Source organism: Litoreibacter sp. (genome assembly GCF_039974535.1).
Classification (GTDB): Bacteria; Pseudomonadota; Alphaproteobacteria; order Rhodobacterales; family Rhodobacteraceae; genus Litoreibacter.
The window spans coordinates 1-57,671 of record NZ_JBDWIU010000013.1 but is presented as its reverse complement, the minus strand read 5'-3'; the positions used below and the strand labels follow the sequence as shown (position 1 = coordinate 57,671).

Annotated in this window: 52 protein-coding genes, 1 tRNA gene and 1 pseudogene (1 of these 54 running past the window's edge); 18 read left to right on the top strand and 36 right to left on the bottom strand. The window is 54.9% G+C overall.

The genetic code is table 11. The features are described from left to right. The 3 genes in view from ABJN86_RS15570 to ABJN86_RS15560 are tightly spaced (each overlapping or abutting the next) and all read left to right on the top strand, a layout consistent with a single transcriptional unit that may run on beyond the window. A protein-coding gene (locus tag ABJN86_RS15570; RefSeq protein ID WP_348363884.1) for a GDP-L-fucose synthase crosses the window boundary here: on the top strand, window positions 1-780 show its 3' portion. The gene continues 153 nt to the left of window position 1, outside the view; the window shows 780 of its 933 coding nt (coding positions 154-933); the start codon falls outside the window, past its left edge; the stop codon is at window positions 778-780. Continuing rightward, window positions 780-1,952: a DegT/DnrJ/EryC1/StrS family aminotransferase gene (locus ABJN86_RS15565; RefSeq protein ID WP_348363882.1), complete on the top strand. Its 1,173-nt coding sequence runs from the start codon at window positions 780-782 to the stop codon at window positions 1,950-1,952. Before ABJN86_RS15570 ends, ABJN86_RS15565 begins: the two co-directional genes overlap by 1 nt. Then, complete coding sequence (locus ABJN86_RS15560) at window positions 1,952-3,400, top strand: mannose-1-phosphate guanylyltransferase/mannose-6-phosphate isomerase (protein ID WP_348363880.1); 1,449 nt, start codon at window positions 1,952-1,954, stop codon at window positions 3,398-3,400. Before ABJN86_RS15565 ends, ABJN86_RS15560 begins: the two co-directional genes overlap by 1 nt. Window positions 3,401-3,460: 60 nt before the next feature. Here the strand turns inward: ABJN86_RS15560 and uxuA are convergent, their stop codons facing one another. The 5 genes from uxuA to ABJN86_RS15535 all read right to left on the bottom strand — a co-directional run bounded on the left by uxuA (window position 3,461) and on the right by ABJN86_RS15535 (window position 8,782). After that, window positions 3,461-4,666, bottom strand: a complete 1,206-nt coding sequence (uxuA, locus tag ABJN86_RS15555) for a mannonate dehydratase (RefSeq protein WP_348363878.1) — start codon at window positions 4,664-4,666, stop codon at window positions 3,461-3,463. Window positions 4,667-4,872: 206 nt separating this feature from the next. Beyond that, a complete protein-coding gene (locus ABJN86_RS15550; RefSeq protein WP_348363877.1) occupies window positions 4,873-5,427 on the bottom strand; it encodes a hypothetical protein in 555 nt (184 codons plus the stop codon). A 50-nt stretch (window positions 5,428-5,477) separates the two neighbouring features. Continuing rightward, entirely contained in the window at window positions 5,478-6,845 is a 1,368-nt protein-coding gene (locus ABJN86_RS15545; RefSeq protein ID WP_348363875.1) for an MATE family efflux transporter, read from the bottom strand. 9 nt (window positions 6,846-6,854) lie between these two features. Beyond that, the gene (locus tag ABJN86_RS15540) at window positions 6,855-7,529 is read right to left on the bottom strand and encodes a GntR family transcriptional regulator (protein ID WP_348363873.1); all 675 of its coding nucleotides are present in this window, start codon (window positions 7,527-7,529) and stop codon (window positions 6,855-6,857) included. A gap of 2 nt (window positions 7,530-7,531) precedes the next feature. Then, window positions 7,532-8,782, bottom strand: coding sequence for an enolase C-terminal domain-like protein (locus tag ABJN86_RS15535; protein ID WP_348363872.1), 1,251 nt, complete (start codon window positions 8,780-8,782; stop codon window positions 7,532-7,534). A 194-nt stretch (window positions 8,783-8,976) separates the two neighbouring features. Here ABJN86_RS15535 and ugpC point away from each other — a divergent pair, with 194 nt between their 5' ends. From ugpC to ABJN86_RS15495, 8 genes are all read left to right on the top strand, one after another. Further along, a complete protein-coding gene (gene ugpC / locus ABJN86_RS15530) occupies window positions 8,977-10,080 on the top strand; it encodes a sn-glycerol-3-phosphate ABC transporter ATP-binding protein UgpC (protein ID WP_348363871.1) in 1,104 nt (367 codons plus the stop codon). Then, window positions 10,077-11,024 carry an ABC transporter permease subunit gene (locus tag ABJN86_RS15525; protein ID WP_348363869.1) on the top strand — a complete coding sequence of 316 codons (948 nt, stop codon included), beginning with the start codon at window positions 10,077-10,079 and terminating at the stop codon, window positions 11,022-11,024. Before ugpC ends, ABJN86_RS15525 begins: the two co-directional genes overlap by 4 nt. A gap of 11 nt (window positions 11,025-11,035) precedes the next feature. Beyond that, window positions 11,036-11,917, top strand: coding sequence for a carbohydrate ABC transporter permease (locus tag ABJN86_RS15520; RefSeq protein WP_348363867.1), 882 nt, complete (start codon window positions 11,036-11,038; stop codon window positions 11,915-11,917). A gap of 46 nt (window positions 11,918-11,963) precedes the next feature. Then, the gene (locus ABJN86_RS15515) at window positions 11,964-13,505 is read left to right on the top strand and encodes an extracellular solute-binding protein (protein WP_348363865.1); all 1,542 of its coding nucleotides are present in this window, start codon (window positions 11,964-11,966) and stop codon (window positions 13,503-13,505) included. A gap of 87 nt (window positions 13,506-13,592) precedes the next feature. Next, window positions 13,593-15,920, top strand: a complete 2,328-nt coding sequence (locus tag ABJN86_RS15510) for a DUF4962 domain-containing protein (protein WP_348363864.1) — start codon at window positions 13,593-13,595, stop codon at window positions 15,918-15,920. A 32-nt stretch (window positions 15,921-15,952) separates the two neighbouring features. After that, window positions 15,953-16,696 (top strand): 3-oxoacyl-ACP reductase family protein, encoded by a 744-nt coding sequence (locus tag ABJN86_RS15505; RefSeq protein ID WP_348363863.1) that lies wholly within the window; start codon window positions 15,953-15,955, stop codon window positions 16,694-16,696. Window positions 16,697-16,825: 129 nt separating this feature from the next. Then, on the top strand, window positions 16,826-17,137 hold the full coding sequence (locus ABJN86_RS15500; protein ID WP_348363861.1) for a cupin domain-containing protein: 312 nt from the start codon (window positions 16,826-16,828) through the stop codon (window positions 17,135-17,137). Between the two features lie 21 nt (window positions 17,138-17,158). Continuing rightward, window positions 17,159-18,121: a sugar kinase gene (locus tag ABJN86_RS15495; protein ID WP_348363860.1), complete on the top strand. Its 963-nt coding sequence runs from the start codon at window positions 17,159-17,161 to the stop codon at window positions 18,119-18,121. 8 nt (window positions 18,122-18,129) lie between these two features. Here ABJN86_RS15495 and ABJN86_RS15490 read toward each other — a convergent pair whose 3' ends face one another. The 6 genes from ABJN86_RS15490 to ABJN86_RS15465 all read right to left on the bottom strand — a co-directional run bounded on the left by ABJN86_RS15490 (window position 18,130) and on the right by ABJN86_RS15465 (window position 24,430). After that, entirely contained in the window at window positions 18,130-18,870 is a 741-nt protein-coding gene (locus tag ABJN86_RS15490) for an ABC transporter ATP-binding protein (RefSeq protein WP_348363859.1), read from the bottom strand. Next, a complete protein-coding gene (locus ABJN86_RS15485; RefSeq protein WP_348363858.1) occupies window positions 18,867-19,724 on the bottom strand; it encodes an ABC transporter ATP-binding protein in 858 nt (285 codons plus the stop codon). The genes ABJN86_RS15490 and ABJN86_RS15485 overlap by 4 nt, the downstream gene beginning before the upstream one ends. Beyond that, entirely contained in the window at window positions 19,724-20,635 is a 912-nt protein-coding gene (locus tag ABJN86_RS15480; protein ID WP_348363857.1) for an ABC transporter permease, read from the bottom strand. Before ABJN86_RS15480 ends, ABJN86_RS15485 begins: the two co-directional genes overlap by 1 nt. Window positions 20,636-20,647: 12 nt before the next feature. After that, on the bottom strand, window positions 20,648-21,634 hold the full coding sequence (locus ABJN86_RS15475; protein WP_348364017.1) for an ABC transporter permease: 987 nt from the start codon (window positions 21,632-21,634) through the stop codon (window positions 20,648-20,650). An 87-nt stretch (window positions 21,635-21,721) separates the two neighbouring features. Next, window positions 21,722-23,317: an ABC transporter substrate-binding protein gene (locus tag ABJN86_RS15470; RefSeq protein WP_348363855.1), complete on the bottom strand. Its 1,596-nt coding sequence runs from the start codon at window positions 23,315-23,317 to the stop codon at window positions 21,722-21,724. 51 nt (window positions 23,318-23,368) lie between these two features. Continuing rightward, on the bottom strand, window positions 23,369-24,430 hold the full coding sequence (locus ABJN86_RS15465; protein WP_348363854.1) for a dipeptidase: 1,062 nt from the start codon (window positions 24,428-24,430) through the stop codon (window positions 23,369-23,371). Between the two features lie 113 nt (window positions 24,431-24,543). Here ABJN86_RS15465 and ABJN86_RS15460 point away from each other — a divergent pair, with 113 nt between their 5' ends. After that, window positions 24,544-25,452 carry a LysR substrate-binding domain-containing protein gene (locus ABJN86_RS15460; RefSeq protein ID WP_348363852.1) on the top strand — a complete coding sequence of 303 codons (909 nt, stop codon included), beginning with the start codon at window positions 24,544-24,546 and terminating at the stop codon, window positions 25,450-25,452. Between the two features lie 57 nt (window positions 25,453-25,509). Here the strand turns inward: ABJN86_RS15460 and ABJN86_RS15455 are convergent, their stop codons facing one another. The 12 genes from ABJN86_RS15455 to ABJN86_RS15400 all read right to left on the bottom strand — a co-directional run bounded on the left by ABJN86_RS15455 (window position 25,510) and on the right by ABJN86_RS15400 (window position 41,219). After that, window positions 25,510-26,127 carry a 2-dehydro-3-deoxy-6-phosphogalactonate aldolase gene (locus tag ABJN86_RS15455; RefSeq protein WP_348363851.1) on the bottom strand — a complete coding sequence of 206 codons (618 nt, stop codon included), beginning with the start codon at window positions 26,125-26,127 and terminating at the stop codon, window positions 25,510-25,512. Between the two features lie 40 nt (window positions 26,128-26,167). Further along, window positions 26,168-26,938, bottom strand: coding sequence for an SDR family oxidoreductase (locus ABJN86_RS15450; protein WP_348363849.1), 771 nt, complete (start codon window positions 26,936-26,938; stop codon window positions 26,168-26,170). Window positions 26,939-27,225: 287 nt separating this feature from the next. After that, complete coding sequence (cysG, locus tag ABJN86_RS15445; protein ID WP_348363847.1) at window positions 27,226-28,647, bottom strand: siroheme synthase CysG; 1,422 nt, start codon at window positions 28,645-28,647, stop codon at window positions 27,226-27,228. A gap of 13 nt (window positions 28,648-28,660) precedes the next feature. Continuing rightward, complete coding sequence (locus ABJN86_RS15440) at window positions 28,661-29,611, bottom strand: glycosyl transferase family protein (protein ID WP_348363845.1); 951 nt, start codon at window positions 29,609-29,611, stop codon at window positions 28,661-28,663. Further along, entirely contained in the window at window positions 29,608-32,238 is a 2,631-nt protein-coding gene (locus tag ABJN86_RS15435; RefSeq protein WP_348363843.1) for a molybdopterin-dependent oxidoreductase, read from the bottom strand. Before ABJN86_RS15435 ends, ABJN86_RS15440 begins: the two co-directional genes overlap by 4 nt. Then, entirely contained in the window at window positions 32,238-32,570 is a 333-nt protein-coding gene (gene nirD, locus ABJN86_RS15430; RefSeq protein ID WP_348363842.1) for a nitrite reductase small subunit NirD, read from the bottom strand. Before nirD ends, ABJN86_RS15435 begins: the two co-directional genes overlap by 1 nt. Then, complete coding sequence (gene nirB / locus ABJN86_RS15425) at window positions 32,567-35,005, bottom strand: nitrite reductase large subunit NirB (protein WP_348363840.1); 2,439 nt, start codon at window positions 35,003-35,005, stop codon at window positions 32,567-32,569. Before nirB ends, nirD begins: the two co-directional genes overlap by 4 nt. Before the next feature lie 6 nt (window positions 35,006-35,011). Next, window positions 35,012-36,697 carry an ABC transporter ATP-binding protein gene (locus tag ABJN86_RS15420; protein WP_348363839.1) on the bottom strand — a complete coding sequence of 562 codons (1,686 nt, stop codon included), beginning with the start codon at window positions 36,695-36,697 and terminating at the stop codon, window positions 35,012-35,014. 5 nt (window positions 36,698-36,702) lie between these two features. Then, entirely contained in the window at window positions 36,703-37,779 is a 1,077-nt protein-coding gene (locus tag ABJN86_RS15415; RefSeq protein ID WP_348363837.1) for an ABC transporter permease, read from the bottom strand. A 58-nt stretch (window positions 37,780-37,837) separates the two neighbouring features. Beyond that, window positions 37,838-39,205, bottom strand: a complete 1,368-nt coding sequence (locus ABJN86_RS15410; RefSeq protein WP_348363836.1) for a CmpA/NrtA family ABC transporter substrate-binding protein — start codon at window positions 39,203-39,205, stop codon at window positions 37,838-37,840. 260 nt (window positions 39,206-39,465) lie between these two features. Next, window positions 39,466-40,638 (bottom strand): ABC transporter substrate-binding protein, encoded by a 1,173-nt coding sequence (locus ABJN86_RS15405; protein WP_348363834.1) that lies wholly within the window; start codon window positions 40,636-40,638, stop codon window positions 39,466-39,468. Continuing rightward, entirely contained in the window at window positions 40,635-41,219 is a 585-nt protein-coding gene (locus tag ABJN86_RS15400) for an ANTAR domain-containing protein (RefSeq protein WP_348363832.1), read from the bottom strand. The genes ABJN86_RS15405 and ABJN86_RS15400 overlap by 4 nt, the downstream gene beginning before the upstream one ends. A 316-nt stretch (window positions 41,220-41,535) precedes the next feature. Between ABJN86_RS15400 and ABJN86_RS15395 the strand changes: the two genes are divergently transcribed. Genes ABJN86_RS15395 through ABJN86_RS15385 form a run of 3 tightly spaced genes read left to right on the top strand, consistent with a single transcriptional unit; the run spans window position 41,536 to window position 43,741 of the window. After that, a complete protein-coding gene (locus ABJN86_RS15395) occupies window positions 41,536-42,240 on the top strand; it encodes an ABC transporter permease (protein WP_348364015.1) in 705 nt (234 codons plus the stop codon). Continuing rightward, window positions 42,237-42,950, top strand: a complete 714-nt coding sequence (locus tag ABJN86_RS15390; protein ID WP_348363830.1) for an ATP-binding cassette domain-containing protein — start codon at window positions 42,237-42,239, stop codon at window positions 42,948-42,950. The genes ABJN86_RS15395 and ABJN86_RS15390 overlap by 4 nt, the downstream gene beginning before the upstream one ends. Beyond that, window positions 42,947-43,741 (top strand): substrate-binding domain-containing protein, encoded by a 795-nt coding sequence (locus ABJN86_RS15385; protein ID WP_348363828.1) that lies wholly within the window; start codon window positions 42,947-42,949, stop codon window positions 43,739-43,741. Before ABJN86_RS15390 ends, ABJN86_RS15385 begins: the two co-directional genes overlap by 4 nt. A 6-nt stretch (window positions 43,742-43,747) precedes the next feature. Here the strand turns inward: ABJN86_RS15385 and speB are convergent, their stop codons facing one another. From speB to speD, 8 genes are all read right to left on the bottom strand, one after another. Next, the gene (speB, locus tag ABJN86_RS15380) at window positions 43,748-44,602 is read right to left on the bottom strand and encodes an agmatinase (RefSeq protein ID WP_348363827.1); all 855 of its coding nucleotides are present in this window, start codon (window positions 44,600-44,602) and stop codon (window positions 43,748-43,750) included. Next, on the bottom strand, window positions 44,599-45,774 hold the full coding sequence (gene nspC / locus ABJN86_RS15375; protein ID WP_348363825.1) for a carboxynorspermidine decarboxylase: 1,176 nt from the start codon (window positions 45,772-45,774) through the stop codon (window positions 44,599-44,601). Before nspC ends, speB begins: the two co-directional genes overlap by 4 nt. Further along, window positions 45,774-46,979, bottom strand: a complete 1,206-nt coding sequence (locus ABJN86_RS15370; protein ID WP_348363823.1) for a saccharopine dehydrogenase family protein — start codon at window positions 46,977-46,979, stop codon at window positions 45,774-45,776. The genes nspC and ABJN86_RS15370 overlap by 1 nt, the downstream gene beginning before the upstream one ends. Next, complete coding sequence (gene speA, locus ABJN86_RS15365) at window positions 46,972-48,942, bottom strand: biosynthetic arginine decarboxylase (RefSeq protein ID WP_348363821.1); 1,971 nt, start codon at window positions 48,940-48,942, stop codon at window positions 46,972-46,974. The genes ABJN86_RS15370 and speA overlap by 8 nt, the downstream gene beginning before the upstream one ends. A 135-nt stretch (window positions 48,943-49,077) precedes the next feature. Beyond that, window positions 49,078-50,619 (bottom strand): polyamine aminopropyltransferase, encoded by a 1,542-nt coding sequence (locus ABJN86_RS15360; RefSeq protein WP_348363819.1) that lies wholly within the window; start codon window positions 50,617-50,619, stop codon window positions 49,078-49,080. A gap of 74 nt (window positions 50,620-50,693) precedes the next feature. After that, a complete protein-coding gene (locus tag ABJN86_RS15355; protein WP_348363818.1) occupies window positions 50,694-51,278 on the bottom strand; it encodes a hypothetical protein in 585 nt (194 codons plus the stop codon). A gap of 23 nt (window positions 51,279-51,301) precedes the next feature. Beyond that, window positions 51,302-52,585: a rhomboid family intramembrane serine protease gene (locus tag ABJN86_RS15350; RefSeq protein WP_348363817.1), complete on the bottom strand. Its 1,284-nt coding sequence runs from the start codon at window positions 52,583-52,585 to the stop codon at window positions 51,302-51,304. Between the two features lie 6 nt (window positions 52,586-52,591). Further along, the gene (speD, locus tag ABJN86_RS15345; protein WP_348363815.1) at window positions 52,592-52,975 is read right to left on the bottom strand and encodes an adenosylmethionine decarboxylase; all 384 of its coding nucleotides are present in this window, start codon (window positions 52,973-52,975) and stop codon (window positions 52,592-52,594) included. Between the two features lie 290 nt (window positions 52,976-53,265). On the opposite strand from speD, the gene ABJN86_RS15340 reads away from it, so the two are divergent. Next, window positions 53,266-53,580: a hypothetical protein gene (locus ABJN86_RS15340; protein WP_348363813.1), complete on the top strand. Its 315-nt coding sequence runs from the start codon at window positions 53,266-53,268 to the stop codon at window positions 53,578-53,580. Window positions 53,581-53,586: 6 nt separating this feature from the next. Here the strand turns inward: ABJN86_RS15340 and ABJN86_RS15335 are convergent, their stop codons facing one another. From ABJN86_RS15335 to ABJN86_RS15315, 5 genes are all read right to left on the bottom strand, one after another. Continuing rightward, window positions 53,587-54,540, bottom strand: coding sequence for a phosphatidate cytidylyltransferase (locus ABJN86_RS15335; RefSeq protein WP_348363811.1), 954 nt, complete (start codon window positions 54,538-54,540; stop codon window positions 53,587-53,589). 5 nt (window positions 54,541-54,545) lie between these two features. Then, a complete protein-coding gene (locus ABJN86_RS15330) occupies window positions 54,546-55,184 on the bottom strand; it encodes a lysophospholipid acyltransferase family protein (protein WP_348363809.1) in 639 nt (212 codons plus the stop codon). A 105-nt stretch (window positions 55,185-55,289) separates the two neighbouring features. Beyond that, window positions 55,290-55,577, bottom strand: a complete 288-nt coding sequence (locus ABJN86_RS15325) for a hypothetical protein (RefSeq protein ID WP_348363807.1) — start codon at window positions 55,575-55,577, stop codon at window positions 55,290-55,292. A gap of 53 nt (window positions 55,578-55,630) precedes the next feature. Beyond that, window positions 55,631-56,305: a PspA/IM30 family protein gene (locus ABJN86_RS15320; RefSeq protein WP_348363806.1), complete on the bottom strand. Its 675-nt coding sequence runs from the start codon at window positions 56,303-56,305 to the stop codon at window positions 55,631-55,633. Window positions 56,306-56,401: 96 nt separating this feature from the next. Then, window positions 56,402-57,010: a TetR/AcrR family transcriptional regulator gene (locus ABJN86_RS15315; RefSeq protein WP_348363804.1), complete on the bottom strand. Its 609-nt coding sequence runs from the start codon at window positions 57,008-57,010 to the stop codon at window positions 56,402-56,404. A gap of 94 nt (window positions 57,011-57,104) precedes the next feature. Here ABJN86_RS15315 and ABJN86_RS15310 point away from each other — a divergent pair. Next, window positions 57,105-57,181 (top strand) — tRNA-Arg (locus tag ABJN86_RS15310). 256 nt (window positions 57,182-57,437) lie between these two features. Beyond that, window positions 57,438-57,671 (top strand): annotated as a pseudogene (locus ABJN86_RS15305) (ABC transporter substrate-binding protein); the annotation flags it as partial.

Below are 57,671 nucleotides of genomic sequence, written 5' to 3'. Positions count from 1 at the left end.
CAGGACACAAAACCAGATTTGATCATCCACGCCGCAGGCAAGGTCGGGGGCATTCAAGCCAACATGGCCGACCCCGTTGCCTTTCTCGACCAAAACTTGGCGATAGGCCGCAACCTGATCATGGCGGCCTTTAACGCCAACATCCCTGAGTTTCTAAATCTTGGGTCAACCTGCATCTACCCACGCGCAGCCGAGAATCCCTTGCGCGAGGAAATGGTTCTAACGGGCGAGCTGGAACCGACCAATGAAGGCTACGCCATCGCGAAAATCGCGGCCCTTCGCCTATGCCAGTACATCCGCAGCCAGCGCCCAGATTTACATTATAAAACCATGATCCCGTGCAATCTTTATGGGCCTCATGATAACTTTCATCCCGAAAAGTCTCACCTTCTGCCTGCAATTATTCGCAAGGTTTATGACGCCAAGTCTTCGGGCGAAAAGACGGCGGAGATTTGGGGCGACGGCACCGCGCGCCGCGAGTTCATGTATGCGGCTGACCTTGCCCAAGCCATCTTGAAGGCGGCCGACAATATAGACAGCTTACCCGATCTTATGAACACTGGCTTAGGGCATGATCATTCCATCAACGATTACTACCGCACAGTTGCTGAAGTTCTTGGCTGGGACGGAGAATTCACCCATGATCTGACCAAACCCGTCGGCATGAAACAAAAACTCTGCTCGACCGAGAAGGCGGATGCTTGGGGCTGGGAGGCCTCCACTTCGTTGGCGGACGGCATCGCGCAAACCTATGCATTCTTTTTGGAGAACCACGTCTAATGTCTTTTACTTACCCATTGGCGACCTCATCTTGGGATCAAGACGAGCAGGATGCGCTGCAGCGCGTTATCGCATCTGACCGGTTCTCGATGGGGGACGAGGTCTCAACGTTCGAAACCCAATTCGCGGCACATTTCGGGTCAAAGTATTCCGTCATGGTCAATTCCGGCTCTTCGGCGAACTTACTGATGGTCGCCGCACTGTGCTTTTCTGAAAATCCGGATTTGAAGCTCAACGCGGGCGACGAAATCATCGTTCCCGCAGTTTCATGGAGCACGACCTACTTCCCGCTGCAACAATACGGCCTGAAGTTGAAATTCGTCGATATCGACGCCGACACGTTGAACTACGATCTAGACGCCCTTGCCGATGCCGTGACTGACAAAACCCGCGCCCTAATGGTGGTGAACCTTCTTGGGAATCCGAATGACTTTGACCGCATCGAGCAGATCGTCGCTGGGCGTGGCATTGTTATGATCGAAGATAACTGCGAATCCATGGGGGCCACCCTAAACGGTAAGCAAGCCGGAACCTTTGGGGTGATGGGCAGCTATTCGTCGTTCTTCTCGCACCACATCTCCACCATGGAGGGCGGGTTGGTCGTGACCGATGATGAAGCGCTCTACCATATTATGCTATCCCTGCGGGCGCATGGTTGGACGCGCAATCTGCCGAAGGAAAACACCCTGACCGGCACCAAAAGCGACGATCCTTTTGAGGAATCTTTCAAGTTTGTCCTGCCAGGCTACAACCTACGACCACTGGAGATGTCGGGTGCCTTGGGTCAAGCTCAGCTTCTAAAGCTGCCATCTTTGATTTCCGGGCGACGCGCCAACGCAGCTCTATTCCAGCAGAAAATGGAAGATCACCCTGCCTTCTCGATACAAAAGGAAGTCGGCGAAAGCAGCTGGTTTGGGTTCAGCCTTGTTGTGAAAGAAGGTGTGGACCTAACACGCAAGGCTGCAATTTCAGCGCTCACCAACGCCGGGTTCGAGTGCCGCCCTATTGTCACAGGCAACTTCGCGAAAAATGAAGTGCTCAAATACTTCAACTACGAAGTTCATGGCGAGCTGAAGAACGCCAATCATATTGATCAATTCGGGTTATTCATCGGCAATCATCACTATCCAATGCCAGAGGCCTTTGACGCCCTTTCAGAAGTTAAGTTTTAATGACCTCAAATGTGCATCCCCTTTTGCTGTGCGGCGGCTCTGGAACACGGCTTTGGCCGTTATCGCGCAAAAGCTACCCTAAGCAATTCGCCCAGCTAACGGGGGACCAAAGCCTGTTCCAAGCCTCGGCCTTGCGACTGGCCGGAGATGGCTTTGCAGACCCGATGATCGTCACAGGCTCTGACTTTCGTTTTGTTGTAAAAGAACAGCTGACAGACGTAGGCCTAACCCCCGACGCCATTCTCATTGAGCCTTTCGGACGCAACACGGCACCAGCCATCCTCGCAGGTGCCTTGATGCTTGAGGCGCAAGCCCCCGGCGCGTTGATGCTGGTAGCACCTTCCGATCATGTCATTCCCGACGCCGACCGCTTTCGCGCTGTCGTACAAGCCGCCATTCCTGCAGCAAATGACGGGCAATTGGTGACATTCGGCATCCGCCCTGACCGCGCAGAAACTGGATACGGCTGGTTGGAGTTGAGCACACCACCAAGCGACGACTTCGCACCGGATGCGCAACCATTGAAAGCCTTTGTTGAGAAGCCTGACACGGCAACAGCCAAGCAGATGTTCGACAGCGGCACCTACCTTTGGAACGCAGGGATATTCTTGTTCTCCACCACGACATTGATCAAAGCCTTTGAAGCCCATGCCTCAGCCATGTTGGCCGACGTACGGACGGCGGTATCAGCCGCGCAAACAGACATCGGCTTTTACCGACTGGACGAGCAGGCATGGGAAAAACTGGAAGACGACTCGATTGACTATGCGGTCATGGAGAAGGCCAGCAACCTAAGCGTTGTCCCTTACGGCGGCGCGTGGTCAGACCTTGGTGGCTGGGACGCCGTTTGGCGCGAAAGTGGCCCAGATGTCGACGGTATCGTCACCAATGGACCCGCAACGGCCCTAGATTGCAAAAACACACTGCTGCGGGCGGAAGACGATGGCCAAGCGCTCATCGGCATTGGGTTGGAAGACATCATCGCCGTGGCGATGCCCGACGCCGTGCTCATCGCGCATAAAGACCGCGCACAAGATGTCAAAAAGGCGGTTAGTGCGCTTAAGGAACAAGATGCCCTGCAGGCAGAATCCCTGCCGCGTGATTATCGGCCGTGGGGCTGGTTTGAGAGCTTGGGCACCGGCACTAGGTTTCAGGTGAAGCGCATCGTGGTGAACCCAGGCGCTGCACTTTCGTTGCAAAGCCATAAGCACCGCGCGGAACATTGGATCGTTGTCGAAGGCACAGCGAAGGTGACCATCGACGACGAGGTGAAACTGGTTGAGGAAAACCAGTCCGTCTACATTCCGCTGGGTGCCGTTCACCGCATGGAGAACCCCAGCGATAAGCCAATGGTGCTGATTGAAGTGCAAACGGGCAACTATCTAGGGGAAGACGACATTGTCCGCTACGAGGACATTTATGCCCGCGGCCAAGGGGCTAAGGGCTAAGGGCTAAGGCGATTAGCCTGTTGATGCGGCCCCGAGAGCCGCATCAATGGATCAGTGCTGTTAAGATATACGTGGCTCCAACGCGGCAATAACCCCGCGCAGCTCCGCCAGACCTTTCAAACGCCCAACCGCCGGATATCCGGGCTGAGTTTGGCGGCCCAAGTCATCCAGAATGTCCTGCCCGTGATCAGGCCGGAATGGGATGGACCAATCCGCGCGACCAGCCGCTTTGCGGCGGGCCTCCTCCTGCACGGCGGCCTCCAGAAGGGCCACCATATCCGTGGCACCGCCCAAGTGCTCCGCCTCGTAGAACGACCCGCGAATATTATCGGTTTCGCGCGCGACGTTGCGCAAGTGTAGGAAGTGCACCCGATCCCCAAGACGCGCCATCATCCCGGGCAGATCATTGTCTGGGCGCGCCCCAAGAGAGCCGGAGCACAACGTGATACCACTTGCGGGAATATCAACTGCATCCATGATCGCCTTGTAGTGCGCCTCGGTCGACATGACCCTTGGCAGCCCCAACAAGGGGAACGGCGGATCGTCGGGATGACAGCACAGCCGCATCCCCAACTCTTGCGCCAAAGGAGCCACCTCACTTAGGAAGTCGATCAGGTGCTGGCGCAGGGTCTCTTCCTGCATTCCGGCGTATTCATTCAAGTGCGCCTTCACATCGTCCAGCGTGAACGTCTCGGCGGCCCCCGGCAGGCCAAACGCAACATTGCCAGCCAACTGCTGCGCCTGCTCGTCGGTCATAGCGGCGAAACGTTGCGCCGCCTCTTCTTGCAAGGCCGCGTCATAGTCTGCGGATGCACCGTCGCGTTTCAATATGTGCAAATCGAAGGCAGCAAAATCGATCAGGTCGAACCGCATGCATGTCCCGCCACTTGGCAGCCGCCACGCCAAATCTGTGCGCGTCCAGTCGAGCACGGGCATGAAGTTGTAGCAGATCACCTCGATCCCAGCGGCGGCCAGATTGCGCATGCTTTCGCGGTAAGCGTCGATATGTGCACGCCAATCGCCTTGCTGCTTTTTGATGTCCTCGGACACGGGCAGGCTTTCCACAACCGACCAATCCAACCCCGAAGGAGAGCCGTCGCGCATTGTTGCGATCTCGAGTTTGCGTTGCTCGATCTCGGCTGGGGTCCAAACCACACCCGGCAAGACATGGTGCAAGGCGGAGACGATCCCTTCGGCCCCAGCCTGCACCACGGCGTCAATTGATACGATATCTTTTGGGCCAAACCATCGCCACGTCTGCTTCATAGGATCCTCCTCATGGGCGAGCGCCCTGTTTGAAGCCTTTTTTACAGGTTTCGAACAGGCATTCCAGACGCAAGGGCAAGCATCCGCGCTTTATTGAAAGTTCCGGCTTGGGAACGGTCTTTTTGACTGATCACGCGGACGCCTCCGCGTTCAAGCAATAGATCCGGCTTGCATTGTTTTGTTTGAATGTAAGAACGAACGGCCCGTCACTCGGTAACCGAGGGAGCCACATTCAGGCGGCGCGACGCTGTGCACCATCGAACATGCCAAGCCTTCAATGCTCCCGATTTGTTCTTAACAAGTTCCCAGCGCTGCAGAGACGAGCAGTCCACATCTAAAACTGGCGAGCATTGCCACCGTGTCTCGGCTGCGTTGCTGCCCAAGCCATCCGCAATGCAGCAAAGACCGGTCGTCTTCCCCGCTTTGGCCGCCAACTGCAAACGGCGCCCTGCAGTCAGACCAAGGACCTCGGACAGCTCAATCACCACCAAAGACAGGCTGCCATCGCGCAAGGCTTCCTCCATCGCCGCAAGCCCTTCAGCCTGGTCTTTAACCTGCGCTATCAGCAGTTTTGATGGATCGAGATACGGACTTAGTCCAACGGGGTTTAATACCTCCGCGCGCCAAGCTTGGCGAATCCACAAGACATCGCCCTTACTTTCTCCCGCAGCAATCGCGGCAAAGCTAAACGCCCCAGCCCCGCACACTTCATGCACGCGGGTTGGTTGTAAGGGAAAGTAAGAAAAAAGGTCAGATGTCATTAGTATAAGGCTACACGCTACGGGCTTCGTCTCAACCCCGAATTGACACGTCACGCACCCGCATCAATCCCGCGCTTCCATTCGCCCTTGAACAAACGCAGGTGGAAGGCAGGAAACTTCACCAGTTCTTCACCCAATACCAGTGCGAACACCCAAATCGCGGATAGGTCCAGATACAGCACCATGAAGGCGGTCAACGGCAGACGGAATAACCACTGCGAGCCCACGAAGATATACATGACGTAAAGCGTATCCCCGCCCGCCCGAAGGGTGTTGCCGCAAATCGCGTTGGAGATCTTGGGGAAGGGTAAAAAGAGCAACACGGGAAGGAAGCTTAATAGGGTCGTGGTCGTCTCGACCTTCAACCCCTCATACAGCCAAGTCGATGATAGGCAGACCAGTACATAAGTGGTCGCGACCAAAATCGCCGCGATGAATGCTGCGCGCCATGCCCGCCCTAAGAATTCATCCAAAACGTGGCTTTCTGACTTTCGTCCCAAAAGTTGCGCCACAAAAATGCCCGTCGCCTGCGCCCATGTGATGCCGAACGTGCCCGCGACCATAACCCAAGGCATGATCAACGTCATCGCTGCGAATTGGTTCACATTCAGTTTGGCATAGAGCAGCATCGCCACGCTGCTGGCGAGCGTGGAGCTGATGAATGTCCCCGCAATTGGTAGCGCAAAGATCAGGTGCCTTTTGGTGGAGAACGCCAAGGTTCCGCGTAGCCACCCCTCGACGTTCAGGAAGAACTTGTCACGTCGGTACAGGCGCACACTCAAGTAAAGCAGCCGCAATGTGGAAGACATGGCGCTGCCAACAGCGGCCCCGACAAGCCCCAATTCGGGGAACCCGTATAGACCATAGATCAAGACAATGCTCATGATGATATTAGCCGGAACCGCGATCAGATAACTATAGAACGGTATCTTCGTCTCACCACAGCCATTGAAGTGCCCTGTGAGGCATTGCGCCATAGCCTCGACCAAAATGACAACGGCAAACACCTGAAGGTAGCTCAATGCCAGCTCCGCTATTTGGGGGGTATGGGCGAAGGCGTGGATGACATGGGATGCGCCAAGCCAGACAAGTAGGAGCCCCAAGCAACATGCCGCCAAGTTGATAAGCAAGCCGCAGTACAAACCGGTTTTGAGCGCGACCGGATCGTCCGAACCGAAGGCTTGCGCTACCCGAATTTGCGTCGCCGTAGAGAACGCCATGATGATGCCCATCAACAGGCCCGCGATTGACGTAGCCAAGCCCATGGCCGCCAAAGCCTCCTCGCCCAAAGCCGACACCAAATAAGCATCGATCACGACGATACCGTGCAGCATGATGGCTTTCAGCGTGAGCGGCCAAGCCAGCTTAAATACGGCTGAGGTTGTGGGACTACCTGCGTTATCTGTCAAACTAGACATGGGGGCAGGTCACGGCTCAAAGTATCTCGCATAGGATTCTGAGACCGCGGCGATCGTGGCGTCCAAATGGGAAAGATGCTCCATCCCCACCCTATCGGCCCCTTCCGCATCGCCGCGCTTGATCATATCAACAATCGCTTCGTGATCGCTTAACAACTCTGGCAATCGGTTTTCTTTAGACAGGCTTAAACGACACAGCCTGTCCACATTGGCCTTCTCGGCAGAGATCACGTCAAAGGCAAAATCAGCCTTACCGATGCTACAGATGGTTGCGTGAAACGCATAGTCCAACGGCCCAAAAGCCGCGTGGTTCCTTGCCGCAACAACAACACGTTGCTTTTCCAAACTGGCATCCAACGCCGCGGCACCTTTTGTATCACAAGCAAGTGCCGCCTGCCGCAACACCTTGCTTTCAACAGCAGCTCGCACAAAACGGGATTTGACAATCTTTCGGATAGAGAAGCGTCGCACCTCGGTTGCCCGCTGCGGTCTGATCCAAAGCAGGTTTACCACCTCAAGCCGACTGAACGCATCGCGCACTGGTTGGCGTGACACACCGAACTGAGCCGCTATCTCAGCCTCGGAAATCCTCTCCCCGGGCAAAAGCTCAAGCATCGTAATTTTATGGTAGAGGTGATCATAAATCTTATCCACGCTCGTACGGCGCTTTTTGGTGTAGCTCATCGTCACCATCGTGGAACCTTCCGAACGTAATCTGGCACATATTTCAGCATTTCGTCAGTATCGTCACGATCCTGCACCATCGCCAAATTGTAGAGCTCATGTAACTCGGCAACCGCGTCATGGTCCAGCTCTACTCCAAGCCCCGGCCCATTGGGTACCTGCAATGTTCCATCAACAAACGTCGGACGCCCACCCTTGATGATCTCTTTCGTTGACCAAGGATAATGCGTGTCACAGTCATAAGTCAGGTTTGGGGTCGCGGCCGCAACATGACACATAGCGGCAAGCGATATGCCCAGATGGGAGTTGGAATGCATGGAGACGCCAAGATTGGCCGCACGGCAAACCTCACCCAAGTGAATCGCACCGGTCGCACCGCGCCAGTAGTGATGGTCTGACAACACGATCTGGACGGCGTTTTTCTTGACCGCCTCGATGACCTCCTCAAACTCCACAACCACCAAGTTCGTCGCCAGTGGCATATCTATCTGCGCAGATAATTCCGCCATCGCGTCCATGCCACGGCACGGGTCTTCAAGATATTCCAAAACCCCGTCTAGTTGTTCAACCACCTTCAAAGCGGTTGGAACCGTCCAAGCCCCCATTGGATCAATCCGCAAACCGTGATCAGGAAATGCTTCACGCAGCTTCAGCATCGTTTCAACTTCTTGATCAGGAGGCAGCACGCCCCCCTTCAACTTCCAAGACTGAAACCCGTATCTCGCGCGGAACTCTTTCGCTTGCTCCACAAGGGCATCTGGCGTCATCACCTCACCCATGATGTCGGGACCGAAGGTCAGGTCTTGTTTCTCAAATTTGTAGAAAAGGTAACCACCGAAGGGAATCGTTTTGCGCGCCGCGCCACCAAGCAGATCATAAAGCGGGCGGTTCACGTCTTTCCCGACTAGATCAAGGCAAGCAATTTCATAAGCGCTGTAGACCACGTCCACGACTTTGTGGTCGGCCAAAGCGGTTGGGGCATTCACACCACCGCTATTGGGTAATGCCGCTTCAACCCGCTTTCGCAGATCACGGCGGTCATATGGGTCCAAGCCTGCAAGCATGAGCGCAGCGGCTTGTAGGCCAGTCAGCGTCCTCACGGCCCCGTATGCCTCGCCCAGACCAACCAAGCCATTGTCAGTCTTAACCTCGATAACAGCGCGCAAGAAAACCGATGGGTGAACACCTTTCGTGTTCGCCAACGGCACATCAGGAACCGCGATAGGCGTAATCACTACTTCTACAATTTTCACAAAATTACCCCGCAATCATATCAAGACAACTATCTTATACATATAGATAAATTTTGCACTAGTATACCAATTAATTTACTAGTATACCAGATGAAAGCTCGGGGTGAGGAGTGAGTCGCCCCGCACAAGAATTTTGCAAAAGAGTTTGATTTTAAATCAGACTTTTCCATTACTACGCATCCCAGGGAGGGGCTATGTCAGGGGTTCAATTAAACGGAATCATTAAGGCGTATGGCGCCGTGCAAGTTGTGCACGGCATAGACCTAGAAGTGAACGAGAAGGAATTTGTTGTTCTCGTCGGCCCATCTGGTTGTGGCAAGTCCACAACCTTACGTATGATAGCAGGTCTAGAAGAGATCTCTGGCGGAGAGTTAACCATCGACGAGCGCGTCATGAACCGCGTCTCGCCGAAAGACCGCGACGTGGCGATGGTCTTTCAGAACTACGCCCTCTACCCCCACCTAAATGTCGCTGACAACATGGCCTTCGGGTTGCGCATTCGCAAAGAGAGCAAGGCCGACATTGATGCTGCCGTCAAAGAAGTCGCTGGCATCCTCGGGTTGGAAGACTATCTAGAGCGCCGCCCTGCTGATCTGTCTGGCGGCCAACGCCAACGCGTCGCCATGGGGCGCGCAATTGTGCGTCGCCCCAAGGTTTTCTTATTCGACGAACCGCTGTCCAACCTTGACGCAAAGCTGCGCACCCAAATGCGCGCCGAAATCAAACGCCTGCACAAGCGCCTAGGTGTGACCAGCATCTATGTGACCCACGACCAAGTTGAGGCAATGACCTTGGCCGACCGCATTGTTGTTATGAACGATGGCCGGATCGAACAAGTCGGCACCCCGATGGAGCTGTTCTTGAACCCTGCCAACTCTTTCGTTGCGGGCTTCCTTGGCGCGCCACCCATGAACCAAGTCAAAGCCGTCATCACGGGCGGCGACACCTCCCCCGTGGCCTCCTTCAAGGGGCAAAAGTTGAAACTGCCGGCATTGGCAGGCCTTCAAAATGCAGAGGGCCGCGAAGTCATCGTTGGCATTCGCCCAGAATACGCCGATGTGGTTACGCAACCGGAGGACGGCAGCGTTTCATGCGAGTTGGACTTGGTGGAAACGCTAGGCTCCGAGGCCTTACTACACATGTCGCTTGGCGGTGATCCGTTTGTCATTCGCACTGACACTTTGGGCCGCATGGCTGATCTGGATGCGGTAAACGGCTTCACCGTGAAACCCGACCTGATCAAAGTCTTTGATGCAGATACTGGGGTGGCCTTATCCGGCCAAACGCGTGTCGCATGAGCGCCCCACGTGACATAACCGGTGACGCTCCGAGCAAGGTTGCACGGATAACCGAGCATCTGCGAAACGAGTGGCAACTCTATGTAATGCTGCTGCCCACGATCATCTGGTTTATCGTATTTTTGTATAAGCCGATGTACGGCCTACAAATCGCGTTTAAGGACTATTCGATTTTCCGCGGCGTTGCTAACAGCCCTTGGGTTGGTTTGGAACATTTCCACACGCTGTTTGGCAGCGATCAGTTCCTACGCGCCATCAAAAACACCATAATAATCAGCTTCCTGAGCCTATGCTTTGGGTTCCCCATGCCGATCATTTTGGCGCTGATGTTCAACGAAATAACGCATCAACTCTTCAAGAAAACCGCTCAAACCATCGTTTACCTACCACACTTCATCTCTACAGTGATCATCGCGGGTATCGTGATGACGGCATTCTCGCCATCCGCTGGTATCGTGAACACATTCATCCAGTGGCTGGGCTTTGAGCCGATCTACTTCTTGATCAAGCCGGAATGGTTCAGACCCATCTTCATCGGGTCGGGCATTTGGCAAGAGGCGGGCTTCTCGTCCATCGTGTTCTTGGCGGCGATAGCTGGGGTCAGCCCATCGCTCTACGAATCCGCGGTGGTAGACGGAGCCTCGCGTTGGCAAATGATGTGGAAGATCACCCTTCCCTCCATCCTGCCGACCATCATCATCATGTTGATCATCCGTATCGGCAATCTGCTGGAAGTCGGCTTTGAGCTAATCATCCTGCTCTACCAGCCCTCGACCTACGAGACTGGCGACGTGATCAACACCCTGATCTACCGCCAAGGTTTGCAAGGAGCGCAGTATGACCTAGCCGCCGCTGCTGGCCTATTCAACGCCGTCGTTGCCTTCGTACTGGTGATGACTGCCAACACCATTTCCAAGCGCTATTCGCGCACATCTTTGTGGTAGGGGACTGAGCCATGACAAACATGAATTTGTACTCTCGCAGCGACAAGATTTTCGTTTGGATCAACATGTTTTTGATCTTCTTGTTCACCATCTCCACGCTGTACCCGTTCATCTATATTGCGGCCGTGTCCTTCAGTTCGGGCAGTGCGGCATCAGCGGGTACGGTGGTCTACAAGCCAATCGGGTTCACCCTTGCCGCCTATGAGCGCGTCCTGGCGGAGCCCCTGTTCTGGACCTCTTACCGCAACACGTTCATCTACACCTTCGGTGGGACATTCGTCAGCTTGCTGATCATCATCCCGGGCGCCTATGCCTTGTCGCGCCCGCAACTATACGGTCGCCGGTTCTGGAACCTGATGGTCGCGTTTACGATGTGGTTCAACGCTGGCCTCATCCCGTTCTTCTTGAACATGCGCGACCTTGGCTTGATGGACAGCTACTTTGGCCTGATCATTGCCTTCGCTTGTAACGCCTTTAACATCATCTTGTTGCGCAACTTTTTCGAGGCGATCCCTTCGTCCTTTGAGGAAGCCGCCCGTATGGATGGCGCGAACGAGTTCCAAGTTCTGTGGAAAGTCTTCGTTCCGCTGTCCAAACCAGCCATTGCGACGATCACCTTGTTTTGCATGGTGGCCCGTTGGAACGGCTTCTTCTGGGCGATGGTCTTGCTTCGTGACGAGGACAAAATCCCGTTGCAGGTTTACCTGCGTCAGGTGATCGCGGAGCTACAAGACGATGAGGAGTTCGGCGCATCACTTATCGAAGCGACATACTCATTTGAAACGGTGACGGCGGCCATCATGGTTTGCTCAATCATCCCCGTACTTATCTTTTACCCGTTCATTCAGAAGTACTTCAACAAGGGCATCATGCTTGGTGGGGTGAAGGAATGATCGTCACGAGACTATTAAATCAACAAGCATAATGGGAGGAAACAATATGCGTATAACTACTCTGACGGCGGCGGCATTGCTGACGACCTCAATGACTGTGCCTGCGCTCGCAGACGGTCACTTGCAAATCACGGATGAGCCCATCGAATTTACGGTTCACCTGCACAACAAGCGCTACCACTACGATTCAAATTGGCCCGTTGAGCAAGCCGCCCGCAAGCTGACTGGCGTTTCCTTGACAGGCGCAACATTTGGCACGAACACACCAAGCTCGGCGGAAGCGCATAACCTGATGCTGGCTTCCGGCGATATCCCACACATTGTTGGTGGTGATAAGATCAAGAACATGGTCAACGAATACGGGCCACAAGGCGCGTTTGTGCCCTTGAATGACCTGATCGACGAGCACGCGCCAAACATCAAAGCCTTCTTTGAGAAGTACCCCGAAAAGCAGGCCGCCGTGTCTTCCTTTGACGGCAACCTCTACTACATCCCGTACCTGCCAGATGGTAAATACGGTCGCGCCTATTGGATGCGTCAGGACTGGTTGGACAAGCTGGGCTTGAAAACACCTGAGAATGTAGATGAGCTGTACGAAGTTCTGACGGCATTCCGGAACCAAGATCCAAACGGCAACGGAAAGAAAGACGAAGTTCCCTTCTTTGCGCGCCAATGGCCAGAGTTGCTGCGCCTTGTAACACTTTGGGATGGTCGTTCCTCTGGGTCAGACACTTATCATGACTTCCATGTCGCGGACGGGAAGATCCAACACGGTTACGCAGGTGAAGGTTACCGCGAAGGCATCAAAAACATTGCCAAGTGGTACGACGAGGGCCTGATCGACGCCGAAGTCTTCACGCGCGGCTCTTCGGCCCGTGAATTCTTGTTGTCGGAAAACCTTGGCGGCATGACCCACGACTGGTTCGCATCAACTTCTGGCTACAACCAATCGTTGAAGGACAAAATTGACGGCTTCTCTTTGGCCGTGATTGCGCCCCCAGCTTCTGTTTCCGGCAAGCGCATTGCTGAGCACCGCCGTATTCCAGTGAAGCCGGACGGTTGGGCAATTTCGCACACCAATCCCGACCCAGTGACCACAATTAAATACTTCGACTTCTACTTCACTGAAGAAGGCCGCCGCTTGGCCAACTTCGGCATCGAAGGCGAGCAGTACGACGTGGTCGACGGTGAAGCAATCTTCACCGATGAGTTCAAGGCTCAGGGTCCGATCAACAGCTCGCTTTACCAAGTCGGCAGCCAAGTTCAACGCGGCTACTTCCAAGACTTCAAGTACGAAGTTCAATGGACCAACCCGAGTGCCTTGAAAGGGATCGAGTTGTATGACGCAGGCGATTACCTGATCGACCAATTCTTGGGCGTCGCGTTCAACGAAGAAGAACAAGGCGTATTCGACAAAAACTGGAGCTCCATCCAAACTTATATGCTTGAACGTCAACAAGCATGGGTTCTGGGCAACGGTGACATCGAAGCCGATTGGGACGACTACCTCGCGACATTGGACAAGATGGGCTACTCCGACGTGATTGCAGCAATGCAATCCGCCTATGAGCGCCAATACGGCGGCTAAGGTCGCTACGACTTCAAGGATGGGGCCTAAATGATGGGCCCCATCCACCTTCCTTTCCCTTTAAAAAATCGAATTGAAAGACACCTGATGTCCAGCCCGAAACTACCTATGCTTGATGAGCCAAAGACTGGACGTTTAACGATCCAATACGGCCCCGCGGACAACGCTGCCGTATCCGAAAACCCGCCGCGCTTCAGCTGGCTGCCCGTGATCGAAGACGAGGCCCAATACGCCCTGCGTCTATCAACGGACAAAGCCTACCCCGCCAAAGGCACCATCAGTTTTACGCATATCTCGCTGAATTTCTTCACCCCTGATCAGATCCTGCCAGCAGGCGACTATTACTGGTCTTATGCGGTTTGCGATCCAACAACCGGCGCTCCCACGAGCAACTGGAGCGAGGACCGCACCTTCACCGTTGCCCAAGGCCTCCCCGAAACCCCGTTACCCGGTCGCGCCACCCGCTTTGACAACGCCACCCTTCAACATCCGCGCATGTGGCTGACCCCTGATCGGTTAGACAACTTCCGCAAGGACGTCGCGAAAGATGCGGATCATTGCACGTGGTCTACCTTCTTCGAGAAGTCTGTCCTGCCTTGGATGGACCGCGACATCATGCCGGAGCCTGCGGGTTACCCGAACCACCAACGCACGGCCCCGATCTGGCGCCAAACCTACATCGATTGCCAAGAGCTGATGTATGCCATCCGTCACTTGGCCGTTGGCGGTCAGGTCACCCAAGACGCCGAGATGCTTGCGCGCGCAAAAGAATGGTTGCTGAGTGCCGCGTCTTGGAACCCTGCGGGCACCACATCGCGCAGCTACACCGACGAATGGGCGTTCCGCGTGAACCTTGCCTTGGCTTGGGGCTATGACTGGCTCTACGACCAGATGGATGAAAGCGAACGTGACCTTGTGCGCACCGCCCTTTTGGCACGTACCAAGGAGACAGCCGACCACATTATCAAGCACGCCAACATCCACCTGTTCCCCTTCGACAGCCACGCTGTTCGCGCGGTGTCCGCCGTGTTGATCCCCGCCTCCATTGCCCTACTGGACGATGCGCCAGAAGCTGAAGGTTGGTTGAATTATTCCATCGAATTCCTGTTCACCGTCTACTCCCCGTGGGGCGACACAGACGGCGGTTGGGCCGAGGGACCGCACTATTGGATGACCGGCATGGCCTATCTGATCGACGCGGCAAACCTGCTGAAGGGCTACACTGGCATCAACCTTTATGATCGCCCGTTCTTCCAGCGCACTGGCGACTTCCCGCTTTACACAAAGTCCCCAGACACGCGCCGTGCGACCTTCGGCGACGACAGCACGATGGGCGACCTGCCTGCGGTAAAAGTCGGTTACAACCTACGCCAATTTGCCGGCGTCACAGGCAACGGCGCGTACCAATGGTACTACGACGAAATCAAGCGTACGAACCCCGGAACCGAAGACATGTTCTACAACTGGGGCTGGTGGGACTTCAATTTCGACGAACTGGCCTACCGCACAGACTTCCCAATTATCGAAGCCGTTCCGCCAGCGGATGACGATCAACTCCGCTGGTTCAAGGGCATTGGATGGGTTGCAATCCAACACCGGATGCAAGACCCCGACAATCACATCCAATTCGTGATGAAGTCATCGCCTTTTGGCTCTATCAGCCACAGCCACGGCGACCAAAATGCGATCTGTCTTGCGGGTTTTGGCGAGGACTTGGCGATCCAGTCCGGTCATTACGTCGCGTTCAACAGCACGATGCACCAGAAGTGGCGCCGGCAAACCGTGTCCAAGAACGGGATATTGATCAACGGCAAGGGCCAGTACGCAGGCAAAGACAAAACCATTGCCATGCAATCCACTGGGCAAATCACCGAGGCTGAGGATCGTGGCGACCACATCTTCATTCAAGGTGATGCAACCAACGCCTACCAGACACTCTCGCCCGAGGTCACATCAGTCACACGCGATGTGTATTTTGTTAACAATCAGTACTTTGTACTGGTGGACAACATCGATGCGAGCGAGCCGGTAGAGATCGATTGGCTGCTTCACGCGAACGCCCCGATGGCGCTTGGGGATACAACTTTCCGATATACTGGGGAAAAAGCCGGATTTTATGGTCAATTCCTATGGTCAGAAGCTGGTATACCAGTTATCAGTCAAGAAACTGGCTTTGCCGATGTGGACCCATCAGAGATCGAAGGGCTCCCTGTTAGCACTTGTCTAAAGGCAACGTTCCCCAAAGCGATCCGTCACCGGATTGCAACGTTGCTGGTGCCCTATTCGCTGTCTGCCCCTCGCCGGATTTTCAGCTTTCTCGATGATCAAGGCTATGACTGCGATCTTTACTTTACGGATGATGCCGACCGCAGCTTTAAGGTCGTTGTCCCCAAAACTTTCGACGTTGGCTCATAAGGTCAGCGAGATGCCCTAAGGAAGGACTACTTATGAAACTTGCAGGCAAAACAGCCATCGTCACCGGTGGCGGCCGAGACATTGGGCGTGCATGTGCTATCCGTCTGGCAGAAGAAGGCGCAAGTGTCGCCATCAACTACTTCTCCAGCAGCGAAGGCGCGGACAGCGCCGTGGCCGAGATCACTGCGGCAGGCGGCAAAGCCTTCGCACTTCAAGGTGACCTGAACACCCAAGAAGGTGTTGACGCGTTGGTTGGCAAAGCAAAAGCCGACTTCGGCAGCGTCGACATTCTCGTCAACAACACTGGCGGTCTGGTTGCTCGTAAAACCTTGGCCGAGATGACCTTGGAGCACTGGAACACGGTCATGGATCTGAACCTGACCAGCACGTTCCTGATGACCAAAGCCTGCCTTGAGCACATGACATCCGGCGCGATCGTAAACTTGGCCAGCCAAGCTGGCCGTGATGGCGGCGGGCCTGGCTCCGTGGCATACGCCGCGTCCAAAGGTGCAGTTATGACCATGACACGTGGCCTCGCTAAAGAACTGGGTCCAAACATCCGCGTGAATGCAATCTGCCCCGGCATGATCGACACCGACTTCCACAACATCTTCACCAAGCCGGAAGTTCGCACAATCGTCGAGAACGCGGCTCCGCTGAAACGCCAAGGAGCTTCGGTCGATATCGCCAATTTGGTGGTCTTCTTGGCCAGCGATGACAGCGCGTTCATCACCGGTACCAATGTCGACATCAATGGCGGCATGCTGTTCAGCTAACCGCCGGACCTAAATCAAGGCGATGCTCCGAGGTCGCAGAAATGATCTTGGAGCATTACCATCTCATGGCCTTTACCCGACCAGAGGCCAACTTCCGCTTGAATTGCACCAATACTGGACCAAAAAACCATGACCACTCACCCTATCGTAGTCTCCGGCGAAAACGTCACACGCCAAGTGCTAGCTGACCACCCAGACATGATGGTTGTGGCCTTTCGCTTTAGCGAAGTCGGTGCAGAAGGCGCGCTCCATAACCACCCCCACATCCAGTCGACCTATGTCGAGAAGGGCCGCTTCCGCTTCACAGTTGGCGACGACACTTTTGAAGTAGGCCCCGGCGACAGCTTCGTCATTCCCTCGAACGCGGTACACGGCTGCGTCTGCCTCGAGCCCGGAAAATTGATGGATTGCTTCACCCCGCGCCGCGACGACTTTCTCTAATAAGAATACAGATCACATAACATGACGTCATCAAACCAACTCCAGCTTACGCAACCGATCCTCGGTCAACTCAACAGTTTTCTGTCCATCGGCGAATGTATGGTCGAGATGGCCCCAATCGATAAGGCCGGCGATTTCCGCATGGGTTTCGCCGGCGACACGTTCAATACGTCTTGGTACATGCGTACCCTGCGCCCTGACGTGAAGACTGGATATTTCACCCGCGTGGGCACCGACGCCGTGTCTCAGTCCATGCTGGATATGATGACCGACGCTGGTGTCGACACCGATTTCATCGCGCAAGATCCGGTGCGTTCTGTCGGCCTGTATCTGATCTCGCTAAAGAATGGAGAGCGCAGCTTCTCGTACTGGCGCGATCAATCTGCGGCCCGCAAGCTGGCCCAAGATGCCGAAACCTTGTCCCGCGCAATGCAAGGCGCTGACCTGATCTACTTCTCAGGTATCAGCCTTGCGATACTAGATGCTCAAGGCCGCCAAACGCTGCTCGAGGCCTTAAGCGAGGCCCGAGCTAACGGCAAACGCATCGCGTTCGATTCCAACCTGCGTCCACGCCTATGGGCAAGCACCGACGAGATGACCTCTACCGTGATGAAAGCCGCCGCTGTCAGCGACATCATCCTGCCGTCCTACGATGACGAAGCCGACTTCTTTGGCGACGCAGATATCGAAGCTACGGGCACGCGCTACCTGAATGCAGGTGCGAAAACCGTTGTGATCAAGAATGGTGCAGGCGCTGTACACTACTTACACGAAGGCTTCAGCCACCACATTGACCCACCTAAGGTCGGGTCCATCATCGACACGACTTCCGCCGGTGACAGCTTCAATGCAGGCTTCTTCGCTGGGTTGGACACGGCGACATCGATGGAAAACTTGATCCGCTCTGCCTCGAAAGTAGCTGGGCAGGTTATCGGACGCAAAGGTGCATTGGTGCCCTTGGATTTGTCCAAGATCACGTCATAGACAACAGTCTATAAAGACGCCTCCAAGAGCTGCTTGGAGTAGGGATGCGTGGATTTCATGGCTCGCAAAGATGCAACGTCAAGAATTTCCACGATCTCACCGTCCTTCATTACCGCCAAGCGATCGCACATGTGACCGACCACTGAAAGGTCGTGTGACACCATCAGATAGGTCAATCCACGGTCGCGCCTGAGGTCGGATAGCAGATTCAATATCTCGGCCTGCACTGAAACATCTAGGGCCGATGTGGGCTCGTCCAATAACAACAACTCGGGCTCCGGTGCCAAGGCCCGCGCAATCGCTACCCGTTGGCGCTGGCCCCCTGACAATTGGTGCGGATAGCGGAATCGGAACTTCTGTCCCAAACCCACATCATCGAGCAATTTAACCACCCGTGCGTCAATGTCTTTGAAGCCATGCAGATGCAGCGTCTCGCCTAAAACTTGATCCACCGAATGCCGTGGATGCAGCGACGCGTAGGGGTCTTGGAAAACCATTTGTACAGTTTTGAAAAAGGCCTTTGGGCGGGCCTTTGGAATCGGATTTCCATCTAAGGCCATCGCGCCGGACCAATCAGGCGCAAGCCCCGTGATCGCTCGCAAAATCGTCGACTTTCCCGAACCGCTTTCGCCAACCAAGCCGAAGCTTTCACCTTGCGCGACGTCGAAGCTGGCGCCCTTAACCGCATCCACGCGGTCGCGGTGTTTACCAAACCAAACGTTTAGATCATGGACGTTTAACTTATTCATATCCGGCCGCTTACACTTTCAGCTTCGGACCACTCGGGATCGCGCTTTAGCACGTCGAGGCGGTCTCGTGGCGGGTCAAGGCGCGGGAGCGAGTTCAATAGCCCACGCGTATATGGATGTGTCGCCTCATGCAGCTTATCCGCGTCACACACTTCAACAATTCGGCCGGCATACATAATCAATACGCGGTCACAGAAATCTGCCACTAGATTAAGGTCGTGGCTGATGAATATCAGCCCCATACCACGATCTTTTACTAGCTTATCCATGATGTCCAAGACCTGACGCTGAACCGACACATCCAAGGCTGAGGTCGGCTCATCCGCGATCAATATCTCTGGGTTCGGGATCAACATCATCGCAATCATAATGCGCTGCCCCATCCCCCCCGACATCTCATGTGGGTAGGCACGCATAACGCGTTCAGGGTTACGAATGGAGACCGCCTCCAGCATCTCAAGCGACTTCGCATAGGCGTCGGCCTTGGAGACGGAATTATGCAGCCGATATGCCTCGATAATCTGGTCACCGATGGTCATCACAGGGTTCAATGAGAACTTCGGGTCTTGCATCACCATACTAATTCGTTGCCCACGCACTTCGCGCATCTTCTTCTCAGGTAGCTGCAGAAGGTCTTGTCCCTCGAGATTAATGTGATCAGCCTCAACGATGCCAGGTGATCGGATCAAGCGCAGGATCGCGCGGCCTGTCATGGACTTGCCGGAGCCGCTTTCGCCTACAATTCCCAACCGCTCGCGCCCGAGGGTGAACGACACCCCACGCACCGCATCAAACACACCATTGCGCGACGGGAACCGAACCCACAGGTTCTCAATGTCCAGAAGCTTTTCCATCATTCACCTGCCTTCGGATCAAGAACATCGCGCAACCCGTCACCAAGCAGGTTGAACGCTAATGACACCGTAAAGATCGCCAACCCGGGCACCGTGGCTACCCACCAATGATCCAAAATAAAGCGGCGACCCTCAGAGATCATCGCTCCCCATTCGGGGCTGGGCGGTTGCGCGCCAAGGCCTAGGAAACCCAAGCCAGCCGCGGCCAAAATGATCCCCGCCATATCAAGCGTCACCCGCACGATCAGCGACGAAATGCACAACGGCCAGATGTGCTTGGTAATGATGCGCAATGGCCCTGCACCTTGCAACTTGATCGCACTGATGAAATCCGAGGAGCGGATCGTCAACGTCTCCGCCCGTGCGATACGCGCGTAAGGCGGCCATGCCGTGAGGGAGATAGCAAGAACCGCATTCTCGATCCCAGCGCCAAGTGCCGCGACGAACGCCAGCGCCAAAACCAAGCGAGGGAATGCAAGGAAGATGTCGGTGATGCGCATTAACACGGTATCCGTCCAACCGCCCACGTAGCCAGATACTGTGCCCACCAAGAGGCCTGCAACCGGAGCAATCAGTGCTACTAACGCCACGATATAAAGCGTGATGCGCGCCCCGTAGATCAACCTCGAAAGGATATCGCGCCCAAGGCTGTCGGTGCCAAACACATGACCGTCCGACCACAATGGCGCCAAGCGATTGCCAAGATCTTGGACGAAGGGGTCATGTGGGGCCAACACTGGTGCGGCCGCTGCCACCACCACTAGCAGTACCAGAATTCCTAAACCAATCATCGCCATCGTGTTTGAGCGGAAGGAAAGCCACCCCTGATACACGGCAGAAATTTTTGCGTGACGGCGCGACGTAGGCGTCTCGGTCAAGAGCCATTCGCGTAAGCTTTGTGTCTCGGACATTATTCAGCCCCTCTATTTCGCACGGGGGTCAAAGACTTTGTAAAGCAAGTCCGAGAAGATATTGAGCAGGATAAAGATCAGCCCGACAACCACCGTGCCGCCCAAGACCGCATTCATATCCGCACTAAGCAATGCGGTGGTTATGTAGCTGCCGATACCTGGCCAACTGAAGATGATCTCGGTCAGAACCGAGCCCTCCAAAAGCCCTGCGTAACTTAAGGCGATTACTGTGATTAACTGCACACGGATATTCTTGAACGCGTGCTTCCACACAACATCCCACTCCGACATGCCTTTGACGCGAGCTGTGGTGACATACTCAGCGCTTAGCTGTTCCAACATAAAGGATCGCGTCATGCGGCTGACGTATGCCAGCGAGTAATAGCCAAGCAGGGAGGCGGGCAAAACAATGTGGCTAAAGGCATCTTTAAAGACGTCCCAATTGCCATCCAGCAATGCATCTACCAAGATCAAACCCGTGACACTTGGCACGACGTCCACATAGAAAATCCCAACACGACCCGGACCGCCAACCCATCCTAGGATGCCGTAGAACACCAGCAGGCCCATAAGGCCCAGCCAGAAGATCGGCATGGAGTACCCAACCAGCGCCAACACTCGTGCAATTTGGTCTATCCACGACCCCTTTCGCACTGCGGCCAACACCCCTAAAGGCACGCCCAAAACAACCCCGATGATGATACCAATCGTGGCGAGTTCCAACGTTGCGGGAAAGACGCGCGCAATGTCTTCGGACACAGGCCGCGCGTTCAATAGGGAGGTGCCGAAATCGAGATGCAGCACGTCCCATAGGTAATACAAAAATTGCACCAATAGCGGTTTATCAAGGCCCAACTGAAGGTACACGGCGTCATAGGTCGATTGCGACGCCCGTTCGCCCACAATGGCTAGAACAGGGTCAATCGGCATGACCCGACCAATGATGAATGTAATGAACAATAGCCCCAAAAGCGTCACCGCGATGGAGCCAAGTGTCATCAGCGTGGCCCGTAAGAACGTCCACAGCCGGTAAGCTAGAGGCGCCCCGTCAGGGCGCCCCAAGTTGTTGTCCTCAGCGAGGGCCATTTATTTCGTAACCTGCCAGTATGCGGCAGACGTAACAGCCTGTCCGGTAGACCAGTTGGTGACGTTGTCACGTAGGGCAGATTGCTCGATCTGTTGGAACATCACTACGAACGGCGAGGTTTCGCGGAACTTCTCTTGGATGTCCAAATACATCTGAACCCGCTTCTCACGGTCACCTTCGGTTACCGCCGCTTCGACCTTTTCGGTCAAGCCGCCAGCATCCCAACCAGTACGCCAAGCCAGCAAACCTGTCGCGTTCGCCTCGTCAGAGTTGTCGGGGTTGTAGGCAAATGTACCAGCGTTGGTTTGCGGATCAGGGTAGTCTGGCCCCCATGCGCCCAAATACACATCCAGTTCCCGCGCACGGTAGCGGGCAAGGATTTGCTTCGCGGTGCCCACGGTGATGTTTACCTTGATGCCAGCTTGCGCAGCCGCGTTTTGGAATGATTGACCGATCTCAATGCGCTCTTGCGCTTCGCGAACGCCGATCTCAACCTCTAGGCCTTCTACGCCTGCCGCAGCCAGTAGCTCCTTGGCTTTCTCGATATTGTAAGAGAACGGGCTTTCATCCGACGCGCCAAGGTAGGTGGCGGGAAGGAAATTCTGGTGAATGGTGTATTGGCCATTCAGAAAGCTGTTTTTCATGCCCTCGTAGTCGATCAGATATTTAAACGCCTGACGCACCTCGGGCTTGGACAGTACAGGATGCTTCTGGTTCAGCGCCAGATACATCAAACGACCCTTCAACTCGTCCACAACCTTCACACCAACTGCGCCCGTTGCACCCGCGATGTCTTCGGGGTTGAGGTTGCGTGCAATGTCGATGTCACCGCGTTCCAGCAACAAGCGTTGCGAGGCACTTTCCAAGACGTGACGCACGATCACGCGCTCCATTGCCGGTGCCCCGCCGTAATAGTCGGGGTTAGACGACATCGTAACGCTTTCATTGGGCTTCCAGCCGTCCAACTTGTAGGGGCCAGATCCTGCGGAATTGGTTTTCAACCACGTGTTGCCCATGTCGCCGTCGACTTCATTGGCCATGACGGTGGCCTTATCCACGATGCCGCCAATGGTGGCCGTCAGGCAGTTTAACACGAAGGAGGTGGCGTATTTTTTGTCTGTGGTGATCGTCAGCTTGTTGCCGTCGGCCTTAATTGTCTCGGCCGCGTTTTCTGCCGTGAAGCCGAACTGGGTCAAAATAAACGCAGGTGTCTTGTTCAAGATCACCGCGCGTTGCAACGAGAACGCCGCGTCTTCCGCCGTGACAGGATTGCCAGAATGGAACTTCACACCTTCGCGCATGGTAAAGGTAATCGTCTTCCCATCTTCGGACACTTCCCAGCTTTCTGCCAGATCGGGTTTGTAACCCGCAGCCAAATCATTCGGGTCAAGATTAACCAAACGGCCATAGACGTTGCGGCTGATGTCGGAGCCCGCAAATTCAAAGCTCTCGGCTGGATCAATCGTTGTTACGTCATCAATGCGGTGAGCAATAACCAGCATGTTGGCGGGCGTCTCGGCAAAAGCTGCTAAGGACGCCACACCAACAGCTAAGCCAATCGCCGCACTTGTCATCAGTTTGTTAAAAGCATTCATATCTAGAACCTCTCCTGTTCCGTTACACAAAAAAATTTCCGGCCATCGGGGTTAAGTTCCCCAAGTTTTTTCAAGCACGCGCAGCCAGTTCTCGTGACAAAGTTTGGTCATCAACGCGTCGTTGTAGCCATGCTTTGTCATCGCGTGCCTCAATTTGGGCAGCCCTGCACAAGAGGTAAGCTCTTGTGGTACAATCGCCCCGTCATAATCCGATCCGAAGCCCACTCGGTCTTCGCCTAAATGCTCGATCAGATGATCCAAATGTCTCAGCATCTGCTCTAGTGGAACCTCCGCCAGCATACGCCCGTCGTCGCGCAAGAATGCGACTGCGAAGTTTAGCCCAACCATCCCGTCGCTTTCGCGAATTGCCGCCAACTGCTTGTCCGTTAGGTTCCGGCTGTGTGGACAGATCGCATGAACATTGGAATGGGTCGCAACCAAAGGCTTTGACGAATGGCGCGCCACATCCCAAAAACCTGCTTCATTGAGATGCGATAAGTCCACCATTATTCCCAACTCATCGCAGCGTTTGACGAGCCGCACACCGTGATCCGTCAGGCCCGTCCCAATATCTGGGTCACTTGGATATCGAAAAGGAACACCATGACCGAAAATCGTGGACCGGCTCCAAACCGGCCCGATAGAACGCAAGCCAGCTTGGTACAAAACCTCGAGTGCGTTCAGGTCAGCGTCGATCCCCTCGGCACCTTCGATGTGAAAAATCGCGGCCAGTTTCCCGCTGCCCAAAGTACTGCGCAGTTCTGCCGCCGTCGTGCAAACCTTCAATGCGCCGCGACGCTCGAGATCAAACAATATAGCTGCTTGGGACATCACAATTGGAAAGGCATCCTCCCAAGCAATCAGATCAGGCAATGGCAAGTCATACGCAGGCTTAGTCATTTCCTCAAATTTGAATTCGAGATCAACGGGGGACGGAACATACACCGCGAAGAACCCACCACCAAATCCGCCGGCAGTGGCCGCTGGAAGGTCGATGGCTCCATCGCGGCCTGTCATGAAACTTTCGGCAGCAGATTTCCCACCCGCGCGAAATAACTTCAAAAGGACATCGTTGTGACCATCAAAAATCAATGGCGATGCTGTTGCACCCATCGTTTGTCTACCCCCAAGATCGATGCATCCACCTTATTCGACTATTTCTCATAGACCACACCTATTAACATGATAATAGATCATACCCCTATGAGGCTTTTGCAGAGGATCAAATGGTTGCAAGAACATGGCATAGCTTGCCGGAGTATCAGGCCCTAAGAGCCTTGATGGAAAGCGGAACAACGTCGCAAGCGGCCGTGAGGCTAGGGCTTTCTCAATCGGCCATCAGCCGCTCTATCGCCAGTTTGGAAGAACGGACCGGACGAATGCTGTTTGAGCGCGAAGGTGGTCGGCTGCGCCCGACGGAAGAAGCCGTTCGGTTAAATAAGCGACTTGATCCTCTATTCACAGCTTTGGACCGCATTGATGGGCCGCAAGAAGCAGAGCCTGAGACCCTACGCATCGTCGCTCCCCCAACCTACGCGCACCGTTTTCTTGTCCACCACATCGCCACCTTCCTAAAGACCAATCCCGAGTTCCGTATCAGCCTAGAGGTCACCTCCTCCGAGGATGTCATTCGCGAAGTTCTCGAAGAGCGCTTCGACCTTGGTTTCACCGGCGTCGAGATTTCGCGGGATGGGGTCAAGTTATCCTTGTTTCGAACCTCCAGCGCCATCTGCGCCATGGCTGCCGATCACCCTTTGGCTAATAAGGAAACGATCCATCCGGAAGATTTACACGAGCAAGCGCTTGTCGCGATCTCCCACCGCCATGCACGACGCGCCCAGTTGGAACAGGTTCTGCACAGCTTCCGAAGCACGCCAAAGATTGTCGCGGAAGTGTCCACGTCCATCGCGGCGGTCGACCTTGCGAAAGAAGGATTGGGGCTAACAATCGTAAACCCTTTCCCGATTGTGCAATACCGTTCACATGAGATGGTGTTCAGACCCTTCGCATCACAGATCGCCTATCGTAGCTACTTCGTCACCCCTGATCACAGGCCAATATCGCGTGTGGCGCGTTCCTTCATTCGCCACCTGAAACTGCACACACCTACGGATGAGTATTCCCAGAAGGCTTAAGCCCCTTTGATCGTTGCACGTGGAGCTGATGCCGCAGCGAAGTTGAACCAAAACATCTCATGACCTGCTTGACGATGCAGATGCGTCATATGCCGCAACGATGTTCGCGGCGCGTGAAGCCACATCTTGGGCGCTCATGCCCGGTTTGTAGATACCCGATCCAATCCCAAATCCCGTCACCCCGACACCAAACCAATCCGCAAAATTCGACGTATCTGCGCCGCCAACCGCGTAGGTCTTGGTCCCCTTTGGTAGCACCGCAGAGATCGCGGCAAAGCCTGATCGCCCGATCACAAATGCGGGGAAAAATTTCAATCCATCAGCGCCATAGCGCAAAGCCGTGAAGCATTCGGTCGGTGTTGCGACACCGGGGAAGGAATGCATCCCCAGCTCTTTCGTCTTTTCAATGACCGCTGGGTTGGTATCGGGCGATACAACCAAAGTGCCCCCCACATTGTGGACCTCGAGCACTTGCGACGCGTCCAAGACAGTGCCAGCCCCCAAAGTCGCTTGCTCAGACAACTCGCTCGCTAGTATTTCAATGGAGCGCAATGGATCCGGTGAGTTCAACGGCACTTCGATCCGGTCAATCCCCGCCGCCACAAGGGCGCGGCCAATGTCGAGAACCTCATGCGGCTGAACACCGCGCAGGATACCAATAATCTCTCGGCTCATATGTAACGTTCCTTGCAATTCTCTTGGCCAGCTAAGGCTACTATCCTGTGGTGACGACACCGCCGTCAACGACCACAGCTTGCCCCGTCATCATACGGCTGGCGTTAGAGGCTAGAAACAGCGCCGAGTCGACGATGTCACGCGGACTTAGATGATCTTTCAAACACTGGCGGTCCAGATGCGCGGCTAATGCCTCTGGCGAGGCCCATAAATCCATCTGCTTTTCGGTCAACACCCAGCCCGGAGCCAATGCATTCACGCGAATTCGGTCTGGTCCAAACTCGCGGGCCAACGAACGGGTCATCCCCGTAATGCCTGCATTCGCCGCCGTGTACGACGGATAGCCTGCGTTGCCCATCATGTAGCTTATGGACGAAAAGTTTATGATCGACCCACCGCCGGCAGAGATCATATTCGGCATCACCGCCTGACACGCAAAGAAGTATGCTTTCAGGTTGATCGCCTGCGATTGATCCCAAAACTCTTCAGTAACGTCGGCTGCGGTGTGGCGTATGTCATTGGCGGCATTGTTCACCAATGTGGAGATCGGACCATGCGCCTCACCCGCTTGTGTGATCGCCGATTTCAATGCACCGACATCTGTGACATCGCATCGGATGAATAACGGGCGCCGCCCGTATTTTTCTTCCAGCTCGTCACAGAACTTCGTGGAATCGGAGCGTTGAACAAAGGCCACCTTAGCCCCCTGCTCCATAAACCCTTTCGTAAGCGACGCACCGATGCCGGAGCCGCCGCCCGTTATGAAAACACTTTTCCCATTGAGATCGTGAAATGTAGCGCTGCGTTCCATTCGTGGCTCTCTCTTGTGGTTGGTCGCGTATCCTTACCAGCAAGAAAGCCCAAATCAGCCCCTTTTGTCAGTATGAAGCACGTGGTTGGCGTGCATCTTTGTATATCCGCGCAATTGGATAAATCCACCATGTTCAAACTTGCCATGCATAGTGGCGGCAATCTTGGCTCATGCCAGAGCTTCATTCACGATCCACAAGGTCTCAGGGGAGTGGCATTGAGATTGAATTGATCGGTCATTCATCACGCGACAGGTTCGGTGCGTCAAAATGAACACCTAAGGCGCGATCAGCCTGCTAAACCGATCTCATCAACTGAGTGCAAACTATGGAACACAGTCTTAGTTTTTTCAGATGCGAGGGCCTCAGGCCAAGTCACCAGCAATATAGCGCAACCGGTGATACCCTCCTCTGCCATGCGGCTTGCCATTGTCTCTACAGTCGCCGGAATAGTGATTTGGCTTGGCTTCGAGACATCCGCACAGATATCAACATGACTGCTTGCTGGTAGGCCTTGATCGATCCAGTCTTTCGCCAAGCGCCCTGCTTGACGCACTGACATATAAAGTGCCGTTGTTGTCCCCGGACCTGACAGTCGCGTGCTATCAGGTGTAGGATCGTCAATGCTACCGGTGCCGGTGGCCAGAACCAATGTATTGGCAACGCCCCGCTCGGTCAGGCTGCGAGTAAGGCTCGCTCCCGCCGCACAGGCGGCTGTGACACCGGGGACCATCTCAACGGGTATTCCTGCGGCGCGCGCGGCCTCGATCTCTTCACCTGCGCGACCAAATACACCTGGATCGCCCGATTTCAAGCGAACCACGCGGCGTCCTTTTCTGGCCTCGGCGACAATCATCTGGTTGATCCGCTCCTGCGGCCAGCTGTGCGCACCCACATGTTTGCCCACGAAAACCCGCTCTGCGTCGCGGCGCGCCAATTCCAGAACTTCCGCATCCACAAGTCGGTCGTAGAAAATTACATCAGCTTCTTGAAGTCGCTCGACCGCACGCAAAGTTAGTAAGTCACGCGCACCAGGGCCTGCCCCCACGAGGGCGATTTGCCCGCTTTGCGTGGTGTCGTTAACGCCACCTTGCATGATGGCATCTTTGATCTTTTTCACGGCCTCGCGTTCGGCCCCACGCACCCAAGTAGCACGTGGAGAGCCTTTGAACACCCACGCCCAAAACGCACGGCGACGCTCATGCGGCACATGTTTGCTGACACTTGGGCGTAACAGCCCTGACAACGAAGCCAGTCCACCAAGAGTTTGCGGCAAAGACCGCTCTAGCTTGGTCTTGATTTCACGGGTCAAAACGGGGGCGGTCCCCTCGCTGCCAATCGCCACCACGATGGGGTCTCGGTCCACAATTGCGGGGGTGGTGATGTCACATAGCTCCGGCTGGTCCACCACGTTCACAGGGCAACGTGCAGATTTTGCGAGCGCATGGGCACAGGCGTCCACGCACGGACACCCTGTCCCGATGAACGCCATCGCCGCATCGTCAAACAGTTCCGGCGTCAGTGCCAAGACATGTTGGGCGCGGCCCGATTGAACCACGCCACTGAGTTCCGCTTCCAGCTCTGGCGCCACCAAAACAAGGGTCGCATCAGTCTTCAACAGCAGCCGCGCCTTTTGTGCGGCCTGCTCTCCGCCACCCACAATTACAACGCGACGATCCGTGGTGCGAACAAACATTGGGAAGGATTTCATGTCTCGTCTCCTATCAAGCGACCTTGGCCGGCCTGCGGGCGTCCCATTGAGCCAGTGCAGCGGACCGACTGTCGCGCACCCCCAATGTGTCCAACGCAAGGGCTGCGGTGCCTACTACAATCTCGACTTCAAATGCACCAACCTCGGTGTGTTCCCACGCCGCTAGCAAGCTTGCATCTTGCGTGCTGGAAAGGCGGCGAGGGTCTTGGGTGGTCGCGGGAACCACCCCTTCCCACGCAACGCCTTCGCGCAGGCCGAAGGCGGCGATCTCTTTTGACGGGTGGCGCTCAAATTCGCCGCCGCCGCCCTTAATCACACTCAAATTTTTCCAGCCCAGCAACGCCGCCGCGTCGGCTTGCAACAGGCGGTAAGATGGATGGAAGACCCCTTGAACACTCGCGGAGGCTGCGCCCGGATTCAACATGCGGCACACCGTGTTGACGCAGGATCGAAGCCCCAAGACTTCGCGCAAATTCAACAGACGGAATAACGCGGGATACACCTTTTCAAGAGGTAAATAGGCGATGCCATCGCGGTCTAGCAATCGAGCGGCATCCTCCAAATCCGTGGCGCTTCCGATCCCTGCTTGAAACAAGCCCGCACGAACTTTAGTGTCCGCGCCGTTCCAACCATGCAACAACACACGGTGCCCCGCTTGGGCCACTAACTTGGCTGACAACAAAAACCAAGCCGCACCTCGCGTCCGTCCAGCGGCGTAACTTGGCCAATCCAGATCCACATGCGCAAGCGCACCGTTGCCAACCTGCGCCGAGCTTGCCAGCCCCGCGATCTCGTCAGCGGTTTCTCCCTTCATGCGCAGCAACATCAACAATGCGCCAACCGCCTCGGGGGAGGTTCCATCTGCCAGCATTAACTGCATGGCGTCATAGGCCTCTGTTTGCGTCAAAGATCGCGATCGACCGGGACCACGCCCTAAGATACGAACGTGCTCAGACAAGCTCATTCAGCCGCCTCACGACTTTGTAGTCCTAACAATAAATCGGCAATTTCAGGGCGACAGGATCCGCAATTCGTACCCGCCCCTAAGGCTTCACCGATTGCTTCGACCGACATCAAGCCTTTGACTTCAACCGCTTCAATGATCGTATTTATACCGACCCCAAAACATGAGCACAACACAGGACCCGGGTTGGGCACATCGCCTGATGGGCGTCCCATCAAAGCGTCCAAACCCTCCGTTCCGGGCAAAGTCGAAACGTAGTCCCGCATAACGGCCACAGGCGATGACGACACGAAGATCGCGCCCAGTAGTTCGCCGTTCTCGTGAATAACAACCCGCGCGCTGCCACGTTTAGCGTCAATGTTGGAAGACATCTGCGCGTTGTCCGAGCCAAACAATCGCCGTGCTTCCCCCTCCCAATCACTGATAGACGAAACCCCCGCAAGTTCTGCGCGGTAACCATGCTTCGTCCGAGACAACGCCCAATAGTCACTTTGCAAATTCATCTCACGGCGCGACACCGCAAAACCGTACCATTTCGCCTCATACTTACGGACAGCGACGACACTCGCTTTGCTTTCAGGTTGACCCGAAACCGGATCAACTTCTGCGGCCACAAGCATGTCAATGCGCGCTGCGGGAGCAGTTTCCCCCGTCCAGTGGATCGGCGCGAACACCTGCCCCGACTTCACCGCATCAGTAATGCGAGCACGCAGAATAGCATCACCGATTGGGCTGGTTAATTGCACGAGATCGGAGTGCTCAATATTAAGATTCTGCGCGTCCTTGGGGCAAATTTCCACGAAGGGTTCAGCCAAGTGAGCAGACAAACGGGCACTAAGCCCTGTTCGCGTCATCGTGTGCCACTGATCACGAGAGCGCCCCGTATTGAGCCGGAATGGAAACCGTCGCGTTGCCTTCGCAGCAGGTGGCTTGCTGATGACTGGCAACATCTTTGCCTTGCCATTGGTGTGAAAGAACTTCCCGTCTGCAAAGAACCGCCCACCTTTACGTTGTGGAGTTATGGGCCAACGCTGCGGGGTTAATTCTGCGTATTCATCATCCGAGATATCCGACAAGCCGGAGATGTCGAAATCGCGCCCGAACCTTCCGGCAACCCCAGACAGCGTTGCATATTCACGAAAAATCTCGGCGGAGTTATCAAAGCCAAACGCGTCACCGAAACCCATGCGCCGCCCGACGTCGCACAGAATGTCCCAATCAGGGCGTGCCATCCCAGGTGCAGGCAAAACGGCACGCTGACTGCTAATAGTACGATCGGAGTTCGTAACCGTGCCGGTTTTCTCGGCCCAGCCGGTTGCTGGAAGCAGCACATCGGCCAATCGCGCAGTGTCTGTATTCGCAGTAATGTCACTGACTACCGTGAAAGGACAATTGGCAATGGCATCGCGCACAGCATCCGCGTCAGGCATAGAAACCACGGGATTGGTGTGAATAATCCACAAGGCCTTGATCCGCCCGTCAGCAACCGCCTTGAACATGTCCACGGCCTTCAGTCCGGGCTTGTCTGGCACAAAATCTGCGCCCCAAAAGTCGCGTACAGCGTCACGGTGATCTGCATTTTCAAGATCAAGGTGGCAGGCCAGCATATTGGCCAAACCGCCAACTTCTCGCCCGCCCATCGCATTGGGTTGGCCGGTAACCGAGAACGGCCCGCATCCTGCCCTACCAATACGTCCAGTGGCGAGATGGCAATTTAAGATCGAGTTTACTTTGTCCGTCCCCGAAATCGACTGGTTCACCCCTTGGGAATAGACCGTGACCACGCGTTTGTTCTCGATCCACAACTTGCAGAAACTCTCAATCTGTTGCGCGCTTAGACCTGTTACGGCTGGATCGTCTTTTTGAGCCGCCGCCAGAGCATCAGCCAAGCCTTCGACGTTATGCGAAAATGCCTCGTCCACCGCGCCGGAAGCATTGATACGCGACAAGAGCGCATTGAACAGCGCCACATCCGACCCCGGCTCCAACGCCAGATGCATATCCGCCTGATCGCAACTTGCGGTGCGACGCGGGTCAATCACCACGATTTTCGTGCCGCGGTTTTTACGCGCAGTCAGAAGACGTTGATACAAGACTGGATGGCACCACGCGAGGTTAGACCCGACGAGGACCACCAGATCAGCTTCGTCAATATCCTCATAGGTTCCAGGCACTGTATCGGTGCCAAAGGCACGCTTATGCCCCGCCACCGAGGACGCCATACAAAGCCGCGAGTTGGTGTCGATATTCGCAGATCCAATGAAGCCCTTCATCAGTTTGTTAACGATGTAGTAGTCCTCGGTCAGAAGCTGCCCCGACACATAGAACGCCGCGCTATCCGGCCCATGTTCGGCAATCGTTTGCGAAAACTTGTCAGCCGCTGTTTGAAGGGCCGTGTCCCAATCCGTATCTTGACCTTCAACGCGAGGGGCTAACAAACGCTGCTCCAGCCCTACGGTTTCCCCCAACGCCGTCCCTTTGGAGCACAAGCGTCCGAAGTTAGCGGGATGATTGGGATCGCCGCTCACGTCCAAGCCCCCCTTAGCGTTGGGTCGCAACAACACACCACAACCCACCCCACAATAGGGACATGTCGAACGGATGCAGGGTGCGTTTGTGCTGTCCATTACGCAGCACTCCGATGGGCGACGGACTCCGCATCAAGCAAGATCCGCCCCCCTTCAACGCGGACGCGATAGGTCGGTATCGATCCTTCATCAGCGCCCTGGGCTTGTCCCGTGTTCAGATCGAATACCCAATTGTGCAGTGGGCATGTGACGGATTGTCCGTGCACGATCCCCTCGGACAGTGGGCCCTGCTTATGGGGGCATGTATCGGACACGGCAAAGACTTCGTCTGGTGCGGTGCGGAAAACCGCGACGCACCCGACTTGGGTTTTAACAATGCGCGCACCGCGCAAGGGAATGTCGTTGATGTCGCCGATGTCGATCCAGCTCATTCTGCGGCCTCCAGTGTTAGGTCTGCCATTGGGGCGTATTTGTCAGCCTGAACCTTTACGTGATCCGCCCATGGGTCATGGTTGTAAATGGTTTGGGAAAGCTCAAAACGTGCAACCAATGCGGCACGGTTTTCAAGATCATGAACCACCTGTTCTTGCACCCAATCCATGCCAACCTTACCTAGCCATTTGTACAAACGATCTAGGTACTTACCGCCTTCGCGGTAACTTTGCGTAACCGCAAGAACGACCTGAATGGCCTCTTCTTCGGTTGGAACGGTGCACAGGGCTTCGGTCTCTTTAAGGTCCATGCCTGCCGCACCACCGATGCTGATTTGATAACCACTATCGACACAAATCAGACCAATGTCCTTACAGGTGGATTCCGCACAGTTACGCGGGCAACCAGACACAGCCAGTTTAAGTTTGTGTGGTGTCCAAGACCCATGCAGAAGCTTTTCCAACTTGATGCCAAGGCCAGTGCTGTCTTGGGTTCCGAAACGACAATGGTCTGTCCCCACACAGGTTTTCACCGTGCGCAACCCTTTGGAATAGGCATAACCAGACACCATGCCAGCGTTGTTCAGATCAGACCAAATATCAGGCAGATCGGCCCCTTTGACACCCAACAGATCGATCCGTTGACCACCTGTCACCTTCACGGTCGGAACTTTGTATTTGTCGGCCGCATCGGCGATGGCGCGCAGTTCGGACGGTGTAGTGATACCGCCCCACATACGTGGCACAACGGAATAGGTTCCGTCTTTCTGGATGTTGGCGTGTTTGCGTTCGTTCACGAAACGCGATTGCGGATCGTCTTTGTATTCAATCGGCCAATCCGACAGCAGGTAGTAGTTGATCGCGGGGCGGCACACGTGACACCCGTTGCGGGTTTTCCAACCCAGTTCCTGCCAAACCGCCTCTTGAGATTGAAGCGGCATGGATTTGATCAAACGGCGCACGTCTTCGTGGGTGTGATCGGTACAGCCACAGATGGATTGAGCTGCTGGCATCTTGAAATCGTCGCCAAGCGTGACCTGCAAAACCTGTTCCACAAGGCCGGTACATGTACCGCAAGATGCGGAGGCCTTTGTGGTCGCCTTGATTGCGGCGAGATCGGTTGCGCCACCTGCGATGGCGTCGACGATTGTTCCTTTGCAAATGCCGTTGCAACCGCAGATTTCTGCCTCAGGCGGCAATGCTGCAACGGCTGAGAGCGGGTCCGACGCTTCTCCACCCTGATAGGCAGGGCCAAAGATCAGCATCTCGCGCATCTCGTCGATATCTGTCTCGTCTTTGATCAACTGGAAGAACCAGTTGCCATCAGCCACGTCGCCATACATCACGGCGCCAACCAATTTGTTGCCCTCAATGACAAGGCGTTTGTAAACGCCGCGCGATGGGTCACGGAAGACGATGTCTTCACGTCCTTCACCTTCCGCAAAATCACCCGCTGAGAAGAGGTCACAGCCGGTGACTTTCAACTTGGTTGAGAGAGTTTTTTGCACGAATGCAGCCTCTTCCCCAAGCAGGGTTTGCGACAGCACTTTGGCTTGGTCGTAGAGTGGTGCAACGAGGCCAAAGACCGCGCCGTCGTGTTCCACGCATTCGCCAACGGCGAAGACATCTTCGGCGGAGGTGAGCATTTGGTCATCCACATGAATACCGCGCCCTGTGGCCAAACCGGCCTCTTTCGCGAGGGCGGTTGATGGGCGGATGCCGACAGCCATGACCAGAAGATCGCAAGGCAATTCAGTGCCATCGTCCAACATCAAGGCTTTGACTTTGCCGTCTTCGCCAGTGATCTCTTTCGAGTTCGCCTGCAGCTTGATGGTGATGCCTTTTTCTTCGAGCGACTTGCGCAGAAGGTAACCTGCGGCTTCATCCAACTGGCGCTCCATCAGGTGGCCCATGATGTGCACAACCGTCACGTCAGCGCCGCGTGCAGCCATACCCGCCGCGGCCTCAAGGCCCAACAAACCACCACCGATGACGACAACCTTGTTGCCCTCACCCATGCCCATCATTTGTTCGGTGTCTTCGAGATCGCGGTAGGCGATAACACCGTCCAGATCGTGACCTGGAAGGGGGATGATGAAAGGCTCAGACCCTGTGCCGAAAATCAATTTGTCGTAAGAAACCGAGCCGTTTGCGCCGGTTACAGTTTTGGCCGCGAGGTCGATGTTGGTGGCCTTTTCGCCGAAACGGCAGGTAATATCGCGGTCCGCATACCATGCGTCATCGTGTGTCACGATGTCTTGGTAGGTTTGATCGCCCGCCAAAACAGGGGACAGCATGATGCGGTTATAGTTGCCCCGTGGTTCAGCGTTGAACAGCGTGATGTCGAAGCCGTCCGGCGACGCATCAGTGAGGTTTTCGAGCACGCGGCCAGAAGCCATGCCCGCGCCGATAACGACGATTTTTTGTTTAGTCATATCGGATTACTCCGCTGCGATGGCCGGATTGGCCTTTGAATTTGGTTTGGGCTTTGCGCCGTGTTCGTATTCCTCAAGAAAGTCGAGAACGTCTTGGCGGTACTTGTAATAATCTGGGTGCTCTAACAGCGCCTTGCGGGTACGTGGGCGGGGCAAATCGACGTCGACAATCTTGCCGATTGTCGCCTGTGGCCCGTTGGTCATCATCACCACGCGATCCGCCAGCAGAATGGCCTCGTCCACGTCATGGGTCACACAGATCGCCGTAACTTTGGTGCGGCTCCACACCTCCATCAGAACTTCTTGCAGCTCCCAGCGTGTTAGGCTGTCGAGCATGCCAAAAGGCTCATCCAAAAGCAGAAGCTTGGGCGAAAGCGCAAAGGCCCGCGCAATGCCAACGCGCTGCTGCATGCCGTTCGACATCTCGGAAGCTGGCTTGTCCATTGCATCCGCTAGGCCGACGCGCTCAAGGTAGTATTCGATGACGTCTTGGCGCTCTGGCCGCGACGAGTTGGGGTAGACCTTGTCCACACCGATGGCGACGTTTTCCTTGGCTGACAGCCAGGGGAACAGGTTCGGCGATTGGAACACAACCGCGCGCTCGGGGTCGGCACCCTCGACGTGGCGACCATCAAGTTTGATCGCCCCTTTGGAGATTTCATTGAGACCCGCCGCCATTGTCAAAACGGTCGACTTGCCGCAGCCAGAGTGCCCAATCAACGAGATGAACTCGCCGCGGTCAATCTTGAGGTCGAAGTCCTCAACAACCGTCAACGGGCCCTTGGGGGTGGGGTAGATTTTGTGCAGTTGGCTAAAGTCCAAGAAGCGATTGTCGATCAACCCTTTCTGCGCATCCTTCACCGCCGCCGGCACCCCGTGGATCGGAGTGACATCCGGCAGCTTGCGCGCGCCTTCAACCTTCGACTTAATGCCCACATCCATCAGATATTTAGTGACATCGGCCCGCAAGGTTTTGAACGCATCGTTGGAGTTCATTTCCATCCGGTCACGTGGACGCGGGATGGAGACTTTGAATTCTTCGCCCAAGGTCCCGTCAGGGTTCAACGCAATGATGCGATCCGCCAGAATGATTGCTTCGTCCACGTCATTGGTGATCAGAACGCATGTCTTCTTGTCTTGATCCCAAATTTGTTCGATCTCATCCGCCAAGTTGGCACGCGTCAGCGCATCAAGCGCAGACAACGGCTCGTCAAGCAGCAACATCTCGGGGCTCATGGCCAAGGCGCGTGCCACGTTGACCCGTTGACGCATCCCGCCCGACAATTCGGCAGGGCGACGGTTCGCCGCGTGGCTTAGCCCAACCATGTTGACATAGTGGCTGACCTTATCGGCCTTCTCCGCCTTGGGCAGGCCCGGGAACACAGTGTCCACGGCCAGCCCGACGTTCCCATTCACCGTCAACCAAGGCATCAAGGAGTAGCTTTGAAAAATCACGCCGCGCTCTGGGCCTGGACCAGTGATTGGCTTGCCTTTGTAGGTGATCGACCCTTTGGACGGGCTTTCCAGCCCTGCCATCATGTTGATTAACGTCGTTTTACCCGAGCCGGAGAAGCCGAGGAGGACCAAGAACTCCCCCTCCTGCACATCAAGATTGATGTCTTTGAGCACATGGGCCGCATGGGTGCCAGTGCCAAAGGTCTGGCTCACATTTTCGAGTTTAAGAATGCTCATGTCACTCACCGGTTATTCGTGAAGGTAAACAGCGATTGCAAGGCGAACATCACGCGGTCCAGCAAGAAGCCGATCACCCCGATTGTCAGCACCGCCACCATGATTTTGGCCAGCGAGGAGGACGATCCGTTTTGGAACTCATCCCACACGAATTTGCCCAGACCCGGATTCTGCGCCAGCATCTCTGCCGCGATAAGAACCATCCAGCCGACACCCAACGACAGGCGCAACCCAGTGAAGATCAGCGGCAATGCGGAAGGCAAAACCAGCTTGGTGATCTTGGTGTAGGTGTTCATTTTGAGCACCTTGGAGACGTTCACCAAGTCCTTGTCGATGGACGCCACACCAAGGGATGTGTTGATCAATGTGGGCCAAAGCGAACACAGGGTCACGGTCACAGCCGAGATCACGAAGCTCTTGGCGAATAACCCGTCGTTGCTCGCTGCAAGCGCCGAGACGATCATGGTCACGATAGGCAACCAAGCCAGCGGCGAGACAGGTTTGAAAATTTGGATCAACGGGTTGAGTGCCGCGTTCGCAAATGGTGACAAACCAGCAGCGATCCCAAGCGGCACCGCCACCGCCGTGGCAATCAAGAAGCCGAAGAACACCGTGACGATCGAGGTCCAGATTTGTTGGTAATACGTCGGTGCACCCGTAAATGCGCGCTCTTTTGGTTCTTTGCCTTGAGCGATCAAGCGCTCGTTCAGCTGAGCAACCTTGGCCTCGAAGTCGGCGCGTTTAGCGCCTTTGGCCAATGCATCCTCATGCAGGTTAACGGCCTCGGCCCAAACCTGCGATGGCCCCGGAACTGCCCCAAGCGACGTTTGTACCTTTGGCGCCAATGTGCCCCACAACATCATAAATGCGATAATTGCCAGCAATGGAACAGCAAGCAGACGCCAGATTTCTTTCATCTGGGCGGCAGGGTTATCACCAGCGGCAACCCGCAAGATTGGCGTGATCCACGACAACCCCAGAACTTGGAACCATTTGTCCGCCGTGTTGATGCGGGTGAAAAGCCGGGCCTTGCTGGCTTCGCGCCGCTCGGTTTCGGAGAAATTTGGGTCGACCGTGGTCATGTGGACTGCCTTTGTTTTGAATGATGTTGGGCGAGGCCAATGGCCCCGCCCGAAGTCGTTAGCCTTTGACGTCTGAGCCGCTGACTGTCTGTTCGCCCTTCAAGCCGATGGGCAAGCTGTCGAGGTATGCGTTTGGCGTCTTACCGTCGTAAGCGATGCCATCGATGATATCTTCGCTAGGCGTTGGTGTTTTGTAGCCGTCGCTGTCCCAAGGGAAGTCGGCCTCATTTGCCAAGCCATCGTCCACGAGCATCCGAGCGGCCTTCAGATAGATCTCCGGCTTGTAAACGGACTTAGCGACCTCATCGTACCAGCTGTCCGATTTTGGCTCTGCGATCTGCCCCCAACGGCGCATTTGCGTCAGATACCAAACCGCGTCCGAGTAGAACGGGTAGGTCGCGTTGTGGCGGAAGAACACGTTGAAGTCGGGAATGTCGCGTTTGTCGCCCTTCTCGAATTCAAAGAAGCCTGTCATGGAGTTTGCGATCACTTCCGGATCCGCGCCGACGTACTCAGGACGGCTAAGGATCTCAACGGCCGCTGGACGGTTGGCGTTGTCATTTTCATCCAACCACATCGCAGCGCGGATCAGCGCCTTGGTCACAGCCAATGTGGTGTTCGGGTTCGCTTCAGTGAATTCCTGATTTAGGCCAAAAACCTTCTCAGGATTGTTCTTCCACAAGTCATAGTCGGTGATTACCGGCACGCCGATATCCTTGAACACCGCTTGTTGGTTCCAAGGCTCGCCTACGCTGTAACCGTGGATCGTACCAGCTTCCAAAGTCGCAGGCATTTGTGGGGGAGGTGTCACAGACAAGAACACATCCGCCGCAATCTGGCCGGTGATATTCTCTGGGCTGTAGTAACCTGGGTTGATGCCGCCAGCCGCAAGCCAGTAGCGCAACTCGTAGTTGTGCGTGGAGACCGGGAATACCATGCCCATGTTGAACGCTTCACCCTTAGCGTTGAAGTCTTCAATCGCTGGGACCAAGGCCTCGGCTGAGATCGGGTGCTGCGGGCGACCGTCTTCCATTTTCGGAACGTGCGGGCGCATCAAGTCCCACACTTCGTTGGACACTGTGATCGCGTTGCCGTTCAAGTCCATTGAGAAAGGAGTGACGATGTGCGCCTTCGTGCCGTACCCGATTGTCGCTGCCAAAGGCTGGCCCGCCAACATGTGAGCACCGTCCAACTGACCGCCGATTACGCCGTCTAGCAACACTTTCCAGTTCGCTTGCGATTCCAGTGTCACAAACAAGCCTTCATCCAGAAAATAACCTTGCTCGTATGCCACCGCGAGTGGCGCCATGTCGGTCAACTTAATGAAGCCGAATGTCAGCTCATCTTTTTCCAACTCCAGAAGGTCCGCAAAAGCTGGGCTGGAGAGTGCAGTGGTGATGGCTAGGCCAACGAGGAACTTTTTCATTCTTAGTCCTTTCGATTGCTCAGGCTTGGGAGGAGAAAGCCCGGGCGAAAACACAAAAAAGGTCGATCACTATCCACCGACGGATGTTCGGAGGAAAGCGAGCGACCTTGCTCATAAACATCCCAATCAGTGGGAAGAATGTTTGGAATGACCCACGCCATTGTGGGTACACCTTAGTGATGCTGCAACGCGGCAGCGAAGCAAAGCCAACACCCTTAAATCTCGTGAACGCGACACACTGATGCACATAAATTAGGCATCTATTTCGCGTCTGGGTCGAAAACCTGTGCATCGAAGAACTGATTAGGCAGCAAAGTAAGCCGTCCATCCGCAGATGCCACCGAGGTCTCCTGTAGAATCGCCCCTTCTACTTTTTCCGACGCACCGGGCATGTCACAGCCGATTGACCCAATATGCTGGCGATATAAGTCGGAGCGGAACACCTGCGCCGCTTGGGCACCAATTCCGTCCGATGTCAGACCGTGAGCTTGCGCGAGTTGAGCCGCGATCCATTTGGCCTGACTGCGCCAAGGGAACGTTGCAGCCCCTGCGTGGAACTCCACAAATCCGTCCACATGCCGCTGCTCGCCCTTCGCAGATACTGTCATGTGACCCGACAGCGCGCGATCTATCAACTCTGGTGACACATTGAGGTAGGCCTTTCGCGCCAACAAGTCGCTCGCCGTCGCTCGCACATCAGGATTAGACAACCACCGCCCAGCACGCCAAACGGCGCGCATCAACCGGCCCACCAAGTCCGGCTCGGTCTCAGCCCATTCGGTTCTGACCGCCAGTATTTTCTCAGGCGCGAAGTTCCAGATAGTACTTGTCGGAAGGATCAACGCACCCGCGCCGTTCTCAACAGCTACAGAGCCCCACGGCTCCCCCACACAAAACGCATCGACATCACCCGCCGCCAACGCATTCGCCATCAACGGCGGTGGAACAGTTCGGATCACTATACCGTCGGGGCCAAGACCCGTTGCATTGCTCCAATATCGCAACAGCTCCACATGCATGGAAAACGGGAACGGGACGCCAAACACAATGGGACCGTCTCGAACCTGCCCCAATGCGTGTGCGGCCTTTTTAGGATCAGCAAAATCAAAGTCATATCCTATGGCCCGTAGTCGATCCTCAATCGGCTTACCCACACCGATAACGTTGCCATTCACCGACAGCACGGACACTGCGGACAAGGATGTGGTCACACCCCCCAGCCCCATCGCCATTGCCACCGCTACAGGGGACAACATATGTGCGGCATCCACGCGGCCAAACGCCAACATATCGCGCACGGAAGACCAAGACGGGGCCGCCACCAGATCAAGCGCTATACCTTCGGCTTTGGCAAAACCCATTTCTTGCGCAATTATTAAAGGAGCCGCGTCTACAAGCGGCATATAAGCGACGGGAACCGTAACCAACGTCATCCAAGCAACCCTGCGGCAGTTACCAACGACTCCGCCACATCAGCGACCCGCCGTCCTTGATCCATCGCGGTCTTTCGCAAAAGCGCGTAGGCCGCATCCTCTTCAATACCTTTGACTTTCATCAACATACCCTTGGCGCGATCAATGACTTTGCGCTCTTCAAGGGCGCGCCGTGTTTCGGCCAACTCGCTGCGCATTTGCCTGATCATAGTAAACCGCGCGATGGCCGTGTCGATGATAGGGCTCACCCGTTCAGGAGACAGGCCATCCACGACATATGCCGAAACACCTGCCTCAATGGCCGTTTGCGCCAACTCACCGGCGGCGCCTGATACGAACATGGCAACAGGGCGCTCCAATGGGCCGGAGGCCAGCGTCAGCTCCTCCATTAAGTCGCGGGTTGGATAGTCGATGTCGATCAATACAATGTCAGGCGCATGAACGGCGATTTGGCGGGCAAGGCCGCTGGTGTTACCAACTACATATACATCGCATTCCGACGCGTCTTTCAACGCATCCACGATGGCCAACGCCCGATCGCGATCCTCTTCCACTACGACAATGCTCAAGGCTTTTCTCATCTTCGCCAGATGACCGATGCACCACAACGGCGCAAGTTTAAGCTTCCTTGGGTGTATTCGCAGCGGGCGTTGAACGACCATTTTTCATCGGGTGCCCATTAAATACCCAACTGCGCACAAAAACTCAGCTTCCGGTAAAGTTGCTGTCGCTAGAAATCGAACGGTTCATTGCACACATCTCATGAAAAAGTATCGAAAATGATCCAAATGCCGTTTATGCCACAAAAAGCGGTTTTTCTGCGATGTTCCATGTATTTGTACCTACCTAGGGTGGATACACATTCCGCCCGCAAGGGGCGCTGAAGAAAAGGAAGCCATCTTGGAGATATGGTCAGGCATAACGGAGGCATTTAGCCTGTTGCTGACGCTGGATGCCGATTTGGTCGAGATCACCCTCAGATCACTCCACGTGACATTAACCGCGCTGTTGATCGCATCTATAATAGCATTGCCCCTTGGCGCGCTCTTGGCCGTGCGTCGGTTCCGCGCAAGACGTATGACCATTGCCATCCTCAACGCCCTGATGGGATTGCCACCGGTCGTGGTGGGCTTGCTGGTCTACGTAATGTTGAGCCGCTCAGGACCTTTTGGGGTTCTAGGATTACTGTTCACCCCCACGGCGATGATCATCGCGCAAGTGATTATCATCGTGCCTTTGATAGCCTCCATAGCGCATCAAGCCTTGCGCGAACTTTGGTCCGATTATCATGACTTGTTAATATCGATGAACACCACACAACTTCAGCGCATAAAGGCGCTTTTGTGGGATGGGCGCCGGCCGCTGCTAACTGCTTCATTGGCAGGGTTCGGACGTGCTATTGGCGAAGTTGGTGCGATCATGATCGTAGGCGGCAACATCGATCACCACACCCGTGTCTTAACCACCGCCATCGCATTGGAAACCGGTAAAGGTGAATTTGCACTAGCCTTGGGGTTGGGCTTCGTCCTGATATTTGTGGCCATCGCGGTAAACCTCACGATCCACATGATCGGACGCACTGAACGAGGGGGACGCTGGTGAGCAATATATTCCCCGTAACACTTGAAGGCGCGCTTTTGCGTCAAAAAAGTAAGGTGCTCGTCGGGCCTATCAATCTGACCTTGCAGACCAAAGGTGTCACGGTGGTCATTGGTCCCAATGGTGCGGGAAAAACTTCCCTTTTGCGTATGATGCATGGAATTGCGCGATTGAGCAGCGGTACCATTACATGGGCCTGCCCGTCCAAAGACGCGCGGGCGCATCAGGCGTTCGTCTTTCAGCAACCTATCATGATGCGCCGCTCTGTGTTGGGCAACTTGGCTTACCCGCTACGTCTTTCTGGCATTCCTCGCGCGCAAGCCCAAGACCGCGCCGAACACGCCGCAATCGAAGTCGGCTTAGGTGACATGTTGCAGCGCCCAGCGCCATTTCTGTCCGGCGGGGAGCAACAAAAACTTGCTCTGGCCCGCGCCTTGATCACCTCACCGGAACTCCTGTTCCTAGATGAGCCTTCCGCGTCTTTGGATGGCCAAGCAACTCGTGAGATAGAGGAGATATTGACCAAGGCAGCAGTAGGTGGCACGCGCTTGATCATGTCCACTCACGACATGGGCCAAGCTCGGCGATTAGCAACAGAGGTTGTGTTTTTGCTCAAGGGCAGCGTTCATGAACACTGCTCTGCTGAGAACTTTTTTGGCGGGGAGGCCAGCTCTCAAGGGCAGGCGTTTTTGAACGGAGATATAGTCGAATGATACGCACCGTTTTAGGCGCTTTAGGGATGCTGTTAATGGCAAGTGCGGCCCCAGCTGAAGACATGAAGCTGGCGGTCACCACCTCATTCCACAACTCCGGTTTGGCAGACATTTTACTGCCTCAGATCAAAGCCGATACAGAGATCGACGTTCAACTTCTGGTCGTTGGTACTGGGCAGGCAATCAAGTTGGCGGAAGCGGGTGACGTTGATGCCATTCTAGTGCACTCTCGTACCGCTGAGGACAAGCTGGTGGCCGATGGCTTCAGCACTCATCGGCGCGAGATCATGTACAACGACTTTGTCTATATCGGCCCCAACGCTGACCCGGCCAAATTGGCGGGCGGAAGTAGTGCAATCGACGCAATGAGGCTTATCGAGGCGATCCAAGCCCCGTTTGTCAGCCGAGGTGACGACAGCGGTACCCACAAAAAGGAACTTAGCCTTTGGGCCGAAGCCAAGCTTACCCCCGAAGGCCGCTGGTATAATGCCGTTGGAGCGGGAATGGGCGCGGCATTGAACACGGCCGCTGGCTTAAACGCCTACATCATTGCAGACCGTGCCAGTTGGTTAAACTTTGGCAACAAGGGCGATTTGGCGTTATTGTTTTCGGGTGATCCAGCCTTGTTCAATCAATATGCCTATCTTCCAGTCAGCCCATCAAAGCACGACCACGTTAAGGCTCAATTGGCTGAAAAGTTAGAAGCTTGGCTCACTTCACCCACCGCTTCGAAGCTGATTAACGGATACAAAATCAATGGCGAAGCACTATTCGTGTTTAACGCTCGATAACTTCGCTTAATCCGCAAGTGACATCAGTGCATAGGTAATTTGAGCTGTTGTGAAGTTGGAGACGGTGCTGCTTGTGTTAGGTGCTAGCTCAACGACATCACACCCAACAAGCCTGCGCCCAGCAAGCGCGTGGCGTACCAAGCTCAAGGCTTGATAATACCCCAAACCACCCGGCACCGGTGTGCCCGTCGCAGGTAGGATCGACGGGTCCAACCCGTCCACATCGAAGCTGACATAGACATCTTGGGGGAAGTCTTCTGGCAGATCGACGGCTTGGATGTTCTCAGTCACCAGCTGTTCTGCATCGCGAAAGAAAACACCGAAATCGGCCCTTCGCTGAACCTCCTCGGCGCAAAGGGCGCGGACGCCGAACTGCGCAATCACCACGCCCTCCTCTTCGGCTAGCAATTGCATGACTGAGGCGTGGGAATGCCGCTCACCTTGGTAGGCGCGTCGCAAATCCGCGTGCGCGTCGATCTGCACAATCCCAACTGGCCTTCCCAAGGCGCGCGCCACCCCAACCACGGCACCATAGCTCAACCCATGCTCACCGCCCAAGGTGACGGGAATGGCGCCAGAGGCGACGGCGGCCTCGGTGCGGGTTGCAATCGCTTCCATCACATCCGGCAAAGCGCCAGAGCAATCAACTGCGGCTTCGGTAGCTATCCCCTTGGCACATGGCTCACTATCGCGGAACAACCGCTCGAGCTCTACGCTTGCGTCTAGTATCGCCTCTGGGCCACCCGAAGTGCCTGCCCCGTAGGACACCGTGCGCTCCAACGGGACTGGGATGACGCGAAACCTTGCTGTCTCATAGTCGCGTTCTTCTTGGGAGAGTTCGCCTTCAAGAAAATACGTCATGACAGCCTGCCCAGAAAGTCGTCGTAAGAGAATTCGCGGATCAATTGCAGATCATCCGTGCCGGAGTTCCACACCGCAATGGCGGGGAGTGGGACGCCGTTGAAGGTGTTGGTTTTCACCATCGAGTAATGCGCCTGATCCAAAAAGGCGATGCGTTGGCCCGCCTGCAATGGCGCGGGCGTGGTATAGTCGCCGATCACGTCACCGGCCAAACAAGATGGCCCGCCCAAACGGGTCGTGATGCCGCTCTCCACTTCGCCCAACAGTTCGGGCCGGTATGGGGCCTCCAGCACGTCGGGCATATGACATGTGGCCGAAATATCGGTGATCGCCAGAGGCATATCATTATGGGTCATATCCAGAACCTCACCGACCAGAATGCCCGCGTGTAATGCGCACGCCTCGCCCGGTTCCAGATAGACCTCGACGTCGTATTTATCCTTGATTTGACGCACCAGCGCCACCAATCCAGCGCGGTCGTAATCTGCCTTGGTAATGTGGTGCCCGCCCCCAAGGTTGAGCCATTTCATCTGCGGCAACCACGCGGAGATACGCGCCTCAATGGCCTGCCATGTGCGCAGCAATGGCGCAAAGCCCTGCTCGCAGAGGCTATGCATATGCAGCCCATCGATGCCCTCCAAATCAGCATCGGTGAGCTGGCTAATCGGCGTACCTAAGCGGGAGCATGGCGCGGCGGGGTCATATTTCGGGGTCCAGCCTTCGGAATGCTCAGGATTGATCCGCAACCCGACACTAACCTGCGCCCCGCGATCCCGTGCGCTTTGCACTTGGTTGGCAAAGCGCGTGACCTGCGTTGGCGTGTTGAAGATCAGGTGATCAGACAGATCGATGATCTCGTCCAACTCACCCGCCTTGAAGCCCGCGCTAAAGGTGGAGACCTCGCCTGCAAATTTTTCGCGCCCCAGCTTGGCCTCGTAAAGCCCCGAGGCGCAGGTACCGAACAGGTATTTATCCACCAAAGGCGCCAAGGAGAACATCGAGAACGCTTTCAACGCTAGCAAGACCCGCCCGCCGGATTGATCCGCCACCTCACGCAGGATTTGCAAATTGCGCTCAATCGCCACCTCATCCACGACGAAGCAAGGCGACGGAACCCGATCAAGGTCAAATCGCGCAAAACTGTCGCGGGAGAGGCGTTCGATATCGTTCATTAGAACTCTGGGTGCCCGTCAAGTTCCACAACCTGCCAAGGCAAGCCGTTGGTGTTGAGCATGTCCATGAAGCCGTCGGGGTTGAGCTGCTCGGTGTTCCACACGCCCGGTTCCAGCCATTTTCCCTGCATCATCATCGCCGCACCAATCATCGCCGGCACACCCGTGGTGTAGGCCACGGCTTGGCTGCCAACCTCGGCGAAGCATTCCTCGTGATCGCAGATGTTGTAGATGTAATAGGTCTTCTCACCCTCACCTGTGGGGCCAGTGATGATGTCACCGATGCAGGTCTTTCCCTTGGTCAAGGCACCCAACTCACTTGGATCAGGCAGCACCGCCTTGAGGAACTGCAGCGGGATGATCTCCTTGCCCTCATAGATCACCGGATCAATGCGCGTCATCCCGATGTTTTGCAGCACAGTGACGTGGTTGATGTAGGCGTCGCCGAAGGTCATCCAGAACCGCGCGCGCTCAATCTCGGTGAAGTGGGTTTTAAGGCTTTCCAACTCCTCGTGGTACATCAGGTACATGTTCTTCTCGCCCACGGCGGGGAAATCGAAGGCGACCTTGTGAGACATAGCGGGCGTCTCGACCCATGCGCCCTGCTCCCAGTGGCGCGCAACTGCGGTGACTTCGCGGATGTTAATCTCGGGGTTGAAGTTGGTCGCAAAGGCCTTGCCGTTGTCGCCGCCATTGCAGTCCAACACGTCGATCAGGCGGATGCCGTCCAGCTTGTGCTTGCGTATCCATGTCGCAAAGATCGAGGTCACGCCTGGGTCAAACCCAGACCCCAGAACGGCGGTCAAACCGGCCTTCTCAAAGCGTTCTTGGTAGGCCCATTGCCAGTGGTATTCGAACTTGGCGGTGTCTTCGGGTTCGTAATTGGCAGTATCGAGGTAATGCACCCCGGCCTCCAAACAGGCATCCATCAAGGCCAAATCTTGATAGGGCAGTGCCAAATTCACGACCAACTCCGCCCCCGTTTCCTTGATCAGCGCCGCGGTCGCAGCCACATCCATCGCGTCAATCTGGCGGGTCGTAATCTCGACGCCCGTGCGCTTTTTGACGTTGGCCGCGATCTCGTCGCATTTGGACAGGGTCCGGCTGGCCAGCGTGATGTGCTTAAAAATTTCGGGGTGCATCGCCATCTTGACGACGGCCACGGCGCCTACGCCGCCTGCCCCCACAACCAATACGTTATCCATTGCGTGATCCTTCTGAAGAGCCCACTTGGCCTGAATCAAAGTAAGTCGAGCCAGCCAAGCTGTTTTTATATGCAGCAATCATCGAGCGTCGTTCCTGCGCGTTCACCCGCCCTGCCTTCACCGCCCGCTCCACTGTTTTACGGAAGGTTACGAGGCAATCATTGGGGTCATATTCTACGTAAGACAACACTTGCGCGATTGTGTCACCCTCGGTCTCATTCTCGATGTCAAAACCACCCGTGTCATCAAGCGATATAGTCACCACGTTTGGGTCACCAAAGAGGTTGTGCAAATCGCCCAATGTTTCTTGGTAGGCCCCGACAAAGAACACGCCAATGTAGTAATCTTCGCCGTCTTTTAAAGCATGTACGGGCAAGGCGTCGGCCACCCCGTCAGCCACCACAAACTTGTCGACCTTACCGTCGCTGTCACAGGTAATGTCCGACAATACCGCTTGCCGCGTCGGGCGTTCATTCAAGCGTTGAAGCGGCATTATGGGATGCAGTTGATCAATCGCCCAGACATCCGGCAAGGATTGGAACAACGAGAAGTTCCCATGATAGTAATCAACAAAACCCGCGAGTTGCTCATCAATCTGGCCTGCGTGCTCCGGCTTTTGTGCCTCGTTTTTGAACCGCGACAGAAGGTACAAGAAGCCCTGCTCCGCCCGTGCCAGAAGTGGCAATGCGATCTGGCCACGCCGGAACAAGGCACGGATTTCATCACGGTAGTAAATCGCGTCGTTGAAGGCTTCTTGCAGGCGGTTGCCCACGATGTAGGTCTCGACTGCCAGAAGGTCGGTTAGAAGGTGATGATCGTCCGGATCAACCTGCGGTTTCTCGGATTTATCGTAAAGCGTCGCATCAAGAATGTTGAACACAAAGATTGCAGATTGGGCGACGATGAAACGACCACTTTCCGTCACGATTGTCGGGTGATCGACCCCCGCTTCGTCCATCGCGTAACCCACGGTTTCAACCAGATTGGCGCAATATTCATTGACCGTATAGTTGACCGAATTGTCATCAATCCGTCGCTCACCAGTGTAATCGACCCCCAGACCGCCGCCCAAGTCCAGAAATTGCAACGGCGCACCTAAGCGCCGCAGTTCCGTGTAGAAACGGCAGGCTTCCGTTGTCGCGCGGCGCACGTCCATAATGTTGGGAACTTGCGAGCCAACATGCGTGTGCTGCAACATAAGGCAATCCATCATTCCAGTTTCTGACAGGCGCGTTTGCAGTTGAAGCAAGTCAAGCGCGCCAAGCCCAAACACCGAGCGGTCCCCCGAGGACGCCTGCCATTTGCCCGTCACCGTCTCAGTCAGCTTGATGCGCACACCAAGGATCGGCCGCACATCCAAATCTTGCGAGATGCGGTGCACGATTTCGAACTCGGCCAGACTTTCCAACACGATGACCGTATTGAAGCCCAGTTTCTGGGACAGGATCGCAAGATGCACAAATGCCGCGTCCTTTGCCCCGTTGCAGATCAATAATGCCTCGGGCGACATGGATTGCGCCAGCGCGATCAACAGTTCCGGTTTCGACCCCACTTCTAAGCCGAAATGATAGGGTTTACCCGCCTCAGACAGGCGCTCAATCACTTCTGATTGCTGGTTCACCTTGATAGGGAACACCCCGCGGTAGTCACCTTTGTATTTGGTGTCCTTGAAGGCGGCCGCAAAGGCATCATGCAGCCGCGCCAACGAGCGGTCTAAGAACGGTTGCACCCGCAACATAATCGGCGCGGAGATGCCCCGCTGGGTTAACGCGTCCATGATGGCAGGTAAGGAAACGGGCGGCGTATCGCCGGTAGGATTGCAAAGCGATAAATCTCCACCAGCCTCGACCGACAACAGATCATCGGCCCAGCGCTCCAGACCATAGAGGCCCGCAAAAAGTTCATCAGAACCCGCTGTTGCAGCGTCATTGAGAGTGCTCGAATTCAAGGAAGGAGTATTCACGTACCGCTCCAATTAAGTTTGCGGCCGGGGTAGCTTGTTCGGAGTTGAATCCAAGGTGGCCTGCCGTGCGTCTAATTTCGGGATAAGGCGCAATTTTCGCAGATGCAATACTTGATATTCATTGCTGGTCTTGGCTCAGTATCCGGATAAATCTTGTGCGTACTCATGATAGATTGTCGGGTTGAATATGGAATTCACCTTTAAGTCACGCTTAGGCAGCAGATCAGATGGAAATACGCGCGCCGCTGCGAAGACCTCGGGCGTCAGGAAACGCAGGTCATTTGGCAAGGTGGATAATTCGCCAGAGTCTTTTTTGCCCGCTAACGTGTAGCCCCAAACGCCAAAAGACGGGATTGATACGTTGTAATTAACCACCTGCGGGAAAATTTCGTTCAGCGTCTCGGTGATCGTCCAATAGGTATGGGGCGAGAAGAAGGGCGAGCTGCTTTGCGTGACCAAAACGCCGTCATCAGCCAAAACGCTTTGCACCATGGCGTAGAACTCAACCGAATAGAGCTTCGATAAGACTTCACTATGAGGGTCGGGGAAATCGATGATCACCGTGTCATAGGTTTGATCTGTCTTGCTTACATAATTGAAGGCGTCGCCGTTGATCACGTTTAGCGCCGAAGCTTGCATGCTCCCGCCATTCAGCGCCACCATGGGGGCGAAATCACTGCCTAGGTCTGTCATCGCGGGGTCAAGGTCGACCAAGTCAATCCGCTCGACGCTTGGATGCTTAAGGACTTCACGCACGGCCAACCCATCGCCGCCACCTAATAGCAGAACGCTCTTTGGCGCGTGATTTCCCCACACCATTGCGGGATGCACCAAGGCCTCGTGATAGCGGTATTCATCCGCCTCGGCGAACTGCAAGTGGCCGTCGATGAATAGGCGAACGTCATTCTTCTGCCACGTATTCGTGACCACCAAAGACTGATACTGCGACTGTTTTTTCCACACCACCCGATCAAAATACAGATGATCTTGCGCGTAGCCCGTGATCCGCCCCGCCAGCAACGTAAGCGCAAACAAAAGCACGATCGTGGCCACACACATTGCTAGCATTTTGCGGGGCTCGTCCAATTGATCGCGCAGCCAAAGGACGCTGAGCAATGCCACCGCAGCGTTGGTTAACCCGATGGCAAAAGACGCCGTGATCAGACCAAGCGATGGCAAAAGCAGGATGGGAAATAGAACCGAGCCCAGCAATGCCCCGATGTAGTCCAGTGACAAGACGTCAGATATCGACTCCCGCGCCGAATTACGATCCGACAGCACCCGCATCAGCAACGGAATTTCAAGGCCGACAAGAAAGCCGATGGCCGAGATGAACGTGAACATCCCAACCGTGTAGAACCACGGCGCATAGGGAAAGAGCATGAACAACGAGATGCTGCAAAGCCCACCGATCAGAGCCAGTATCAACTCCACCCACACAAATATTTGGATCAGGTTGCCGTTTAGAAAACGGGAGGCATAGGACCCCACGCCCATTGCGAACATGAAAAACCCGATGGTCAGCGAGAATTGGTATACCGAATTACCTAGCAGGTAGCTGGAAACCGTCCCAATAATCAGCTCGTACACAATCCCACAAAGCGCGACGACAAGGATTGTCCCCAACAGCACCATTGCCTGTTTTCGCGGTAGGTCCGCGTAATTATGCGTTGTCATTCTTTCGCCCGTCCCAATGAATAAGAGCCCGAAGCATGAAGCTGCGGGCCCTCATAATTTTATAGCTTTATGGCTTACTTACCAGCGCGAAGACCGCCCGAACGCGAACTGCTTGGTGCCTTGTAGTTGCTGCGCGGTGAAACGTTGCGGTTACTGAAGCTAGACTTGGAGATGCCTGCGGAACGCTGACGACCCAACATGTTGCCGATCAAAGCACCTGCGATGAAGCCCGCACCGGAGAAACGAAGGCCGGAGGAGTTCCCAGCCACGTCGGTGGCGATCAGGCGGTTGTTCTCCTCGTCGATCTCAACAGTGAACAATTCACCTTCTCCGCTGTCTTGCGCGCCATTGGAGTTCGCATCTGCAAAGCCCAGAAACTTGCCGTCAGATTGGATGTCCAAACCCATTGTCTCGTCGTAAAACTTCGGGTCGCTGTTCAAGATTTGAGCGTAGAATTGACGAAACTCTTCGATCTGAGTGTCAGTCGCTTCAGTCACCTTGTTTTCTTCAAGATAGCCCTGGTAGCTGCCGATTGCATATTCGGTCCGATCCAGTACCTGTCCTAGATCCGCTGTTTGCTCAGAGCTTGAGCCAAAGAATGAGAAGGCAGCAAAGCCGAGCACCGCAATAATTGCGTACATTTTTAGTTTAGCGAACATAACGTTTTCCTTTAGTGTTCAAATCAGTTGTTTGGAGAGGCGACCCACCAATCTTGCGATTGATTGGGGCCATAATAGTCTTGAAGGCTGCCAATTTTAGCGAGCCCATGATTGGTTAGCCCATCGGCATTCGCCGCGGACAGGTCTTGGGGAATGGCCAGAACCGCCATCCGGTTTCCACGCTCCCACGCGGTAGCTAATGTGGCATCCACATTGGCAAGCCCCGTCGGAATTTCTTCCCATTGTAGCCCTGCGACATCTTCAGTCTCAGCAGCGGTTTCAACGGCGGCCAACGCTAAGCCATCTCGTTCCGTTGCAGGCTCTTCTTCGCTCTTGGGCGCTTCTGGGTTATCTAGTCCGAAGATGATCTTCGCCTCACCCACAGCGTGGTAATCTGGGATGGTCAGCTCAACCTTCGCGCCAAATTCCTCATAGAGGCGGTGCGCATTCGCATAGATTTTCTTGCCATCTTCTTCGTAGTCACTGGTCTCAATGAAAATCTTACGAACACCATGCTTGGAGAGCATCCCCAACATGTCATTCAACATCTGCCCACCGTATCCTTGCCCCATGTAGGCTTCGTCCAAATACGTCCAGCTAAGCCACGCAAGATCCGGAACCATATCGTCTTGGCCAAATCCAGTGACGCCCAAGACTTCGCCCTTTTCCACGAGGACGAACATGTTCTCGTAGCCAGTGTTGACGAAAGTGCGGTCCGCTTCGGCCGCGTCATCTTCATCAGTTTGTTCAATGATTTCGATGGCCCGTGATACGTGCTTCCACTCCATCGGTTTTAGCTGCGCGCCCTTTGAGCCAAATAGTGAACTAAACATCGCAAACCCTCCTCCGGCTAGGACGCCGCCCAGATGCGAGAACACCGCGACATCTTTGAGCAAAAACAAATACTCGGCTATGATCACGGCTACGATCAGCGCAATGTTCAACATCCTGTGCGCCGCGTTGCTCAGCATTGCGAATGCCGCAATCCCGTATGCGACGCCCGACAGCCCAACAAACCCCGGGCCACTCAGGACCAGCTCCGCAGTCAGGCCCAAAGCGGCGCTGAGTAAGACCAAGTTGATCGTCCGCAGTGGTCCCAAAATGGGTTCGGTCACGTAACCGCCAAGTAACAGCACAAAGCAGTTCATGGCTAAATGCGAGGCGTTTCCATGCTGAAACAAGCCTAGCCCCAGTTGCAAGATGCTTTGAAAATCGGACACTTTTGTGGCGGGACCCAACACAGCATAGACGCCTGTCGCTATGAGTATGAGGCTTAAGGTAACTGGGCCAAGCCGCGCGATCTGCATCAAGTATCACAACGCACCTACGGGGGCCGATGCACGGGTTCCGCGCTCAATCAATTGCACCTCGGACTGCGCCGGTTGGAAGTAGCGCTGCAATACTGCAAGGCTTAACCGAGGGTCCGCATCACCACACATGAAGATATCGATCGCGGCGTGTTGATGCTCTGGCCACGTGTGGATTGAGATGTGGGATTCCGCAAGAATCGCCACGCCCGTGAACCCAGCGCCCACGCCAAAGTCGTGCATCTCGATCCCCAAAAGGGTAGCTCCACCTTCTTTGGCAGCTTGTGCAAAAACCGCTTCGGCAGGCTTGTGATCGATTAGATGGCTCGCGCCATAAAAGTCAGCGATCAAATGCTTGCCCAAAACGGGGAATGGAGCACTAATATTCAAAACTACTAAAGCCTTTTTTCGCAACGCTAAACCGCGCCACGCCTGCGAGACAAGCTCATCAATAGAACCTAGCTCATGATTAGTAACAATATGGTGATATTGCAACTAAAGACCTTTGCTACATCCAAAAATCTACATGCCTGCCTCAGCCTTCTTGAAAGCAGTTCTTCTGAGGTTTTGGCATAATTCACCAACCATATTGGGCGCTGCAATTCAGTGTTTTTAAAGGTCTTCGACGGATGACAAGACGGGTTGCGTACAAGCTACATGACTAAAAACAGGATACAATAATGAACATCAAACTTTTGGCTGTGATCGGTACACTTGGCGCGCTTTCTCTTTCTAGCTTTGCATCGGCTCAACAAGGCGGTGGGAATCCACCTGAACCCCCATTCGCTAAGATCGCACAGGAGCTCAGCGTTTCGGAAGATGCAGTTAAAACGTGCTTCCCCAAGCCATCAGGCCGCGATCAAAAAGGGGGCCACCCTGCACGACCCGACATGTCCAAGGTAATGCCATGCCTGCAAAAGTCCAATGCGTCCTTGACCCAAGATCAGGTCAACAAAGTGATGGAAGCCAACCGCCCACAACGCGGCGGAAATTAGGGCAAATCACCCGCCATAGTAGTAGCGGGTGACATGAAAAAACACTGGGGCCGCAAACACCACCGAGTCGAGCTGATCCACAAAGCCACCTTGCCCAGGGATCAGGTGGCCCCAGTTTTTAATCCCACGATCCGATTTGATCGCTGCCATCACCAAAGACCCACCGACCCCAACCATATATGCCATCACCGCCATCGCAATTGACGCCACAGGTGAGAACGGAGTCATCCATGTCAGCAGCAGCCCCAAGCCCGCAGCCATTGCCGCACCACACGCTATGCCTTCACGAGTTTTCGGGGACACAGCTGGCGCGACCTTACGCTTACCGATGCGGCGGCCTGCGAAATATTCCATCAGATCGCTCATTTGAATAACGAAGACCAAATAAGCGATAAGCAATGGCGCACGATCCCCGTAATTAGGGATGTCGAGCGTGACGAGGGCCGGAATATAGCTTGCACAAAAGACGCAGACCATCAGGCCCCACTGGGTTTCGGATATGCGGGCCAGAACGTTTTTATTCGAACCCTTGCCACCTCGAAGCACACTCAGAATTGGCAGAAACAAGAAAGCGTATACTGGGATCAGGGTGGAGAATAGCCCAACCTCGCCCCACCAGATGAATACATATTGCAGCGGCAAGATGATGTAGAAGCTGGCAACCAATGCCCAGTGGTCTGCGTTAGTTTTTGTCGTCAGCGTCAAGAACTCTCGAAGTGCCGCGAGGGAACAGAATGCGAAAAGCGTTATGATCCCAATCGGCCCCACAAGAAGCGCAATTGAAAACAAGAACACCATTCCCCACCAGCTATGGACCCTTGTTAGGTAGGTCTCGACGGTCAGGGTCGCGTTTGTCTTGTGAAGGCGAGAGCGAAGAAATTCCCCAATCAGGGTCGCGACGACCAACAGGCCGCAACAAGCTGCCATGAGCAGCAACAGGTCAGAGTGTGTTTGCGTCATCTCCATTATGCTTGCCCCCGTGTCGGGATCAAATCCAACAATGCATCAGAGGCGCGGGTTAAGAATACGTCCTTCTCCTCCGCCTCGCGAATATGGATCGGTGCCCCGAAAGTAACAGTACATGCGAGTGGCACAGGGATGACCTCTCCTGTTGGCATGATGTGCGCAATATTGTCGATCCAGCAGGGAACCAGATCAATTTCGGGGCGTTGTTGCGCAAGGTTGAAAAGGCCTGCTTTGAACGGCATCAACGGCTCTTCGGTGCGATTGCGGCCACCTTCGGGGAATATGATAATCGAGGAGCCTTCGTCTAAGGCCTCGACGATTTTTGCAATTGGGTCATCCGTGCGATACTCCGCACGGCGATCGATCAAGACCCCATGGAAGACGTCCCGCCCGATGAACGCTCTCAGCTTGTTCTTCAGCCAGTAATCCGCAGCAGCCACTGCGCGCGTCTCACGCCTGATGGCGGCAGGCAGGACGGTCCATATAAGAGGCAAGTCAGCGTTAGACGAATGGTTTGCATAATAGATGCGCTGACGGACAACCGGCTCAATCCCGCGCCAATCGGCACGGGCTGCGGTGATCAGGTGACCAATGAAGATAAGGAGTTGTCCAACGATGGTTGCAGCGAAACGGCGCATTCTGGCTCTCTTTTGTTTGTTCCACCCAAGGGACAGGTTTTATAAGCGTTAATCAAGTGAAACCGCGCCCCCGGGGAGGAGGGCGCGGTAACTGCTTCCGAGGGATCAAGCTGCTTTGTCTACGGTGACAAAGTCCTCCAGCAGTTTTTCGTTTTGAGCGCGTTCGATCTGTTGAATGCGATCCTCGCTAATGCGCTCATCAAAACGGTACTTCACGAAATTCACCAAGCTAAGCGAAAGCATCAGCACACCAATGCCCCAGAAACCCTTGGTTGACAGTGGCACGTCAGGAGACATGTAGAGCGACAGGGCCAGCATGCCGTAGGCGACGAAAACGCCAGCAAGGTTAACCATCATGATCAGGGTATTGTCGGATTTAATTGCATTGTTCATTGTCTTGTTCCTTTTCAAAAAGTCTTAAGCTGTGTGTTCAATTTCTGATTGGATTACTTGGACTTCAGACGCTTCAGTACGTCCGCACCTGTAGCTCGTGTGGCGTCACCATATCCCGCATCGGACATTCGATCGGCGAGCGTTTCGTGACTTAAGTCGCGATCGATGTCAGCAAGGATTTCGGCCTGCTCAAACGGGTCGTCTTTTTTCAAGACCCCGGCAATAAGCTCCTCAGCATCTGCCACACTGGATTGCCCTTGAAGGGTCGTGTTCAGTTTCGCTTGAACGTTTTGTTCATACCGTACGGCCTTGGCAGTGATCGCCCCCTGCTTGAGATCAATGATGCGACGGTTGCAGGTTTCAATACTCTGACGCAAACGCATGATCCTTTGATCCAACCGGTCAAGGGTCTGGCGACGCCCTACTAGTTCATTTTCCAGTTGAGCAATGGCGTTGGCGGCTTCTGTCGCCATGACTTCATTGCCGTCATCCAATGCACTGGTGGCACGTTTGGTCAGATCAGCAACACGATTTTCTATGGTTTTGACCTGTCGGTCCTCACCACGGTGACGCTGGATCAAACTAGCTAACGTCGCCTTAGCAGCTGTGAGGCTATTGGTGGCTTCGCGGATCTTTTGTTCTATCAATTCGATGGCGTAGACGTCGCGGACCTTTTCTTCGGCACGGGCGTTTGCTCCGGTCACTAGGGTTTTCAAAGTCAAAAACATCTTGGTCTCTCCTACATGGTGACGCTTCCTGAACGTCGTTCATGAACTCAAGATACCGATTTATGAACACCGTTCAAGAAATAATTTGAACGGTGTTCACTTTTCTGACGGAGTAGAGGTTAAGTGACTGAAAACAAGGGTAATCATATGTTCCAATTTATCGGCAGGGACCGCTGAAATTCGCTTTTCCAAGCCTAAAAGAACGATTCCATGTACCGCTGAGAACAACCCACGGGTCATAAGTTCCACATCTTCAGCGGGCATATCAGGGAAGATTCGCCTAAGTGGATCGGCGATGAGGGTGAACAGTTTTTGCAGCTCCTCTAGATACCAATTCGGAACTGCCCCTTCAGTTGAAACCTCAAGATCAAACAAAGTTCTCCACGCAGGCGTATTGTCACGTGCGAAGTGAAGATAGGCATGCGACATCGCGATCATGGTGTGAACCGGATGACCTGGAGGTTGCGCCTCTACTGCAGCAGATACCTGCGTGCCAACACGCTTAAACGTGCGCGCGTTCACAGCCATGATCAGGTCATTCATGTCGCCAAATACGTTATAAATCGCACCGACTGCACAACCGGCCTCCTTGGCCAAATCTCGCGCTCGTATATCTGCGATGCCACCCGACTTAATCCGCACCTCTGCGAAGTCGATGAGTTTTGCGCGTAAATCATCGCGCTTCTTTTGAACTTTGCCTGCCATTCGGCCCCCTTGAACTACGTTCATGATTAACGAATGCATTTCAGGAAGCAAAGCCCTTGCCTTTAGTCGCAGGCTTTCGCAATAAGACATTAGCGGTCCCGTAGCTCAACTGGATAGAGCATCTGCCTTCTAAGCAGAGGGTTGGGGGTTCGAGTCCTCCCGGGATCGCCATACTCACCAAGTTTATTTCCACGAACGACACTGAGCCACTCAACCCAAGCAACGTGAAACTTAAGTCGGGTACATCTTAAATATGCTGCAAACGGGTCAAAGTAGAGAGAAGCGTTGCACCCTCCCCTTCTGATACTCAGCAAAAGTCAAAACAGATAAAATGCAAACAGATTGCGACAGAGTATTCACTAATCGTCTTCGCTCCCTATAGTCGGGTGATCGAACGAGAAAATGCGAAACACCTACGGAGGGAATCATGAAAGCACTTAAACTGGCTGTTATCGGCGGCGCGTTGAGCCTTACGGCATTACACGCATCTGCCGAGACGCTTCGCTGGGCGTCAACGACCGATCCGCAGACGATGGACCCGCATGCCGTAAGTTCCGCGCCTGTTCTTTCGTTTTTGAACAATATCTACGAAGGGCTGGTTCGCCGTGGCAAAGATATGTCAATCGAGCCGTCCTTGGCGACGTCATGGGAGCCGTTAGAA

Bases quoted from the DNA above. Each gene is read 5' to 3' on its own strand.
- cysG (WP_348363847.1), bottom strand. From the start codon at position 28,647: ATGAAATCCTTCCCAATGTTTGTTCGCACCACGGATCGTCGCGTTGTA.
- ABJN86_RS15540 (WP_348363873.1), bottom strand. From the start codon at position 7,529: ATGAGCTACACCAAAAAGCGCCGTACGAGCGTGGATAAGATTTATGAT.
- ABJN86_RS15450 (WP_348363849.1), bottom strand. From the start codon at position 26,938: ATGGAACGCAGCGCTACATTTCACGATCTCAATGGGAAAAGTGTTTTC.
- ABJN86_RS15485 (WP_348363858.1), bottom strand. From the start codon at position 19,724: ATGGAAAAGCTTCTGGACATTGAGAACCTGTGGGTTCGGTTCCCGTCG.
- ABJN86_RS15470 (WP_348363855.1), bottom strand. From the start codon at position 23,317: ATGAATGCTTTTAACAAACTGATGACAAGTGCGGCGATTGGCTTAGCT.
- ABJN86_RS15340 (WP_348363813.1), top strand. From the start codon at position 53,266: ATGAACATCAAACTTTTGGCTGTGATCGGTACACTTGGCGCGCTTTCT.
- ABJN86_RS15480 (WP_348363857.1), bottom strand. From the start codon at position 20,635: ATGTCCGAGACACAAAGCTTACGCGAATGGCTCTTGACCGAGACGCCT.
- ABJN86_RS15520 (WP_348363867.1), top strand. From the start codon at position 11,036: ATGACAAACATGAATTTGTACTCTCGCAGCGACAAGATTTTCGTTTGG.
- ABJN86_RS15420 (WP_348363839.1), bottom strand. From the start codon at position 36,697: ATGAGCATTCTTAAACTCGAAAATGTGAGCCAGACCTTTGGCACTGGC.
- ABJN86_RS15370 (WP_348363823.1), bottom strand. From the start codon at position 46,979: ATGGATAACGTATTGGTTGTGGGGGCAGGCGGCGTAGGCGCCGTGGCC.
- ABJN86_RS15385 (WP_348363828.1), top strand. From the start codon at position 42,947: ATGATACGCACCGTTTTAGGCGCTTTAGGGATGCTGTTAATGGCAAGT.
- ABJN86_RS15325 (WP_348363807.1), bottom strand. From the start codon at position 55,577: ATGAACAATGCAATTAAATCCGACAATACCCTGATCATGATGGTTAAC.
- ABJN86_RS15335 (WP_348363811.1), bottom strand. From the start codon at position 54,540: ATGACGCAAACACACTCTGACCTGTTGCTGCTCATGGCAGCTTGTTGC.
- ABJN86_RS15565 (WP_348363882.1), top strand. From the start codon at position 780: ATGTCTTTTACTTACCCATTGGCGACCTCATCTTGGGATCAAGACGAG.
- ABJN86_RS15500 (WP_348363861.1), top strand. From the start codon at position 16,826: ATGACCACTCACCCTATCGTAGTCTCCGGCGAAAACGTCACACGCCAA.
- ABJN86_RS15440 (WP_348363845.1), bottom strand. From the start codon at position 29,611: ATGAGCTTGTCTGAGCACGTTCGTATCTTAGGGCGTGGTCCCGGTCGA.
- ABJN86_RS15410 (WP_348363836.1), bottom strand. From the start codon at position 39,205: ATGAAAAAGTTCCTCGTTGGCCTAGCCATCACCACTGCACTCTCCAGC.
- ABJN86_RS15315 (WP_348363804.1), bottom strand. From the start codon at position 57,010: ATGGCAGGCAAAGTTCAAAAGAAGCGCGATGATTTACGCGCAAAACTC.
- ABJN86_RS15330 (WP_348363809.1), bottom strand. From the start codon at position 55,184: ATGCGCCGTTTCGCTGCAACCATCGTTGGACAACTCCTTATCTTCATT.
- nirB (WP_348363840.1), bottom strand. From the start codon at position 35,005: ATGACTAAACAAAAAATCGTCGTTATCGGCGCGGGCATGGCTTCTGGC.
- ABJN86_RS15490 (WP_348363859.1), bottom strand. From the start codon at position 18,870: ATGAATAAGTTAAACGTCCATGATCTAAACGTTTGGTTTGGTAAACAC.
- ABJN86_RS15350 (WP_348363817.1), bottom strand. From the start codon at position 52,585: ATGCAGATCGCGCGGCTTGGCCCAGTTACCTTAAGCCTCATACTCATA.
- ABJN86_RS15505 (WP_348363863.1), top strand. From the start codon at position 15,953: ATGAAACTTGCAGGCAAAACAGCCATCGTCACCGGTGGCGGCCGAGAC.
- ABJN86_RS15460 (WP_348363852.1), top strand. From the start codon at position 24,544: ATGGTTGCAAGAACATGGCATAGCTTGCCGGAGTATCAGGCCCTAAGA.
- ABJN86_RS15465 (WP_348363854.1), bottom strand. From the start codon at position 24,430: ATGGGTGCAACAGCATCGCCATTGATTTTTGATGGTCACAACGATGTC.
- ABJN86_RS15320 (WP_348363806.1), bottom strand. From the start codon at position 56,305: ATGTTTTTGACTTTGAAAACCCTAGTGACCGGAGCAAACGCCCGTGCC.
- ABJN86_RS15495 (WP_348363860.1), top strand. From the start codon at position 17,159: ATGACGTCATCAAACCAACTCCAGCTTACGCAACCGATCCTCGGTCAA.
- ABJN86_RS15560 (WP_348363880.1), top strand. From the start codon at position 1,952: ATGACCTCAAATGTGCATCCCCTTTTGCTGTGCGGCGGCTCTGGAACA.
- ABJN86_RS15525 (WP_348363869.1), top strand. From the start codon at position 10,077: ATGAGCGCCCCACGTGACATAACCGGTGACGCTCCGAGCAAGGTTGCA.
- ABJN86_RS15405 (WP_348363834.1), bottom strand. From the start codon at position 40,638: ATGACGTTGGTTACGGTTCCCGTCGCTTATATGCCGCTTGTAGACGCG.
- ABJN86_RS15515 (WP_348363865.1), top strand. From the start codon at position 11,964: ATGCGTATAACTACTCTGACGGCGGCGGCATTGCTGACGACCTCAATG.
- ugpC (WP_348363871.1), top strand. From the start codon at position 8,977: ATGTCAGGGGTTCAATTAAACGGAATCATTAAGGCGTATGGCGCCGTG.
- ABJN86_RS15545 (WP_348363875.1), bottom strand. From the start codon at position 6,845: ATGTCTAGTTTGACAGATAACGCAGGTAGTCCCACAACCTCAGCCGTA.
- ABJN86_RS15355 (WP_348363818.1), bottom strand. From the start codon at position 51,278: ATGTTCGCTAAACTAAAAATGTACGCAATTATTGCGGTGCTCGGCTTT.
- nirD (WP_348363842.1), bottom strand. From the start codon at position 32,570: ATGAGCTGGATCGACATCGGCGACATCAACGACATTCCCTTGCGCGGT.
- ABJN86_RS15400 (WP_348363832.1), bottom strand. From the start codon at position 41,219: ATGAGAAAAGCCTTGAGCATTGTCGTAGTGGAAGAGGATCGCGATCGG.
- ABJN86_RS15475 (WP_348364017.1), bottom strand. From the start codon at position 21,634: ATGACACTTGGCTCCATCGCGGTGACGCTTTTGGGGCTATTGTTCATT.
- ABJN86_RS15550 (WP_348363877.1), bottom strand. From the start codon at position 5,427: ATGACATCTGACCTTTTTTCTTACTTTCCCTTACAACCAACCCGCGTG.
- ABJN86_RS15435 (WP_348363843.1), bottom strand. From the start codon at position 32,238: ATGGACAGCACAAACGCACCCTGCATCCGTTCGACATGTCCCTATTGT.
- uxuA (WP_348363878.1), bottom strand. From the start codon at position 4,666: ATGAAGCAGACGTGGCGATGGTTTGGCCCAAAAGATATCGTATCAATT.
- ABJN86_RS15360 (WP_348363819.1), bottom strand. From the start codon at position 50,619: ATGACAACGCATAATTACGCGGACCTACCGCGAAAACAGGCAATGGTG.
- ABJN86_RS15455 (WP_348363851.1), bottom strand. From the start codon at position 26,127: ATGAGCCGAGAGATTATTGGTATCCTGCGCGGTGTTCAGCCGCATGAG.
- speB (WP_348363827.1), bottom strand. From the start codon at position 44,602: ATGACGTATTTTCTTGAAGGCGAACTCTCCCAAGAAGAACGCGACTAT.
- nspC (WP_348363825.1), bottom strand. From the start codon at position 45,774: ATGAACGATATCGAACGCCTCTCCCGCGACAGTTTTGCGCGATTTGAC.
- ABJN86_RS15415 (WP_348363837.1), bottom strand. From the start codon at position 37,779: ATGACCACGGTCGACCCAAATTTCTCCGAAACCGAGCGGCGCGAAGCC.
- ABJN86_RS15510 (WP_348363864.1), top strand. From the start codon at position 13,593: ATGTCCAGCCCGAAACTACCTATGCTTGATGAGCCAAAGACTGGACGT.